This window comes from Mesorhizobium sp. M0139 (assembly GCF_040322455.1).
GTDB lineage: Bacteria > Pseudomonadota > Alphaproteobacteria > Rhizobiales > Rhizobiaceae > Mesorhizobium.
Map to the genome: position 1 here is coordinate 56,338 of NZ_JAMYTN010000015.1, position 55,704 is coordinate 112,041.

The window sequence follows — 55,704 nt, forward strand, 5'->3', positions numbered from 1 at the left end:
GGCGACGTAGGAATAGTCGCGCTTGGAGAACATGCGCCAATAGCCCCCGTGGATGAACATGTGCACCGGCAGGCGGTCCCGTTTGCCCTCGGGAAAGAACAGATCGATGGTTTCGGTGGCGTCAGCCCCGTAGGCGACATCGGCGACCATGGGAACGTTCGCCCTGGTCTCCTCGCTTCTGCGAACGATCTCGGCGACCATGTCGTCGAACTCGACCACATGATCGCGAATGCGAAACGGATCTTTGGCGGGATGTCCGCTCACAGGGTCACGGCGATGTACTTGGCCTCCATGAACTCGGCAACGCCATGCTTCTGGCCGCCTTCTCGCCCCAACCCGCTTTGCTTGACTCCGCCGAAGGGCGCCGCCGGATCCGACATCAGGCCGCGGTTGAGCGCGATCATGCCCGACTCGATCTTTGATGCCACGCGCATTCCTCTGGCCAGGTCGCGCGTGTAGATGTAGGCCGCGAGACCGTATTCTGTGTCGTTGGCCTTGGCGATGACCTCCGCCTCGCTGTCGAAGCGACTGATCGGCGCCACGGGACCGAAGATCTCCTCGTGAGCCATGGCAACGTCGGCCGGCACGTCCTTGAGCACCGTTGGCGGATAGAAAAAGCCTCTGCCTTCAGATACGCCGCCACCACACAGGATTTTGGCGCCGCGGGCAACGGCGTCCTGCACAAGCCGGTCGATCTTGTGCACAGCCTTCCTGGTGATCATCGGCCCGCATTCTGTGTCTGAGTCTGTGCCCGGGCCCACGTTGAGTGCCGCCATGCGTTTGCTCAAGCCTTCCGCGAAAGCATCATGGATGCCGGCCTGGACGTAAAGCCGGTTGGCGGCCGTGCAGGCTTCGCCGGCGTTGCGCATCTTGGCAACCATCGCACCGTCGAGGGCTGCTTCCAGGTCGGCGTCGTCGAAGACGATGAAGGGTGCGTTGCCGCCAAGCTCCATGGAACAGGAAATGACGTGCTTTGCGGCTTCGGCCAGCAGCACGCGGCCGACGCCGGTCGAGCCGGTGAAGGACAGCTTTCGCACGCGCGGATCGGCCAGCATGGCCGCCGTCACCGGCCCGGGGGTCGAGGTCGTCAGCACGTTGACGACGCCGGGCGGCACGCCGGCCTCCTCGTAGAGCGCCGCAAGCGCATAGGCCGTCAGCGGCGTCTCGCTGGCGGGCTTCAGGATCACCGTGCAGCCGGCCGCGAGCGCCGGAGCGATTTTGCGTGTCGCCATGGCAGCCGGGAAATTCCATGGGGTGATGAGCACGCAAATGCCGATGGGCTGGTAGTCGACAATGATCCGGTTCGCGCCCGAGGGCGCAAGGCCGAACTCGCCGTTGATGCGGACCGCTTCCTCGGCGTTCCAGCGAAAGAATTCCGCCGCATAGGCGACTTCGCCGCGCGCATCGCGCAGCGCCTTGCCGTTCTCCAGCGAGATCAGCGCGGCCAACGTCTCCGCCCGTTCGGTCATCAGTTCGAAGCAGCGCCGCAGGATTTCCGATCGCCTGCGTGGCGGGGTCTCGCGCCAGCCGGCCGCCGCCTTTGCGGCCGCGTCGACGGCGGAGGCGGCGTCTGCGAGCGTGGCGTCGGGAACCGCAGCGATCACGGCTTCGGTCGAGGGATCGACCACTTCGATCACGCGGCCCTCCGATGAGGGCCGCCAGCGTCCGCCAATGTAGAGACCGTGCGAGACCGTGGCGTAGTCGAACATATCTTGATCCTCGTCGGATATGCCTGCGGCAATGTTCATTGGATGAACTCCTGGTCGATCACATCATGGTGGCGGACATGTCGCCGTCATAGGCAGCCCTGACCAGCTGTCGCATCGCGGCGCGGTCGAACGGACGCGGATTGTTCTTGATCAACCGCTCGATGCCGAGCGCCTGCTCGGCCGTCCAGTCGATCTTGTCTTCGGGAAGACCCAGTTCGGCCAATGTCGGTGTGATGCCGATGGCGCCAAACAGCCGGCTCACCTCACGGATGGTGGCGTGCGCCAAGGCATCGGCGTCGCCGCCGCCCTGACGGGAAAGGCCAAGAGCAGTGCCGACTTCCGCAATCTCCGCGGCTGCTGCGGCCAGATTGTAGGTCATCACGTAGGGCAGCATCGTGGCCACTCCCAGGCCATGCGGGGTGTGGGTAAGCGCGCCAACGGGATACTGCACCGCATGGGCGGCGGCCGTTCCCGCCGTACCGAAGGCGCAACCGGCGGCCAGCGCTCCCATCATGACGTCGGCGCGCGCATCCTCGTCCGATCCGTCGCGATATGCCTTTTCCAGACTGCGGCCGAGCAGCCTGATGGCCAGAAGCGCGAAATGATCGGTCAGAGCGCTCTTGCCGATGAACACGTGCTGTTGCGGCAAATGAGGGTCGGCGCCGCGTTTGGCCGCTGTGAAGGCCTCGATTGCGTGCGTCAGCGCGTCGGCGCCGGCGATCGCCGTCAAGGACGGTGGACAGGTCACCGTCAGATCCGGATCGCAAAGCGCCACTGCCGCGATGAGATGCGGACTGGCGATACCCACTTTCAGCGTCCGATCCGGGTCGGAGATCACGGCGACGGGGGTCACCTCGGAGCCTGTTCCAGCCGTCGTCGGCACTGCGACCACCGGAAGGGTAGGGCCGGGTACCTTGAACTCGCCATAGTAGTCCTCGAGCTTGCCGCCGTGGCTGAGCAGAAGTGCAGCGCATTTGGCCATGTCGAGGCAACTGCCGCCCCCGATGCCGATCACCATGTCCGGCTTGAAATCCTTCGCCTGCGCAATGCAGGTGGCGACGCTGTCGCGCGGCACATCCGGCAGCGTTCGGTCGAAGACCAGCGCCTCGATCACCGCGTTGTGCAAGCCAGCCAGAATCTCGGCGAACTGCGACGTCGCCGCGAAGCGCTCATCGGTACAGACGAACGCACGCCGTCCATATTTGGCGGCAATGGCAGGCAGGACATGGCGCTGGCCTTTGCCAAATAGAATCTCGCTCGGCAGGCGCGCCGCTGCAAACAAGCTCATGCACAAGATCCTGCGAAGACGGATTGGAAGCCGACAGGCTTGGCTTCGTGCCAGAGGCCGACCTCGGCGCTGCAGGTCATGATCATGCGATACCCCTCTAATAAAATCGTATAGGATATAGGATTGAGTTTCGCGGAGCATCATGTTAGTGGGTGGTTCTGTCAAGAGGCAAACGATGCAGAACACGGACCTGACGGTTGACAATGAAGCCCGTGCGACCGGTCGTATTCAGCGCGCCAACAGTCTGGCTGGCGACGTTTACGAAGCAATCTTCGCGCAGCTCATGTCTTTGAGGATTGCTCCGGGATCGCGCATCACCGTCGACAATCTCGTCAAGGAATTCAACGTCTCGCATACCCCCATTCGTGAAGCGCTTGGCAGGCTGGAGGGGGAAGGGCTGGTTCTGAAAACCCACCTGATCGGCTATCGCGCCGCCCCACAAATCACCCGCCGGCGCTTCGACGAGCTTTACGAGCTGCGTCTATTGCTTGAACCTGCCGCCGCGGCCAAAGCCACCGCAACAATGGACGGCGAGCGCCTTGCCGCGCTGCAGGAGGCGGCCGGCGTCATGGCTCGGCGGGTCGGCAAGGACGAACGCCTGCGCTATTCGAACTTCGCCCGTCAGGACGCGATCTTCCACGACAAGATCGTCGAGTTCGCCCAGAACGAACTCATTCGCGAGACGCTGAATCACCAGCATACCCACTTCCATATCTTCCGCCTGATGTATCACTCCAGGGTGACCGAAGAGGCGCTCGACGAGCACGAGGCTATTCTCGCTGCCTTTGCCGGGGGCGATCCGGACGCCGCCGAAAAAGCCATGCGTGCGCACATCGAAAATTCGCGGGACAGGCTCCTGCCTGCGTTCGAGTAGCCTGGCGATGTCTTGTCCGAGGCACCCTCAAGCGCGGCGCGCCGCTGTTCGCCCAGCCTGCCGCCTACGAATTGTACTCCCCGTTCTGAGCCGATTTCGATACCGGAAGGAGGCGCGCAGTGCACCTCGCCCCTGAAACAAACCGAGAGGAAAGACATGCCAGCCAAAAAAATCCTGATGCTGACCGGTGATTTCACCGAGGAGTATGAAATCTTCGTCTATCAGCAGGCGATGGAAGCGGTGGGACACACCGTTCATGTCGTGTGCCCCGACAAAAGCGCCGGAGACATGATCAAGACGTCGCTGCACGATTTCGAGGGCGATCAGACCTACACCGAAAAGCCCGGCCACAATGCGCTGATCAACAAGACCTTTGCCGACGCCGAGAAGCAGCTGAGCCAGTACGACGCTGTCTATTGCGCCGGCGGTCGTGGCCCCGAATACATCCGCACCGACAAGCGGATACAGGCAATGGTGCGCCATTTCCACGAGGCGAAAAAGCCGATCTTCACGATCTGCCATGGCGTCCAGATTCTGATCGCGGTCGACGGCGTCGTGCGCGGCAAGAAGGTGGCGGCGCTCGCCGCCTGCGAGCCGGAGGTGACGCTTGCCGGCGGCACTTATATCGATTTGTCTCCCACCGACGCCTATGTCGATGGGACCATGGTTTCAGCCAAAGGCTGGACCGCGCTTGCGGCGTTCATCCGTGAATGCCTGAAGGTGCTGGGAACGGAAATCCACCATTCTTGAACCGTTTGTCCCGGCGCATCCCTGAGGGGATGCGCCGGCTCCCTCAACGGCGCGGCGACTTCCGTCATTTCATCAAGTTCAGATCAGGAACCTGCGGCAGGTGTGCTCCAGAACCTTGTGCCATCATCACCTCGGACGCCTTCAAGGCGCTGCCGCATCGCGTGCGTGCACCAGCGCGCCATCCTCGTTGAGCTTTCCCAGCTTGACGGGTGCGAACCCGAGTTGATGGACTCAATGGGAGGTCGACATGAAGTCGGCGCCCGGGAGCTGTCAGGGCTTCACGAACCGAAACGCGAAGCGATCGGTCTCGCCCTTGATCGCGGGATCGAACACCTTGATCGAGTGCGGGTCATCCTTGTTCGCGAGCACGGTGCTTTCCGCGTCCAGTACGAAGCCGGCCGCCTCCACCTCCTCGCGGACGAATGCAGGGTCGATCCGATGCAGCGACCGGGTGTCGCTCGTGCCCGACCCAGTGGCGGCGGCGTGGTCGACGATAACGTAGGACCCACCGGGTTTCAGCCGCTTGTAGACAGCTCGATTGAAGTCGGCCGCCGTCGCACCCTTCTTCTGGACCAGGGCGGTGTGAAGATCGTGGTAAAACAGGTGCAGCCATAGGACATCGGCTGGCGGCGTGACCTTCGGCATCGCGACGAGATCCGCCGAGGCGGCTTCGACGTTCTCTCGGCTCGGCTCCTTCGCGAGCGTCCGCATGAGGCCGACCGGATCGTTCTTGAAGTGGGCGACTTCGGCCGGCACGAAGCTGTAGACCCGCCCCTCTGATCCGACGATGTCGGAGAAGAGGCGCGTCCAGTCTCCGTCGCCAGGGTAAACGTCGATCACGGTGGAGCCCGCCTCGATTCGTGCGAACCGGATTAAATCGGACACCTTGGATTGGTCGTACATCGAAATTTCCTAGTGGATATTCTTCTGGGTGCTCATACTGATTTCTCCATTTGCTCGGATCGGATCGGGCTTGATCCGATCCGAGTTCCGATCGCGTGCGTCGTCTCTTTGCCGGGGACGTCGCGCTCGTCAGTCGAATTTGACCAAGTCCTTGAAGATCAGATGACCCCAGCTGTTTCCGCGCGCCTGGACCAGCAGGCCACCTTCCGACACCCCGCCAAGCTTAATCGGCGCGAAACCGAGATTTTCCGCAAGCTCCCCAGTCTGTGTTGCGGCAGCATCATCGTCGCTTGCCAAGAACACGACCCTCCGGCCACCATGTACGGCCGGATCCTGATCAAGCACCGGGGCGACCAGATGGTTGAAGCCCTTGACCAGTTTTGCGCCAGAGAAGGCCTGCGCGATTAACTTGGAAGAAGGTTGTCCTCCCAGTTCCTCAGGGGGCACGCCATAGGCATTGGTCACATCGATGATCGTCTTCCCCTGCCAGGTGGGGAGCGCCTTCGCAACATTCGGGTGCGCCTCGAAGCGGACAGCCAAAAAGATGATGTCCGCCTTGATGGCTTCCGCCAGTTTTTTGGGGATGATGGTGGGTCCGATCGCGGCCGCATCGGCGGCAAAGCTTTCCGGGTCGCGTGTGGTTGCAACGGAAACTTCGATGCCGTTTCGGGCAAACGCCTTGGCAAGGGCCCGTCCGATATTGCCGAATCCTACGATTGCATAGTTCATAGTATTTCTCCGATCTGGTGCTAATGCCGGGGTCAGACTTGCGCCATGCCCCCATCGACGGCGAGATCCACGCCGGTGACGAAAGAACTTTCATCGGAGGCGAGGAACGTGACGGCAGCAGCGATTTCCTCTGGTTTGCCCCTGCAACCCATTGGGATCTGTGACGCAAACTGGGCGGCCGCTTGCTCGGCTTGCTCAGGAGTAAGGCCAGTCGTTGTCTCCAAGGCCGGCGTCTCGATTGGTCCCGGACTCATTGCATTGACGCGGATTTTGCGGTCTTTGAATTCCAGTGTCCAAGCGCGCGCGAAGTTGCGTACAGCCGCCTTGCTCGCGGCGTAGGTACTAAACCCTGGAAGCCCCAACACGTTCGACACTGAAGAATTCAGGATGATCGAACCGCCGTCTTTGAACAGGGGAAGGGCCTTCTGCACGGTAAAGAACAGACCCTTCACGTTCACATCGAAGGTCTGATCAAAATGTGCCTCGGTAGCGACGGCGAGCGGTGCGATCGTCCCCGCGCCGGCGTTGGCGAAGAGAATGTCGATATGACCATGTTTCTCCTTCACGACGGCATAGAGGCGATCCAGATCTTCCAGGAGCGACACGTCACCCACGACCGTCGTAACGCTTTTCATGATGAAGGCTGCGGCCTCGTTCAGCTCTTTCTCTCTTCGCCCGGTAATCACGACGCGCGCTCCTTCTTCTACGAAGCGCTTGGCTGTGGCCAATCCGATCCCGCTGCTTCCGCCCGTGATGACTGCGATCTTGCCTTCGAGTTTTTTCATAATTCTTTGTCTTTCGTTGCGCACGGGCCAGGTACGGACCGCGCTGGGGGTCAGAGTTGAGCCAGGCCGCCGTCGACGGCGACCTCGCTGGCGGTCATGAAGCTGCTGTCCGGCGACGCGAGAAAGGCGGCCACGGCCCCGATCTCCGCCGGATCGGCCATGCGCTGGAGCGGGGTCATCGCGCCGTAGGCCTTCTGGCCTTCCTCGCCTAACGCCTCCTTCGCGAGTTCGGTCGCCGTCGCTCCGGGCGACAGCACGTTTACGCGGATGCCGGTGCCCTTCAGGTCTTCCGCCCAGGTCCGCGCCAGGTTGCGCACTGCCGCCTTGCTCGCGCTATAGGCAGTGAACCCCGGAGCGCCCGTGGTGCCGGCGCTCGACCCGGTCAGGATGATCGAACCGCCCTGGCTCATCAGCGGCAGCGCCTTCTGGACCGTGAAGATCGTACCCTTCACATTGGTGTCGAAGGTTTCGTCAATGTGCCTGGCGGTGATCTGGCCGAGCGGAAGCGGGCTTCCCGCCCCGGCATTGGCGAAGACGATGTCGAGGCTTCCGCGCTCGGCCTTCACCGCAGCGTAGAGTCGGTCGAGGTCGGCCTCATCCGAGACCGAGCCCATAACCGCGCGGGCATTAGGCCCAAGGTCAGCCACGGCGGCGTCGAGCGCTTCCTGCCGGCGGCCGAAGATGAAGACGAAGGCGCCCTCCTCGATAAAGCGCTTGGCTGCGGCGCGGCCGATGCCCGTAGCGCCGCCGGTTATCACAGCGGTCTTTCCATTCAGTCTGTTCATGTCATGCATCCTTCGTTTCGCCGTCTCGTGTCTTTGGCTGTACGGGAAAGTCCCGCGAGAGCCTCAAGATGGGTTCGCCGAAGTCGGGCGGTGAGTGCGCAATCGCGCACATCGCTGGTGCGAAAACGATCCAGTAGATGATTGAACGCCACGATGACCGCACGAACTTACGGCTGATCGTGTTAGTATGGGCTTTTGCAAGCCGCACTTCGCTGCGCAGGAATGCACCATGATCGACTGGGATGACGTTCGCTACTTTCTTGCTGCCGCGCGCGTAGGCTCGGTGCGTGCCGCCGCCGCACACCTCGGTGTGAACCACTCGACCGTGCTGCGACGCATCGCTCAGCTCGAGGAACGCCTCGGGGCGCAGATGTTCGAAAAGCTGCCTTCCGGCTACCGCCTGACGGCTGCGGGCGAAGAGGTCCTCGATCTCGCGACCCAGATGGAAGCGTCGTCGCACCAGCTGGAGACGCGAGTCTTCGGTCGTGACCAGAGCGCGCGCGGGTTTTTGCGGGTGACGCTTCCACCGTTCCTCGCCACACACCTGCTCATGCCGGATCTCGCCGACTTCGCGCGTTTGCATCGCGACATCGAGATGGAAATCTTGTCGTCCGGTGAGCTGGCAAATCTGACCAACCGAGAGGCCGACGTCGCGATCCGCATTGTCGCCGACCGCAAGACCCTGCCGCTCAATCTTCACGGCCTGAAGGGACCGGAGCTGTTCAGCGGCGTCTACATGTCTCGCGATCGACTAGCCGCGTGGCGTGCGGGCACGCTTGATCCCATCCGATGGATAGGCATAGACAATCATGGAATTCCGGACTGGGCGCGCGAGGGAGAAGTTCACGTCACGGGAGTACCGTTCAGGACACCTGACGCCGAGACGCAGATCATCGCGGCGCACCAGGGGATTGGGATAACGAAACTGCCGTGCTTCGTCGGAGATACCGACCCCCTGCTGGTGAGGGTGCCGGGGATCGACGTGCCCATGCATGGGACACTCTGGCTTCTCACGCAAGGCGAGACACGCAACACGAAGCGGGTGCGGCTCTTCACAGAGTTCGTATCCCGCAGGCTCGCCGCGTACGCTCCGCTTCTCTCGGGGCTGTCCATATCGCGCGACTGACGCCCGGCAGATCCGCCGGCAACGCTTCCCGCAATCCGGGTGGAAGCCGAGCTGCGATCGCTTGAAGCGGCGTGTTCAATCCGCGAATCCAGTGGGAGTAGGGAAACGGCGGCAGTAGCGTAGAGGTACCAGCCTAAGCTCGACCTCTTCCCACACCATGATCAGACAACGATGCCACCGTCTTCAGCGCGCCATCGAGCATGTCGCCTTTCTCGTCTTTCAGCGCAGCTTCGCGCAACCGCCTGATCCAGTCGGCAGCGTCATCGCGGCTCCTGACCAGATCGAGCGCCGACAGCACGCGATCGAATTTGGACTGGGCGCGGAGGTGGGTGTCGCTGTAGCCCTTGATCAGCCGGCGGCAGTTCAAGATTTCGACGGCGAGCGCGTAGTCCTGAGGCGCGTGGCTGAGCGCCAGCGCATACCAGCGCTCCAGATGCGCCGTCTCGACCTTGTGGCGCAACAGGCGCCGCCGCCAGCGGCGCAGGCCGCCAATCAACCAGAGGACCGCAAAGCCGGCAAAGCTGTCGGTGCGGATGCGCCGGCCGCGATTGATGCGCCGGTCGAGAAAGCCGGCAAGTTTCGGCCGGTTCTCGATGTAGCTGCCAAACCCCGCCGGCAAGGTGCCGCAGAACTCCTCGATGCGCGGATGGAAATATTCGGTCACTTGCAGGATGGAGCCGTCCTTGACGCCCACCTCCTTGCGCACCCGCCGGTCACGCGTCGAACGTGTCTTGAGATCGGCGACGCGGATCATGTCGTCGTAGCACAGCGCGTTGGCCAGATGCTTGGCGGCAGCGATGGACAATGCATGGGCATGTTCAGCGCTATCCAGCGCGACCGCCTGGTCGAGCCGGTCGAGATACTCGCCGCCATAGGAGATGTCCTGGTAGTCGACGACCTTTCTCAGGCCCCGGAGCGCCATGTCGCGCACCGCCGCGGGCATCAGGTCGATGCGGGCGGCCAGCGCCTGCCAACCCTGCAGCAGGTTCGGCGGACCGCTCACACGCCCTGAACCCGGAGCGGGGTCGACCGTGGCCGGTTCTGCCGGCTGTGGCGCGGGGGCCGTCGTACCGCGCGCGCGGTCGTAGGCGACGGCGAAGGCAGCAAGGCTGGCTTTCGCACCCCGGCCGCCGGCGCCGATCGCTTGCTCATAGCTTTCACGCGTGAACGGCAATGCGTCGGAGCCGGCCAGCGCGCCAAGCAGACTGGCCGAGATCATTGAGCCATTGTCCGCGGCGATCTTTTCCATGTCGAAGGCGATGAAGCGTTTCGATGCAGCTTCCGCCGTCGCGCGTACCTTGGAAGACGAGGCCCGGCCGTCACCCGGCTCGATCTTTTCCGACACCGCGGCGATACGGTGCGAGGAGGTGATCAGCGTGGTGCGATCGGGCGTGACGAAGCCCCTGATGATGGCGCGGCCGGCTTCCATCAGCTCGGCGGCGATCAATATGTCGACATCGCCTTGCGAAGGCGAAAGGGCAAAGACCGGCAGCCGGCCGGTGTCGCGGGCCATCTCGACGTAATAGATCGTAGCGCCGGTGCGCTGGGCGACGCCGGCGACCGAGGTCGATTGCGCGACATAGGAATTGCGCTCGGCGACATCGGTGATCCAGTCGGCGAGCACGCCGCCGCCCTGGCCGCCGACCGCGAGCAAAGCGAGTTTGATCACCGGCTCGGTATCGGCGGCATCGGATTTCGGGCGCAAGGGCGAAGCCTGGTCAAGCATCGGCGAACGTCAACCTGCGGCTTTCACGGCGCCGCTGCAGCAGGCCGATCACGGCGCGGCGCGTGCCTTCCAGAAAACGATCCCAGCGGCGGGGATTGTGCACGACATCGGCGCGGTAGAAGGAAGGGCACAGCACCGCTGCATCCGCCACTTCACCGCAATTGCCGCAGCCGACGCAGCTCTGGTCGATCGATGCCACCGGATCGTCGCGCAACGGATCGTCGAGCGACTTTAACGACAGCGACGGGCAGCCGGACAGCCGCATACAGGCATGGTCGCCGGTGCAGATATCCTCATCGACGCCGAACTTCGGCTTGACGACGCGAGTCCCACCCTTGATCGCCTTGTCGACCAGCGGCTTTTCGCGGCGCTGGCGATTGAGCATGCATTCAGACGAGGCAACGATGACCTTGGGACCCTTTTCGTCCGTCGTCAGCGCCTCACGTAACGTGTCCTGCATCTTGGTGATGTCATAGGTGCGGTCGACATGGCGCAGCCATTTGACGCCCATGCCCTTCACCGCCTCGGTGATCGGATGCTTGGTCGACTTGGTCTTGTTGCCCGCACGCGACGACAGGATGTCCTGCCCACCGGTGGCGGCGGAGTAAAAATTGTCGACGATGACGATGACGCCGTCGTTCTTGTTGAAGACCGCGTTGCCGATCGAGGAGGTCAGGCCATTGTGCCAGAAGCCGCCATCGCCGACGAAAGAGATCGACCGCCGTTTGGCGTCGGGCGAATTGAACGCCGATGCCGATGCCGGCCCCAGCCCGTAGCCCATGGTGGTGGCGCCGAGCTCGAAAGGCGGCATGATCGAGAACAAATGGCAGCCGATGTCGGATGCGATGTGGTGGTTCCCGAGTTCCTGCTCGACCAGCTTTGTCGCGGCAAAAATCGGCCGCTCCGGGCAACCGATGCAGAAGCCTGGCGGACGTCCCGGCACGACGTTGATCAGGTCCGCGGCGTCAACGCCGTCGCCGACCTTGTTGGGCGCGCGCACCTCACCCGGCAAGAGATGCGGGGCCTCGGCGCGCAGGAAGGCGCCGATGCCGTCCAGCATGACCTGGCCGGTATATTCGCCGGCCATCGGCAGATACTCCTTGCCGACCAGCCTGGTGCCGCGCCCGGCCTTGTGCAGCATGGCGGCAAAGGCCTGCTCGATGTAGTTGGGCTGGCCCTCCTCGACCACGAGCACCGTCTGCTTGCCTTCGCAGAAGGTGAGGAACTCGTCATCGATCAGGGGATAGACGGCGTTGAGAACGTAGAGCGGCACATCCGTCTCGCCATAGGTGTCGGCAAGGCCGAGCCGCTGCAAGGCGCGGATGACCGAATTGTACATGCCGCCCTGCATGACGATGCCGACCGAGCCATGGTCCGAACCGAAGAATTCGTTGATCTTGTTCTTGGCGATGAACTCCACCGCCGCCGGCCAGCGCTTCTGCACCTTCTCCTTCTCGTGCAGGAAGGAGGCGGGCGGCAACACGATGCGGCCGGTGTCGCGGCGCGGCGCGTCGAGCGCATCGGCCACCGTCATCGGCGGGCGCTTGTTGTCCTTGGCGATGAAATGGCCATGCACATGGCAGCAGCGGATGCGCACCTGCAGCATCACCGGCGTGTTGGATGCCTCGGACAGCTCGAAACCATCCTCCACCGCCTTGACGATCGACGGCAAATTGGGGCGCGGGTCGAGTAGCCAGACCTGGCTCTTCATGGCGAAGGCATGGCTGCGCTCCTGCATGATCGAGGAGCCTTCGCCATAGTCTTCGCCGACGATGATCAGCGCGCCGCCGGTGACGCCGCCGGAGGCGAGGTTGGCCAGTGCGTCGGACGCGACATTGGTGCCGACGGTCGACTTGAAGGTCGCCGCACCGCGAATGGGGTAATGCACCGAGGCCGCCAGCATGGCGGTGGCGGTGGCTTCCGAGGCGCTCGCCTCGAAATGCACCCCGAGTTCGCCCAGAATCTCCTGTGCGTCGGCCAGCACGTCCATCAGATGGCTGATCGGCGCGCCCTGGTATCCGCCGACATAGCCGACGCCGCATTGCAGCAGCGCCTTGGTGATGGCGAGAATGCCTTCGCCCGCAAATTCCTCGCCGGCGCCGAGCCTGAGTTTTTCGACTTCCTTGGCAAAAGAGCGTTCGGCCATTTTTCCAACCTTCCGTTGCCGGCGGTGCGGCCGGCGCCTAACGTCTAGATGTCGTGCTTGCGAATGTTCTTCAGCATCTTCTGCAATGTGGCGATCAGCGCCGCGTATTCGGCGTCGTCGACATCGTCGAACATCGCCTCGAACGCGTCATGCATTGCCGGCCAGGCGCGCGCGAACTCGGCGCGGCCGTCATCGGTCAGGAAGACATGGCGGATGCGGCTGTCTGTGACGCCTTGCTCGCGCCGCACGAAGCCTTGCCCTTCCAGCGTGTCGAGCGTGCGGCTCAAGGTCGACTGCTCGATGACGGTGTAGACCGAGAGGTCGTTGACGGTGACACCGTCGGTGACCGACAGCACGGCCAGCGTGCGGACCTGCGGAATGGTCAGGCCCTGCTTGCGGAAATCGTCGCGCAAGGTGGCGTTGTAGCGCCCCATGATGCGGTTCATCAGATAGGGCGCGAATTGCTGCAGGCCGATCTGGCCAAGCGTCGAAATGCGCTGGCGCTTTTCCGGAACCTTCTGCTCCATCAAAGCCTCCCCGCCAGCAGAAAACCGGAACCGCCGCCGAGGCCCGCGCCCGGATGGGTGGACGCGCCGATGTGATAGAGGTTTTTGATGCCGGTCTGGTGGTTGCGGCTGGTCTTGAATGGGCGCCACAGGAACGACTGGTCGAGGGTCGAGGACCCGCCATAAGGATCACCGCCGACCAGATTGATGTTCATCGCTTCCAGATCGGCCGGCGAATAGGCGCGGCGCGCAATCACGCTGCCCTTGAAGCCATCGATGTGGCTGGCGAGAATGGTTTCGACGCGGTCGGCGTAGGCTTCACGCAGCGCCTCGGTCCATTGTCCGTCAGCCGGCGTCTGCAGCTTGCCGGCGGCGTCACCCTTGATGTGCCGGGGCGCCTCGGGCAGTTGCAGCCACAGGATCGCCTTGCCTTCCGGGCAGCGCGATGGATCGAGCGCATGCGGCTGGCCGACGCAGATGGTCGGCACTTCCGGCAGCATCCCGCGCGCCGCCTCGTTGCAGGCTTTCGAGACGCCATCGAGCCCCGGCGTCAGGTGCAGCAGCGCCACCTTGTCGAGGCCTTCGCCGCGCCATGCCGGCGGCTTGGCCAGCGCATAGTGGATCTGGAAATTGCCTTTGCCGTAGCGATATTTCTGTGTCGCCTCGACCTCGGCTTTGGGAGCATCCGCGCCGAGCAGCCGGCCGTAAAGCTGCGTCGGCGTGACCGAGCAGATGACGCTCTTGTTTGCTGTAATCGTTTCGTCGGATGCCAGCCGCACGCCGGTCGCGCGGCCACCGCTCTGGACGATCGAGGCGACATCGGCGCCGGTGCGGATTTCGCCGCCGCGTTCACGGATCAAGGCTTCGAAGGCGGCGAGCAGGTTCTTCGCCCCGCCCTTGACGATCGGCGCGCCGGCCGCTTCCAGCGCGAAGGCAATGACCTTGGCGATCTGCCCTGAGAAAGCATCTTCCGGTCCAAGCCCGGCATGCAGCACCCAGGGCGCCCACAGCGCGCGGATTGTCTCGGACTGATAGGTGCTTTCCAACCAGCTGCGCGCCGGCACCAGTGCCTCACCCAGAAAAGCGGCAAGGCCACGCGGGCTGCGCCGCCAGGCATCGCCGGCCAGCAGTTTCGCCGTCGGATAGGACCACAGGCTGCCGCCGAGCAGGCCGAACAACAGGCCGGCATTGCGCTCGATGCCGCTGACATCGTCCGCATGCCGGTCGCCATCGTCGGCGGCAATCGCATTGATTGCCGCGACATTGGCGGCGCGGTTGGTGGTGAGCACTGCATGACTGCCGTCCGGCCGCAGCACGCCGGTTGGCGTGCCGGTGTGACAGAACTCCAGCCCGTGCCGCGCGAGATCGCTGCCCAATGCCGCAAAGGCCGGCGAGGTGATGAACAGCACGAAGGTGGTCGCCATCACGTCATGGATGAAGCCGGGCGCGGTGATCTCCTCGGTACGCATGCAGCCGCCGATGCGGTCGTTGCGCTCGAGGACGAGCACCTTCGCGCCCTTGCCGCCAAGCATCGCCGCGCAGACCAGCGCGTTGATGCCGCTGCCGACGATGATGTGATCCGGCTGGCTCACCTCAGCGTGCTTTCTCAGCCTTTCGACACCAGCGCCAGCGCGCGGATCGGGCTGCCGGTGCCATGTTCGATCTTGAGCGGTGCGGCGATCAGGATGGCGCCTTTTGGCGGCAACTGGTCGAGGTTGCAGAGGCTGGCAAGGCCATAGCGGTTGGCCTTGTGCATCAGCGTGTGCGCCGGGAATGGCGGCTCCATGCCGCCGGCCTTGCCGGCATCGGTGCCGATCGTCTCCGAGCCCCAGCCCTTGATATCCTTGCTGATCAGGAACTGGATGGCTTCGGCTGTGGGACCTGGCGTATGCGGGCCGGTTTCGTTGGCGTTGAGGAATTCGGCTTCCGAACCGTTGCGTTTGTACCAGTCGGTGCGCATCACCACCCACTCGCCGGCGTTGATGGCGCCATGCTTGGCTTCCCACGCCTTGATGTGGTCGACGGTGAGCAGGAAATCGTGATCGGCGGCGGCTTCCTTCGAGCAGTCGATGACATTGACCGGGCCGACGAAGTTCTGCGCCGGAATGGTGTCGGTGGCGCCGTCCGGATAATCCTTGCCGCTGATCCAATGCTGCGGCGCATCGAAATGCGTGCCCGAATGCTCCCCAAGCTTCAGCCAGTTCCATGCCCACCACGGGCCGTTCTTGTCATAACGGGAGATGTTATGGATCTCGACCTTTGGCGTGTCGACGGCAAGCTCCGGCGGCAGCTTGATAAGGGGCGTGTCGGGTCCGAGTTGCGCAGAGAGGTCGACCACCCTGATGGCGCCTGAAAGCAGCTGGCCGGCGACTTCGCCGAGGAGTTTTTGCGTGTCCATGGTCTGAAGTTCCCTCTTTATGGTGAAGATCAAGGCTCGTCTCGGCCCTTAATATCCTACTAGACGAAAACATATGCATCTGCAATTATCTTTAAGCATAAAGGAAATGGGAACGGGGCGTGAGCGAGTTTGACGCCATATTCGTCGGGGCGGGCCACAACAGTCTGGCATGCGCCGCGCATCTCGCGCTCAAAGGCTGGAAAACCGGGATTTTCGAGCGCAGCGCAGCAATCGGTGGCGCCGTCCAGACCCACGAATACACGCTTCCCGGCTTCCGGCACGATTTCGGTGCAATGAATCTGAGCCTGTTCGCCGGCTCCGCCTTCCACCGGAAATATGCAAATGAATTGAAAGCACAGGGTCTTGAGTTCGCGCCGGTCGCCGACTGTTTTGCCAGCGCCTTCCCGGACGGACGCTGGTTCGGCGTCAGCAACGATCTGGAAAAAACCACCGGCCGCATGGCCGCTTTCTCCGCCGCCGATGCCGCGACCTGGCGTAGACTGGTCGCTGCCTTCCCGGCAGAGGCCGAGCATCTGTTCCGGCTGCTGGGCTCGCCGATGAGTGCCCGCGCGCTTGCCGGCACCGCCTGGAACCTGTGGCGCAAGAAGGGCATGTCAGGCGCGCTCGATACTGGTAGGCTTTTGCTGTCATCGCCGCGCGCCTGGCTGGAGGAAAATTTCGAGTCCGCGCATGTGCGGGCAACGCTTGCCACCTGGGGCATGCATCTCGACTTCGCCCCCGACATCGCCGGCGGCGCCGTATTCCCCTATCTTGAATCGATGGCCAATCAGAGCTTCGGCATGGTGCTGGGCAAGGGTGGCGCCGACACCATCATCCGCGCGTTGTCGGGCATGGTGGCGTCGGCCGGCGGCACGATCGTCACCGGGGCGGAAGTTGCCGAGATCACAGTTGCCGGCGGCAAGGCATCGGGCGTGCGACTCGCTTCAGGTGAGACACATACGGCGACCAAGGCAGTGATTGCCGGCGTCGCGCCCAAGGCGTTGAGCGGCAGGTTGCTACCCAACGGTTCCGGCGACGCCGGCTTCGACACGGCGATGCAGAAATTCCGGCACGCGCCGGGCACGATGATGATCCATCTGGCGCTCGACGACCTGCCCGATTGGCGCGCCGGCGCCGAGCTTCGGCAGTTCGCCTATGTGCATCTGTCGCCGTCGCTCGACGCGATGTCGCGCACCTATCAGCAGGCGATGGCGGGCATGCTGCCGGACGAACCGGTGCTGGTCGTCGGCCAGCCGACCGCGATCGATCCGTCGCGCGCGCCTCAGGGCAAACATGTGCTGTGGGTGCAAGTGCGCATGCTGCCTGCCGAAATCCTGGGCGATGCGGCAGGCAGGATCGCTCACGCGCATTGGGATCAGGTCAAGGATGCCTACGCCGAGCGCGTGCTCGACATCATCGAGATATACGCACCCGGACTGCGCCCGAAAATCCTCGGCCGTGCAGTGTTCTCGCCAATCGACCTCGAGCGTGAGAACCCCAATCTCGTCGGTGGCGACCAGGTCTGCGGCAGCCATCATCTGGCGCAGAACTTCTTGTTTCGCCCGGCGCGCGGCTATGCCGGCTGGAACACGCCGGTCGCCAATCTGCACCTCACGGGCGCCGCGACATGGCCGGGCGCCGGCACCGGCGCGGCCTCGGGCTACATGCTCGCGCAACAGCTTGGCGGGAGGTAGCTCGGAAGATTTCAGGAGGGCGACGAGAGGCAAGGCGCTGCTGCCCACGAAGCCTGAAGCTATGAACTGGTAGTGCCGCGCAAAGACAACAAACAACAAGGGGAACGACCATGACAATCAACAGACGCGAATTGCTGGGATACAGTGCCGCGGCACTTGGTGCGGCCGCAATCGGCCTGCCGCAGATCGCCAAGGCAGCGGGCGAACTGACCATCGCCTATAACGTCAACCTGCCGTCCTGGGATCCGACCACCGGACCCTCGGCCGTCAACCCGACGATCCAGGGCCTCTACCAGTCAGTGTTCGACCAGTTCATTCCGCAAAAGCCGGACCTGTCCTTTGCGCCTGGCCTGCTCACCGAATGGGGCTGGAACGAGGATCGCACCAAGGTGACGATGACGGTGCGCGAAGGCGTGACCTGGCATGACGGCTCGCCCTTCACGCCCGAGGACGTGGTCTGGTCGCTGCAGCGGGCGGGCGACGAAAAGACCGGCAATCCGATCCAGTTCGTCTGGAAGAACGTCAACAATTTCAAGATCGACGGCAACAAGATCACCGGCGACGTCGTGCAGTTCGATCCGGTCTACTTTAAATGGATGTCGTTCCTGACCGGCTACATCCTGCCGAAGGCCTATTATGAGAAGGTCGGCGCCGAAGGTTTCGAGAAGGCGCCGATCGGCACCGGCCCTTACATGGTGGAAAAATTCGAGCGAAATGCTTTCCTCCGACTGAAGGCCAACCCGCACTATTGGGGCGACAAGCCGGCCTTCGAGAATGTGACGATCAAGTTCGTCACTGATGCGGCGAGCCGCGTTGCCGAAATCGAATCCGGTTCCTCGCAGGTGACGCTGGAGGTCCCCTATGAAGAGTATGACCGGCTGATCGCCAAGGACGGGCTTGCCGGCTCGTGCAAGCCCGTTTCCGACATCGGCATGATCTTCTTCAACGACATCGAAGCGATGCTGGACAAGAACGTCCGCCAGGCCGCCGTCATGGCTGTGGACAAGGAGCTTCTGGTCAAGCGGCTGCTGCGCGGCTATGGCCAACCGATCGCTACGCTGGAGACCCCGGAGTACACGGCCTTCGACCCCTCGATCAAGGTCGAGCACAATCCGGAAAAGGCCAAGGAGCTGCTCGCGGCTTCCGGCTATTCGCCGGAAAAACCGGTCAAGTTCACCATCCAGACGACCAAGGGCTTCAAGCCCAAGGATTATGAGATGATCCAGGCGATCGTCGGCATGTGGCGTAAGGTCGGCATCGAGGCGACGATCGAGGTCTACGAGATCGCCAAGCACTATGAACTGCGCGCCGCCGACAAGCTGGCGCCGGCCGCCTTCTACAATTGGGGCAACGCCATCGGCGACCCGACGACGTCGACGGGTTTTGCCATGTATGGGCCGAGCCCGCACTCGGTGTGGGACAGCCAGGACCTGATCGACATGATCAATCCGCTCTGGGGCGAGAAGGACGAGGCCAAGCGCATCGCCGGCTGGAAGGCTGTCGACAAGTATATCGCCGAGCAGGCCTATGTGCTGCCGCTGATTCAGTATGCGCAACCTATCGTGCATGCCAAGGGCGTCAACGTGGTGCAGCATGTGTCCGGCGCGCTGCTGCCGGCGCTGATGACCCCGGCCTGATATCGGCTTGTGGGCGCCACCCTTCGCTGAGCGGCCCCCTCATCCGGCCCTTCGGGCCACCTTCTCCCCGCTGGGGAGAAGAGACCAGCTCAGCTGTCCGTGACCTCTTCTCCCCTCGGGGAGAAGGTGGCCGCGAAGCGGACGAATGAGGGGGCTCTTCGTTAGAAACGCACTGGGCCAACACCAGAATGCTCCTGCAACGATTCCTGATCCGTCTGCTGACGATGCTGATCACGCTGTTCGGCGTGGCTGTCGTCGTCTTCGTCGTGATCCGCGTCGCGCCTGGTGACCCGATCGCCATGATGCTGCCCCCCGGTGCGACAGATGCCGACATCGACCGGCTGCGTGCACTCTACGGGCTCGACAAGACCATCGTGCAGCAATTCTTCATCTGGCTGTCCGGCGTCGTCAGGGGCGATTTCGGCACCTCGATTTCGCTCAGGCAAGATGTGCTCAGCCTTGTCTTCAATCGTTTGCCGGCAACGCTGGAACTTGCCATCATCGCGCTCGTCATGGCGGTTGGGCTCGGCGGCACGACGGCGATCCTCGGAGCCCGCGAGCGCGGCACGGCGGTCGAAGCCGGCATCGATATCGCCAGCGGCGCCGCCCTTTCCATTCCCGATTTCCTGTGGGGCCTCGTGCTGATCCTTTTGTTTGGCGTGCTGGTGCCGATCTTCGATATCTCCGGCCGCGTGTCGCCGCAGCTCGATCTGCCCTTCGTCACCCAGTTCTATTTCTTCGAGAGCTTGCTTCGGCTGCGCTTCGACCTGACCTGGGATCTGCTGAAACACATGCTGATGCCCGCAGTAGCCTTGGCATTGCCGCTGGCGGCAATCATCGCGCAGTTGCTGAAACAGTCGCTGAAGGAAGTGCTTGACCTCGACTATGTCGTGCTGGCCCGGGTGAAGGGGTTTTCGGAAACGCAGGTTATCCTGCGCGAGGCGCTGAAGAACGCTGCCTTGCCGACACTGACTCTCGTCGGCGTCCAGTTCACCTTCCTTGTCGGCGGCACGGTCATCGTCGAGCGGCTGTTTTCCTACGAAGGGCTCGGCAACATGGCGATCGATGCCGTCATCAACCGCGACCTGCCGCTGATCCAAGGCATCGTGCTGGTGTTCGCGCTGCTGTTCGTGCTGATCAATCTTGGCGTCGACATGATGTACGCGCTGCTCAATCCGAGGCTGCGCCATGGATGAGGCACGCATCGCCCGGCGCGGACTCGGCCCGAGGCTGTGGCTGGCCGGCGGCTGGCTGCTGCTGGCGCTGCTGGCCGCGATCTTCGCGCCGCTGGTCGCACCGCAGGACCCGCTGGCGCAAGACCTGATGCTGGAACGGCTGCCGCCATTCTGGATGAGTGGTGCGGAATCCGGCTATTGGCTGGGCACCGACAGCCTCGGCCGCGATCTCCTCTCCCGGCTGATCTTCGGCGGCCGTATCGCCTTCATCGTCGCTTTCGCGGCGGCGATCGCCGCCTGCCTTGTCGGCTCGACGCTCGGACTGGTCGCCGGCTATTTCGGCGGCTGGGCCGACCGCATCATTTCACGCATCGTCGACGTCTGGATGGCATTCCCGCCGGTGCTGTTCGCCATCCTGCTGGTCGCGGCGCTCGGCACCGGCCTCAGTTCCGTCATCCTCGCCATCGTCATAATCGACTGGACGCGCTTTTGCCGGGTGATCCGCGCCGAAGCGATGGGCCAGTCGCGCATGGACTATGTCGAGAACGCCCGCATCGCCGGCTATGGCCGCATCGGCATCATGCTGCGCGAGGTGCTGCCCAATGTGGTGCCGTCGATCGTGGCACTGCTGTCGCTGGAGATGGGCATCGCCGTCATCGTCGAGGCCATCCTGTCCTTCGTCAATCTGTCGATCTCGACCGACGATCCGACCTGGGGCGGCATCATCGCCGAGGGCCGGCTGTCGATCCATCAGGCCTGGTGGGTGCTGGTGTTTCCGCTTGTCACGCTGATCCTCACCGTGCTGTCGTTCAGCCAGTTCGGTGAGGCGCTGAAGACACGCTTCGATCCGGTGCTGCGATGAGCGCTTGCCTGGATATTGCCAATCTGAGCGCCGTGCTGCCGAACGGCCAGCGCGTGCTGCGGTCGGTGTCGCTCTCCGTGCAGCCGGGTGAGGTGCGTGCTCTTGTTGGCGAGAGCGGCGCCGGCAAGACGATGATCGGCAAGGCGGTGCTCGGTGTGCTGCCGTCAAGCGTGCGCATCGTCGAAGGCGCCATGCAGCTCGAAGGCGAAGACCTCGGCAGGCTGCAGCCCAAGGCAAGGCGCACGCTGATCGGCGCTCGCACGGCGCTGATCCCGCAAGATCCGTTGACTGCGCTCAACCCGTCGCGCCGCATCGGTCCGCAGATGACTGACCAGCTGGTGCGCATTCTCGGCTGGAACGGTGACAAGGCGGACAAGCGTATCCGGCAATTGTTGGATGAGGTGCAGATCCGCGATCCCGACCGGGTGCTGAAATGCTATCCGCACGAGCTGTCCGGCGGCATGCGCCAGCGTGTGCTGATCGCCGCCGCCTTCGCCGCCGAGCCACGGCTGATCGTTGCCGACGAGCCAACAACCGCGCTCGACGTGACCGTGCAAAAGCAGATCCTGCGCCTGATCGCCGAGTTGCAGCGCGAGCATGGCACCGCGATCCTGTTCGTCACCCACGATCTCGGCGTCGTTGCAAAGATCAGCCAGCAAGTGTCTGTGCTCTACGCCGGCAAGGTGGTGGAAGAGGCTAATACAGCCGCTCTCTTCGCCGCGCCTGAGCATCCCTATACGCGGGCATTGATAGCCGCCACGCCACGCTACACCCATCCCTTGGCCTCGCTGAAGCCGGTGGACGAGACCGTGCTGGCCGGGCTTGCCGCCGAGATCGGCGCGGCAGACCAGGCGTGGAGGCGGCCGCATGGTTGAGCCGCTGTTTTCCGTGCGCGGGCTGAAGGTGGCGCTGCCCGACATGACCCGCAAGCCGCTGATCGGCCGCGCGCCGCTGGCCGAGATTTTGAAAGGACTGGACTTCGATCTGCCGAGAGGTTCGGTGACCGGCATCGTCGGTGAATCCGGGTCCGGAAAATCGACGCTCGGCCGCACGCTTGTCAGACTTCTGGAGCCGAGCGTCGGCAGCATCCATTTCGAGGGCCGCGATATCGCCCATCTGCCGGATGCGGAGCTGCGACCTCTGCGCCGCGACCTGCAGATGATCTTCCAGGACCCGATGTCGTCGCTCAACCCGCGTCGCACCATCGCCGGCATCATTGCCGCGCCGCTCAAGCAGAATGGGCTTGGCGACAGGCTCAAGGAACGCGTCGCCGAGGCATTGCATCGCGTCGGCCTGCCGCAAAGCTTCGCTAGTCGCTATCGTCATGAACTGTCGGGCGGGCAGCGCCAGCGCGTCGGAATTGCGCGCGCGTTGGCGCTTTCGCCGAAATTCGTGCTGGCCGACGAGATCGTCTCCGGCCTCGACGTATCGACGCAGGCGCAGATCCTCACCCTTTTGGAGAGACTGGCCGCGGAGATGGGGCTGACGGTCGCCTTCATCAGCCACGACCTGTCGGTCATCCGGCGGCTGTGCCAACAAGTGATCGTCATGCGCGAGGGCAGGATCGTCGAGGCGAGCGGCACCGATGCGCTGTTCGACAATCCCAGGGAGACCTACACGCGCGACCTGCTTGCCGCCATCCCACTGCCTGAGATCGACGCGGACTGGTTGCGGCCAGCAACGAAAGCGCCGGCATAGGACTGTTCACCCTCCACGCCGAACAGCGGGCTTCGGACGTGCATGAGGGCAAAATCAGCCCGCGAACGGAGGGTAATATGAATTACGCAGCCCGCGGCACGATGCTTGCCGCGATCCTGTTCTGCTCGATGGGAACGGCTTCGGCCGATGCGATCCCCGGCATGCGCGGCCACGACCACACCGGCATCACGGTGCCCGACATGAAGCAGGCAGTCGACTTCTTCACCGAAGTCGTCGGCTGCAAGAAGGCGATGTCGTTCGGTCCGTTCGCCGATGACAAGGGCACCTTCATGCAGGACCTTCTGGGTGTCGATCCGAAGGCTGTCATCGAGCAGGTCACCATGGTGCGTTGCGGTTATGGATCGAACATCGAGTTGTTCAAATACACCGCGTCCGACCAGAAGGATTTGACTCCGAAGAACAGCGATATCGGCGGCTTCCACATTGCCTTGTATGTCGATGATGTCGCCGCGGCGAAAGCCTATCTCGACGGCAAGGGGGTGAAGACGCGGATGGGGCCGCTGCCGGTCAAGGAAGGTCCGGCGGCCGGCCAGACCATCCTCTATTTCCAGGCGCCATGGGGATTGCAACTGGAGGCGATCAGCTATCCCGATGGGATGGCCTATGAGAAGGGTGCCGAGACTGTGCTGTGGAGCCCGAAGAACCCGGAGAAGTGATTTCCAGAGCGCGCTTGTGGGGCCAACCTGCAGGCGCGCCACCCGTGTCCTGCAATCGTTCCAACATGAAACTTTAAGCTTGAAATATTTTATCTCCGGCGCGATACTTGAGATGCAGCAAGCGAAGAGGAGATCGCACGGATGAAGGTTGCGGTTCTCGGTGGCGGACCAGCCGGCCTCTACTTTGCCATTTCAATGAAGCTGCGGGACGCCGCCCACGAGGTCACGGTGTTCGAGCGCAACCGCGCCGACGATACGTTCGGCTGGGGCGTCGTGCTGTCGGCCGAAACACTCGACAACCTTGCCAAAAACGACCCGGTCAGCGCTGTCTGGATCAAGAAGCATTTCGCCTATTGGGACGACATCGCCGTCATCCATGACGGCGTGCGCACGGTCTCGTCGGGCCACGGTTTCTGTGGCATCGGCCGCAAGCGGCTTCTGGTCCTGCTGCAGCGACGCGCGCGCGAACTTGGCGTGAGGCTGATGTTCGAGAGCGATATCGCCGACCCTCAGCCCTATATGGAGACGCATGATCTGGTCGTCGCCGCCGATGGGCTGAACTCAAGGGCGCGCAACACCTTCGTCGAAGTCTTCAAGCCCGACATCGACACCCGCAAATGCAAATTCGTCTGGCTCGGCACCAACCAGAAATTCGACGACGCCTTCACCTTCATCTTCGAGAAGACCGAGCATGGCTGGGTGTGGGCGCACGCCTATCAATTCGACAGCGAGACAGCGACCTTCATTGTCGAGTGCAGCGAACAGACCTGGGCTGCCTTCGGCTTCGGCGCCATGTCGCAGCAGGAATCCATCGCCGTCTGCGAGCGCATCTTTGAGAAACATCTCGGCGGCCACGCGCTGATGACCAATGCCAATCACATCAGAGGTTCGGCCTGGATCAATTTCCCGCGCGTGCTGTGCGAACGCTGGTCCTACAAGAACCTGGCTCTGATGGGCGACGCGGCGGCCTCGGCACATTTCTCGATCGGCTCCGGGACCAAGCTCGCATTGGAAAGCGCGGTGGCGCTAGCCGAATATGTCAAAACCGAACCGGACCTCGACGCCGCCTTCCGCAAGTATGAGGATGCGCGCCGCACCGAGGTGCTGAAGCTGCAGTCGGCGGCGCGCAATTCGCTGGAGTGGTTCGAGGAGGTCGAGCGCTATCTCGGCCTCGATCCGGTGCAGTTCAATTATTCGCTGCTGACCCGCTCGCAACGCATCAGCCACGAGAATTTGCGGCTGCGCGATGCCAAATGGCTTGAAAGCGCCGAGGAATGGTTCCAGCGCCAGGCGGGGGCAGGCGGCAACAGGCAACGCCGGGCACCGATGTTCGCGCCGTTCAAACTGCGCGACATGCAGCTCAACAACCGCATCGTCGTTTCGCCGATGGCGCAGTACAAGGCAGTCGATGGCTGCCCGACCGACTGGCATTTCGCCCACTATGCCGAGCGTGCCAAGGGCGGCGCCGGGCTTGTCTATATCGAGATGACCTGCGTCAGCCCGGAAGGACGCATCACGCCCGGTTGTCCCGGCTTCTATGCGTCCGAACATGAGGTGGCGTGGAAGCGGCTGGTCGATTTCGTCCACACCGAGACCGAGGCGAAAATCTGCGCCCAGATTGGCCATTCCGGGGCCAAGGGCTCGACCCGTGTCGGGTGGGAAGGCACCGACGTGCCGCTCGCCTCGGGCAATTGGCCGGTCATGGCGGCCTCGGCGATTGCATGGTCGCCTGAGAATCAGGTGCCGAAAGCCATGGACCGCGCCGACATGGACGAGGTGCGTGACCAGTTCGTCGCGTCCACCGAGATGGCAGATCGCTGCGGTTTCGACATGCTCGAGATCCATGCCGCGCATGGCTATTTGCTGTCGTCCTTCATCACGCCGGTCACCAACCAGCGCACGGATGAGTATGGCGGTTCGCGGGAAAATCGCATGCGCTATCCCCTGGAAATCTTCCATGCGGTGCGCGCCGCCTGGCCGACGCGAAAGCCGATCTCGGTGCGCATTTCGGCCAATGATTGGGTCGGCATCGAAGGTGTGACGCCGGCCGATGCGGTGGAGATCGCGCGGATGCTGCACGAAGCCGGCGTCGACATATGCGACGTCTCGGCAGGCCAGACCTCGATTGCCGCCAAGCCTGTCTATGGCCGAATGTTCCAGACGCCGTTCTCGGACCGCATCCGCAACGAGGTCGGCATGGCGACGATGGCGGTCGGCAACATCTACGAGCCGGATCATGTCAATTCGATCCTGATGGCCGGCCGCGCCGACCTGGTGGCCCTGGCACGGCCGCATCTCGCCGATCCCTACTGGACGCTGCATGCAGCCGTGACGCTCGGTGATCGTGGTGTCAAATGGCCGGATCCCTATCTGCCCGGACGCGACCAGATCTACCGGCTGGCCGAGCGCGATGCAGCGGCGGGGCTGAAAGTATGACGACGGCCTTGGCGATTTCAGGCAAACATGCGCTGGTCACTGGCGGCGGCTCCGGCGTCGGCCGGGCCATCGCGCTCGTGCTGGCCGAGGCCGGCATAGAGGTGACCATATGCGGGAGGCGCGACGCCGAGCTTGCCAAGTTGGCCGGCGAGAACGACCGCATCCACGCCATGTCAGCCGATGTCACCGACGAGGCGGCGATGATTTCGCTCTACGCGCAAGCGGAAGCCGTGCGCGGCCCGTTCGACATCGTCGTCGCCAATGCCGGCATGGCCGGCAGCACGCCGGCGCACAGGACCTCGCTTGCCGACTGGCAGCGGACGCTCGACGTCAATCTGACCGGCGCCTTCCTGACGGTGAAGCCGGCGCTGGCCGGCATGGCCGCGCGCAAGGCGGGCCGGATCGTCTTCGTCGCCTCGACCGCAGGGCTGAAAGGCTACGCCTATGTCGCGCCCTACGTGGCGGCCAAGCATGGGGTGGTCGGGCTGATGCGGGCACTGGCGGCCGAGACGGCGAAATCCGGCGTGACCGTCAACGCCGTTTGCCCGGGCTTCGTAGAGACCGGCATGCTGGAGGAGTCCATTCAGCGCGTCGTCGAAAAGACCGGCCGCTCAGTCGAGCAGGCGCGGGCGAGCCTTGCCTCGACCAACCCGCAAGGCCGTTTCATCCAGCCGCAGGAAGTTGCCTCAGCGGTGCTCTGGCTGTGCGGCGATGCGGCTGCGTCGATTACCGGACAAGCGATTTCGATCTCAGGAGGCGAAACATGGTAGCCGGCCCATTGCCCGCGCCGTCGGGACCCGGCAAGGACCGGCTGCGTCTCTGGATCAGGCTGCTGCGCGCCTCGCGCACGATTGAGGCGGAACTGCGCGAGCGCCTGAAGAAGGAATTCGATACGACGCTGCCGCGTTTCGACGTCATGGCCGCCCTCTACCGCGCGCCGGAAGGCATGCTGATGAGCGATCTGTCGCGCTTCCTGCTGGTATCCAACGGCAATGTCACCGGCATCGTCGACCGGCTTGTTTCGGAAGGCCTGGTCGCGCGCGCGCGCCGCAATGGCGATCGCCGCACATCCATGGTGCGACTGACCGACGAGGGTTCCAAATCTTTTGCCGCAATGGCCGCGGCGCATGAGGGTTGGATCGGAGAATTGCTGGCCAAGGTCAGCGAGGAGGATGCGCGCCGGCTGACCGGCATGCTGACCTCGTTCCGCAGCAACTGGGAGGGACGCGAATGAGTTCGATGGCCGGCCTCAAGCCGAAGCACTTCCTTTGGGAAGTCGAAGGCAGGATCGCCAAGGTGCGGCTCGACCGGCCGGAGCGCAAGAATCCGCTGACCTTCGACAGCTATGCGGAACTGCGCGACACGTTCCGCGATCTCGTCTATGCCGACGACGTCGACGCCGTGGTGTTCCTGCCCAATGGCGGCAATTTCTGCTCGGGCGGCGATGTCCACGACATTATCGGCCCATTGGTCAAGATGGACATGAAGGAATTGCTCGCCTTCACCCGCATGACCGGCGATTTCGTCAAGGCGATGCTCAACTGCGGCAAGCCGATCATCGCGGCGGTCGACGGTGTCGCGGTCGGCGCCGGCGCCATCATCGCCATGAGCGCCGACATCCGCATCGCCACGCCGGAGGCCAAGACCGCTTTCCTGTTCACCCGCGTCGGCCTTGCCGGCTGCGACATGGGCGCCTGCGCGATCCTGCCGCGCATCATCGGCCAGGGCCGTGCCGCCGAATTGCTCTACACCGGCCGCACGATGACGGCAGCGGAAGGCGAGCGCTGGGGCTTCTACAACAGGCTGGTCGATGCCGCAGTGCTCGAGGCCGACGCGCTCGAGATGGCGGCGCGCATCGTCTCGGGTCCGACCTTCGCGCACGGCATCACCAAGACGCAGCTCAACCAGGAATGGTCGATGGGCCTCGACCAGGCGATCGAAGCGGAAGCGCAGGCGCAGGCGATCTGCATGCAGACGCGTGACTTCGAGCGCGCCTACAAGGCCTTCCTCGCCAAGGAGAAACCGGTGTTCGAGGGCAATTGATGGCTGACAAGAGTTTCCTCAACTGGCCGTTTTTCGAAGACCGGCATCGCGAACTCGCCGAACGCCTTGATGCCTGGTGCGCCAGGAACCTGCCCGTCGATCACCACGACGTCGATGCCGCCTGCCGCGAGCTGGTGGCGAAACTTGGCCGCGACGGCTGGCTGAAGCCGACGGCGCTCGATACCGACAATCCGGGACCGCTCGATGTCCGCACCTTGTGCATCACGCGCGAGACGCTGGCGCGCCATGACGGGTTGGCCGACTTCGCCTTCGCCATGCAGGGGCTCGGCACCGGCGCGCTCAGCCTGTTCGGCACACCCGACCAGCAGCAATGGCTGGCAAAGACCAGGGCCGGCAAGACGATTTCCGCCTTCGCGCTTTCGGAGCCACGCTCCGGGTCGGATGTCGCCAACACCGAAATGACGGCGAGCCGCGATGGCGACTTCTATATCCTCAGCGGCGAGAAGACCTGGATTTCCAATGGCGGCATTGCCGATCTCTACGTCGTCTTTGCCCGCACCGCCGAGGCACCGGGTGCCAAGGGACTTTCCGCCTTTCTCGTACCCGCTGATACCAAGGGGCTTGGCATTGCCGAGCGCCTTGAAGTGATCGCGCCGCATCCGCTGGCGCGGCTTTCCTTCGATCAGGTCCGGGTGCCGGCTTCGGCGCTGATCGGCAAACCGGGAGACGGCTTCCGCATCGCCATGTCGGTGCTTGACGTGTTCCGCTCCACGGTCGGCGCGGCGGCACTCGGCTTTGCCCGCCGGGCGCTGGACGAAAGCATCAGCAGGGTGGCCGAGCGCAAACTTTTCGGCGCTCCGATGGCAGAGCTGCAGATGGTGCAAGGCCATATCGCCGACATGGCGCTGGACATCGATGCCGCAGCGCTGCTGGTCTACCGCGCTGCCTGGACCAAGGACATGGGCGCGGCTCGTGTCACCCGCGAGGCGGCGATGGCCAAGCTGTTCGCCACCGACAAGGCGCAAGAGGTGATCGACAAGGCTGTGCAGCTGCATGGGGGGGACGGCGTCCGCAAGGGCCATATCGTCGAGAGCCTCTATCGCGAGATCCGCGCGCTACGCATCTACGAGGGCGCATCCGATGTGCAGAAGGTGGTGATCGCACGGCAGGTGATGGGCGCGGCCTGACAGCGACGTATTTGATTTTGAGATTTGGTTTTAAGAATACCGGGGAGGCTTGAAAATGCACGAGATCCTGCAGCCGGAGGGCTGGGCGAAACCGGTCGGCTACGCCAACGGCATTGCCGCGCGCGGCAGGCTCGTCTTCGTCGGCGGACAGGTCGGCTGGAACGGGCAGTGCCAGTTCGAGACCGACGATTTCGCCGGCCAGGTGCGGCAGACGCTGCAAAACATCGTCGCCGTGCTGGCGGAAGCCGGCGCGGAGCCACGGCACATCACCGCGATGACCTGGTATTTCACCGACAAGGCCGAATATCTCGGCAATCTCAAGGGTATAGGCGAGGCCTATCGCGAGGTGATCGGCCGGCATTTCCCAGCGATGGCCGCCATGCAGGTGGTGGCGCTGGTGGAAGATCGCGCCAAGATCGAAATTCAGGCAACCGCCGTCATTCCGGATTAACGAATTCGTTATTCCCGGATTGATCAGCAGCGCAGCCCCGCCCGCTTCAGCAGCGGAAATACGTGGTCGCAGAAATAGGGCAGTTCCTGGGTGTAGTTGACGAACGACAGCGCGATGCCCTGGTAGCCATGCCCGGCTATTGCCGCCATCTCGGCGGTAATCGTCTCCGGCGTTCCAACCAGCGGGTAGGTGCCGGCGCCGCCGGCGAAACGCTGCCGGTAGCGGTCATAGGCATGCGGGTCATGCGACTGCGAGAACTCCTTCTTGCCTGCCATATGAGCATCGACCGCATCGTGGTCGACCAGATCGACGGCATAGCGCGTGTAGTAGGCCTGCGCCTCTTCCATGGTTGGACGGCAGACGACATGCGCCACCGTGTAGACGCCGACGTTGCGGCCAACCTTGTCGGCCCGCTCGCTGATGTCGGCGACATGCTTGCCGGCATCGCTCATTTCCGAAAAGGTCGTGAACAGATAATCGCATCGGGCGGCGGCGAAATCCCGGCCCGGGCCACCGAAAGCAGCGTTCATGGTCACCGGGCGTGGAACCTGCAGGCTCGCCGGCCGGCTCACCGCCTCCTTGAGGCGATAGTAGGTGCCTTCATAGTCCAGAGGCTGGTCCGAGGCGTAGAGCTTTTCCAGGATTTCGATCCATTCGGCGGCCTGGTCGTAGCCCTTCTCGACCAAAGGCGTGCCGAACATGCCGAATTCCTTCGGGTTCCAGCCGCAGACGATGTTCAGGCCGGCGCGGCCCTGGCTGATATGGTCGACAGTTGCCAGCGCCTTGGCGGCATAGAGCGGATGCACCAGCGGCACATGCACGGTCATGAACAGGCCGATCTGCTCGGTGGCCACCGCCAGGGCTGCTGCCCAGGTGAAGGTCTCGAACGACCATTCGCGCACCTTGTTGCGGCCGCCAAAGCCACGCCAGCGCGCGATCGGCAGCATAAATTCCAGCCCGGCGCGGTCGGCGATCTGCGCCGCCGTCAGATTGTCCTGCCAGCTTGCCGTCCAGCGTTCCGGCACATCGGTGATGGCCAGACCGCCATCGGCATTGGTCGAAAAGACGCCGAGCTTCAGTTTGTTCGAGCCGTGCAGGGGATGCGTTTTGATCATCATGGGAACTCGTGGCGGGAGACCGACACGCTAGGCCCGCGCAAAAATATTTCAAGCCTGAAATAGCTTCGCCTCGCCGCCGATTGCGGATATGAATTCGGAGGGGAAAAGGGGATGGATATGAGCGCGTTCCGTCAGAAGTGCATCGGCAAGACCAATCTCGTCGGCTCCTTCGCCGCTATTCCCCATCCCGTCGCCGTCGAAGTGATGGCGCTCACCGGCCTCGACTTCGTCTGCATCGACTGGGAACATGCCCAGATCGCGCGCGACACGATCGAAACCATGGTGCGCGCGGCCGACGTGCATCGCGTGCCGGCCATGGTGCGTGTTCCCGGTCATGCGCCGGAAGCTATCCAGGCGGCGCTCGACAGCGGCGCACAAGGCGTGCTCGTGCCGCGCGTCTCGACCGCTGCTCAGGCCGAGGCGGCGGTGAAAGCCTCGCGCTATCCGCCGCTGGGCGAGCGCGGCGTCGGGCCTGGCCGCGCGGCCGGCTATGGCTATCGCATTCCCGAATATCTGGCCGCGGCCAATGATAGGGTGGTCGTCGCGGTCCAGGTCGAGACATCGGAGGGGCTGGCCAACATCGAGGCGATCGCGGCCATAGACGGCATCGATGTGGTCTTCGTCGGCCCCGGCGATCTCTCCGTGTCGATCGATGCGATCGGGCCGAAAGGCGTGGACAAGCTCAATGAGGCGATCACAAGGATCATCCGCGCGACCGTCGCGCATGGCAGGACATCGGGTATATTTTGCGCCAGCCCACAGACGATCAGCCAGTGGGCCGCTATCGGCGCGAGCTTCTTCGTGCTGGCCAGCGATACGATGTTTCTTGGCGCCGGCGCTGCGGCCAACTGCACCGCTGCGCGCGCCGAGCTGCGGTAGACGGGCGGGATCGGGCAAAAACTTTTTAAGCTTAAAACTTTTTCCTTGAAAAGCGCAGCACATTGGATAGCATCCAAACTCGATGGCGACTGTCGTGCCGGTGGGGCTTGCCGGGCAGTCCGTCGCGGTGCTCCGGGTGGGAGGGGTTTCAGTCCTTGTCGTTCATACTGCCCCAGTCATCGTCCAGCGCGCGTTATGCTTTCGACGGCGTACGTGCCCAGATCCGTGACCTGCACACCGAAAACATTGCCAACCTTGCCGTGCGCGCCCGAGAACTGGGCGACGTGATCGCGCTCTGGTACGGCGAAGGCGACATGGTGACGCCCGCTTTCATCCGCGACGCGGCGAAGGCCGCCTTCGATGAAGGCCAGACGTTCTACTTCCCTAACATGCGTGGGCACCCCCTACTGAACGAGGCGCTGTCGGAATACCAAACGCGCATTCACGGCCGGACGATCCCGATTGCGCGCACCACGGTCACGCCCGGCGGCATGCAGGCGCTGTACCTGGCGCTGGAACTGCTGGTCGATACCGGCAGCAACGTCGTCTATGTCGCGCCGCAATGGCCCAACATCCACAACGCCATCCATCTGATCGGCGGCGAGCCAAGGCCGTTTTCGCTCGACTTCAAGGGCGACTGGCATCTCGATCTCGACCGGCTGTTCGCCACTTGCGATGCGCGCACACGCGCGATCTTCCTGTCGACGCCGTCCAACCCGACCGGCTGGACCGCGTCGCGCGAGGAGATGCAGGCGCTGCTCGACTTCAGCCGGCGCACCGGCATCTGGATCATCTCCGACGAGGTCTATGGCCGGCTCTATTTCGACGGCAATGTTGCTCCTTCCATCCTGCAGATCGCCGAGGATGGCGACCGGGTGCTGTCGGTCAACAGTTTTTCGAAGGCGTGGGCGATGACCGGCTGGCGCATCGGCTGGCTGACGCATCCGTCGGGGGTGGCCGACCAGCTTGGCGCCATGACGCAGTACATCAACAGCGGCACCGCCGCGCCTATCCAGGCAGGCGCTGTCGCCGCCATCCGCCAAGGCGAGCCGCTGGTCGAGGAGATCAGGCAGCGGATCAAAACCGGCCTCGACCTTGCCTATGACAGGCTGGCCCAGATTCCCGGCATCATCCTGCCGACGAAACCGCGCGGAGGCATGTATGCCTTCTTTGCCATGGACGGCGAAAGCGACGCCCGGCAGGCCTGCGCCAGGATACTGGAGACGGCGCGCGTCGGGCTGGCTCCCGGCCACCTCTTTGGAAATTCGGCAGCGGCCTTCCTGCGGATGTGCGTGTGCCGTGAACGCGACCAGATAGCGACCGCGCTCGAGCGCATGGTCGCCGCCATAAATTGACGCCCCGCTGGGAGGTGGGACGGCAACAAACCGTGCGGGAGCAAACCCGCCCGATCACAACCAGAGGGAACACAAAATGAGCTTCACTCGTCGCAACCTGCTTCTTCTCGCCGCCACGATCGGCATCGCTGCCGGCCCGGCCACCGCCTTTGCCGCCGATGTGCTCAATGTCGGCGCCTACCCGACCAATCCGCCCTTCGAATACAAGAACGAGAGCGGCACGTTCGAGGGCTTTGAAGTCGACATCGTCAACGAAGCGGCCAAGCGTGCCGGCATGACCACCGACATTGCCGACCTCGGCTTCCAGGCGCTGTTCGCGGCTGTCAGTTCCAACCGCATCGATGTCGCGATCTCCTCCATCACCATCACGCCGGAGCGACTGAAAACGCTGTCCTTCACCCAGCCCTATTATGACTCCGACATGGGCATTGCGACGAAGACCGATAGCGCTGTTAACACCGAGGCCGACCTCAAGGGCAAGATCGTCGGCGTGCTTTCAGGCTCGACCGGCGAGACCTGGGTCAAGGCGCATCAGGAGGCTGACGGCTACAGCGACGTGAAGGGCTATGACACGCAGCAGAATCTTCTGCTCGACCTCAGCGCGGGCCGCGTGGACGCCGCCGTCAGCGATATTCCGGGCATGGAATACTCCTTCACCAAGATGAAGGACCTGAAGGTCAAGCAGCGCATCAAGACCGGCGAACAGTACGGCCTGATGATGAGCAAGGACCATCCGCTGCTCGGCAAGCTGAACGACGCGCTGACCGCGATGAAGAAGGACGGAACGCTGGCCGCGATCCACAAGAAGTGGTTCGGCAGCGACGCGCCAGCCGATTCCTCGACGGTCAAGGAAATGCCGCTGCCCAAGGCCTGACCGGCAATGCACTTAAATCGTGCCGGCTCCCAGGCCGGCACGATTCATTTCACGCTCCGGCGCCTGCTGCCACACGGATAGCCTCATCGGAGGCAAGGTCGATTGGTTTTAACTTGAGCATCCTTTGCTCTGGGGTTCGGGAACGCTCCCATGTCGCTGATCGACACCTTCTTCAATCCTGACGTGATAATGTCCAGCCTGCCGGCGCTGTTGCGTGGCTTCCTGAACACGCTGCTGCTCGGCATTTTGAGTATCGGCATCGGCATTCCCATCGGCCTGGGGATCAGCCTGTTGCGGCTCTATGCGCCGAAGCCGCTGCGCTGGCTGGCGGTCGGCTACACCGACATCTTCCGCGCCCTGCCGGTGCTGGTGGTGCTGATCCTGATCTATTATGCGCTGCCCTTCCTCGGCATCCGTCTGTCGTCCTGGGCCTCCGCCGTGACGGCGTTCGCCATCATCATGTCGGCCTATTCAGCAGAAGTGTTCCGCTCCGGCATTGAGAGCATTCCGAAAGGCCAATTCGAGGCAGCACAGGCGCTCGGCCTGCCTTTCCTTTTGACCTTGCGCAAGGTGGTGCTGCCGCAGGCGATCCGCGTCGTCATCCCGCCGATGACCAGCAATTGCGTCTCGATGTTCAAGGACACGTCGCTCGCTTCCACCGTTGCGCTGCCTGAACTGTTGAAGGAAGCGACCAACGCGCAGTCGCTCTATGCCAATCCCTCGCCGCTGATCGGCGCCGCTTTGGTCTATCTCATCTTCCTCTGGCCGATGGTCCGCCTCGTCAGCCTGCTCGAAGACCGCTTCAAGACCGAGAAGACGCGCTGACCTCATCAACCGTCCCGCTTCCCAAGCCATTCGCAGGAGATACAGTTGAGCAATTCCCAAGCCGCCGGCGGCTTTCCGGTCGACACCATCCGCGCCATGTTTCCGGCCTTGCAGCGCGCCGGTGATTTCATCTTCATGGACAACGCCGCCGGCGCGCAGATCCCGCAGAGCGTGCTCGACGCGGTGACCAATCACCTGGTCTCGCACAATGTGCAGCGTGGTGGTCGCTATGGGCGCTCGGTCACGGTCGACCAATCGGTTGCGGATGCTCGGACGAGCGTGGCCTTGCTGATCAACGCCTACAGTCCGTCGGAAATCTGCTTCGGCATGAACGCCACCTCGTTCATTCGCCTGGTCAGCCTCGGCATCGGCCAGATGCTGGCCAAGGACACAGAGCGCGACGAGATCGTCATCACCGATATGGACCACGACGCCAACATCGCCACGTGGCTGGCGCTGGAGCCCGCCGGAGCCAAGTTCAAATGGTGGCGCATGCGCGAGGACGGCAACCTGCATGTCGACGACCTCAAGCCGCTGGTTTCCGATCGCACCCGTCTCGTCGCCTGCACGGTGACCGCGCATTCGATCGGCTCGATCGTCGAAGTCGCTTCGGTGGCCGCGATCGCGCATGCGGCCGGCGCCGAAGTGTTCCTTGACTGCGTGCATTACGGACCGCACGGGCTGATCGACGTGCAGGCCTGGGACTGTGATTATCTCGTCTGCTCCGGCTACAAGAATTTCTCGCCGCATATGGGCTTTCTGTGGGGCCGCTTCGAAACGCTGAAGCGGCTGCCGACCTTCCGCGAGGATTTCATCCCCGACGAGCCGCCTTACAAGGTCGAGGCAGGCACCTTCATCTACGAGAACGTCTCGGGCATGGATGCCGCAGTGCAGTACCTGGAACTGATCGGCCGCAATCTGGCGCCCTCCAACAACCGCTCGCGGCGCGACAACATCGTTGCCGGCATGGGCGCCATCCGCGATTACGAAGTGCTCCTGGCGCGTGAGATGCTCGCCGTGCTCAAGGGATGCAATGCCACGATCTACGGCGTCGCCGAGGAAGCCCGCATCAACGAACGCGTGCCGACATTCTGCTTCAACATCGGCAAGCTGTCGCCGCAGCGGATCGTCGAGGAAATGGCTGACATGCAGATCGGCATCCGCGACGGCCATATGTATGCGCCCCGGCTGATGAAGCGTCTCAACCTGTCGATGGACAGCGGCGCCATCCGCGCCTCGCTGGTCCATTACAACACGGTCGACGAGGTCAGGCGTTTCGGCGAGGCACTGCGCGCCGTCATCGCAAGGCTGTCGTAGCTGGTCCTTAAACCTCTCCGGCGCGGAACATCGGCCCGCCCTTGTGGGCCGGGAAGCCATAGCCGTTGATCATCACCAGATCGATGTCGGAGGCACGCGCCGCGATGCCTTCGGCGAGTAATGCCTTGCCCTCGTCGGCCATTGCCGCCAGCAAGCGCGTGACGATCTCATCGGGCGAAAAGCGGCGCGGCACGATGTCCTTGGCCGCCCGAACGGCCTCGATCAGCGCCGCCACTTGCGGGTCGCTCCTGCGCTCGCCGTCGGAATAATCGTACCAGCCGCGCCCGGTCTTGCGGCCGAAGCGGCCGGCCTCGCACAGCCGGTCGGCGATCTCGACATAACGTGCTTGCGGATCGCGCATCGCCGCCTGTCGCTTGCGCCGCGCCCAGGCTATCTCCAGCCCAGCCATGTCGTTGACCGCGAAGATCCCCATCGGGAAGCCCCAGGCCTCCAGCGCGGCATCCACCTCTTCCGGTGCTGCGCCATCCTCCACCATGAACTCCGCCTCGCGGCGGTAGGCCGAATAGAGGCGGTTGCCGATGAAACCCTCGGTAACGCCGCACACGACAGGCAGCTTGCCGAGTTTCCTGACGAACGCGATAGCCGAGGCGAGCACATCGGGCGCCGTCGCCGCGCAATCCACCACTTCGGTGAGCCGCATGACGTTGGCCGGGGAGAAAAAATGCAGGCCGGCGATCCGTTCGGGCCGGGCGGTTGCCGAGGCGATCTCGTCGGGGTTGAGGTAGCTGGTGTTGGTCGCCAGTATGGCGTCGGGGCGGACGATACGATCAAGCTTCCGGAAGAGTTCGGTTTTTACCGCGAGATCGTCGAACACTGCCTCGATGACCAGATCGGCCTGCACCAGCCTGCCGGCGTCACTGGCCGCTTCAAACCGGCTCAGCGCCTCCCTGCGGGCATGATCGGTGAGTCGGCCGGATTGGACCGACTTGTCGAGAAGGCCGGCGATCCGCTCGTATCCTTTTGCCGCGGCGTCGTCGTTCTGCTCGATGCCGATTACGCGATAGCCGGCATTCAAGGCCGAGACCGCGATGCCTGCACCCATCAGGCCGGTTCCGACGATACCGACGGTCTCGACCTTGCGAGGCGTGATACCCTCCAGCCTGTCGACTTTGCTGGCTTGCCTCTCGGCAAAGAAGACGTGGCGCAACGCTGCCGCCTCGCGAGAATCCCGGAGGCGCAGGAAGGTCGCGCGTTCGTGCACAAGACCGTCCTCAAGTCTGGCCGTGGACGCGGCCCGGACCAGTCTCACGGCCTCTGCAGGCGCGATCTGTCCACGGCTGCGGGAAAGCACCTTTCTTGCGGCTGCCGCGTCGGCCTCAGGTTGCGAGCGCGGGACGGAAAGCGCACCCGTGCGCCGCAGCGGTTGGCCAACGAGACGGCGGGCGACATCGAGCGCGCCTTCGGGAAGATCGTCCGCAATGGTATCGATCAGACCGAGAGCGAGAGCTTCGTCGGCATTTGCGGGCCGACCCGTGCCGATCAGGTCAATTGCGGCGACCGTGCCGATGAGGCGGGGCAGGCGTTGGGTTCCGCCGGCCCCGGGCACTAACCCGAGCTTGACCTCGGGCAGGCCGAAGCTGGCCGCCTTGCTGGCCACCCGGTAGTGGCAGGCCAGCGCAATCTCGCAGCCGCCGCCGAGCGCCGCGCCGCCTACTGCCGCGACGATCGGTTTGGCGAAGCTCTCCATCGCTTCGATCACGTCAGGCAGTGTGGGCCCGATAGCGGGCTTGCCGAATTCCTTGATATCGGCGCCACCGATGAAGGTGCGCCCAATGGCGGTCAGCACCACGGCAGACACTTCATCCGACGCCGCACGCCCAAGCGCAGCCATCAGTCCGGCCCTGACATGGAGGGACAGCGCGTTGACCGGCGGATTTTCGATCGTGACGATGAGAACGCCATCGACGATCTTGCCTGTGACACTCTCGGAAAATCGTGCTGTGTTCATGGAGTTTTATTCCGGAACAACGGCAAATCTTCCTCCTCCTTCTGCTCTCCGCCAAATGCCGGTGTCCCGGCTCGGACGGATGAAGCGCCATGGATCTTCAAAATAATTTCAAGCTTAAAATAATTAGAATTCGAAAAACTTCAAGCCTACCGGAGTCGACTGCAAAAGGCGTCGCTACCACGACGGTGATCGGTCAGACTTGACGGTTGCACTGCGGTGCCGGGTCAAGGCGAGTTTGTGGAAACCTTCGGCAGCAGGGCTTTGAAATAGTCGATCGTCTGTTGCAGCCCGGCTTCTAAAGTCACCGTCGGCTCCCAGCCGACAAGCCTTTTGGCAAGGGTGATATCGGGCTGGCGGTGCCGCGGATCGTCTTGCGGAAGATCGCGGTAAATTATATCCGAACCTGATCCGGTCATCTGCGTCGTCAGTTCGGCCAAGCGCCTGATCGTTACTTCCCTTGGATTGCCGATGTTTACTGGACCGGTCACCTCCGGCCCCGTATCCATGAGGCGCAGCATGCCGCTCACCAGGTCGTCGACGTAGCAAAACGACCTTGTCTGTGAGCCGTCGCCGAAAATGGTTATCGGTTCACCACGAAGCGCCTGCACGATGAAATTTGAGACAACCCTGCCGTCTGCCGGGTGCATGCGCGGCCCGAACGTATTGAAAATCCGCGCGACCTTGACCCACAAGCCATGTTGTCGGTGATAGTCGAAGAACAGCGTTTCGGCGCAGCGTTTGCCTTCATCGTAGCATGAGCGCGGCCCGATCGGGTTTACATTGCCCCAGTAACTCTCGGGCTGCGGATGCACAGACGCGTCACCATAGACCTCACTGGTGGAGGCCTGAAAGACTTTGCATTTCAGCCGCTTTGCCAATCCAAGAACATTGATGGCGCCGTGCACGGCGGTCTTGATCGTCTGAACCGGGTCGTACTGGTAGTGAACAGGCGAGGCCGGACACGCCAGGTTGTAAATCTCATCGACTTCGACGTAGAGCGGAAAGGTCACGTCATGGCGCATGAATTCGAAGCGGGGATGCTTGGCCAAATGGTCGATATTGCGCTTTGATCCGGTGAAAAGGTTGTCGACACACAAGATTTCGTCGCCTCGTTCCAACAGGCGGTCAATAAGATGCGAGCCGATAAACCCTGCGCCCCCGGTAACGAGAATGCGTCTGCGGCTGTCATAGAGTCTGGCCAATTTCTGCTCCCAGGCAAATGCTGATCGACCAGATATCGGTCGCCACACGCAGGATACGACGTGTCCGCAGCCAATGCACAAGGACCAAACTGAAATTTCGCAGATCCGCTCGGTGCCGATGCGAATTCCGATCCCGGCATTTGGTTTGATCAGAAGGCACGATTGAGGCCGATAGTGGCCTATGGATTGGCAGCAGAGAATATCAGCCCTGTCGTCAGGGCCGCCGCTGCGTAGATGGCCGGCAGAACCTGACGGTTCACCCCAATCCGCAGCAGAGAGTGGCTCGAAACCCGGTCCTGCTGGATTTTATCCACAACATCGATGGCATCGGCGGATGGCAACATGAAAATGGCAACGACCATTTTTCGTGAGACATTCCTCTTCGCGATAGAGCATCGTTGAATTGGCCAACAGCCTGCCATACAAGCACGTCGGCTCAACAGGTGGCTCGAGGAACCCCACGGATGTCCGAACGCATTGCAGTTATCGGCCTGGGTTATGTCGGCCTGCCGGTAGCCATTGCCTTTGGGAAGGTTTTCCCCGGCACCATAGCTTTTGACATCAGCGAGCGTCGGATCGGGGAATTGCGTGGCGGCGTCGATCGTACGGGGGAAGTTGACGCAACGGCGCTCAAGGAGACCTCGATAGGGCTGACCACCGACCGGGAGATGTTGAAAGGCGCTACTTTCTTCATCGTCGCCGTGCCAACCCCTATCGACGCAAATCGCGCTCCCGATCTAGCTTCTTTGAAACTGGCGTCCGAACTCGTCGGCGAGGCGGTGAGCAAAGGCGCCGTCGTCGTTTTTGAGTCGACAGTCTATCCAGGTGTGACCGAAGATTTCTGTGGGCCGATCATCGAGCAGGTTTCCGGCCTGCGACATCCCCGCGACTTTGCCCTCGGCTATTCGCCCGAACGCGCCAACCCCGGCGATCGGGAACACTCGCTGCAAAAGATCGTCAAAGTCGTCTCCGGCGAGAATAACGAGACGCTGGAGCGCGTCGCGAACGTTTATGGCCGTATCATCGATGCCGGCGTCTACCGCGCCCCGTCGATCAAGGTGGCCGAGGCAGCGAAGGTTATCGAGAACACCCAGCGCGATCTGAACATCGCGCTGATGAACGAACTGGCAATGATCTTCGAGCGGCTCGATATCCGGACGCAGGATGTTCTTGATGCTGCGTCGACGAAATGGAACTTCCTTCCCTTCAAACCGGGGTTCGTCGGCGGCCACTGCATCAGCGTCGATCCATATTATTTGACCGCCAAGGCCGAGGCCGAAGGTTACCATCCGCAGATCATCCTCGCCGGACGTCGCATCAATGACGGCATGGGGGCCTTCGTCGCCCAGCAGGTTGTCAAACGGCTGATTGGTTCTGACACGCCCGTCAAAGGGGCTTCTGTCGGCATTCTCGGGCTGACATTCAAGGAGGACGTGCCGGATTTGCGCAACAGCCGCGTTTTCGACATGGTCAAGGAACTAAGGCAGTTCGGAATTGTCCCCAAAGTCCATGATCCCCTTGCCGATGTCGAAACCGCTCGGCGTGATCACGGCGAAACAATCCTGCCGCTCGATGAGATAAACGATTTGCAGGCGCTTGTTCTGGCGGTGCCTCACAGGCAATATCTCACCAACGAAAGAGCGCGTCTTTTTCAAATGATCAGGCCGGGGGGGACACTGTTCGATGTCAAGTCGGCCATCAAGCCCAATGAAGTTCCCGACAACATAAAATACTGGAGCTTGTAAAGCTCGCCTGAAATTAACGCTAGGATATGCAGTGACATCAAGCAGGCCGATACTGATCACCGGCGCAGCCGGGTTCATAGGGTTTCATCTTTGCCTGAGGCTGCTTGCCGAAGGAGGCCAGGTTATCGGCCTCGACTCCATGAACGAGTATTATGACGTCAGCCTGAAGCAGGCTCGTCTCGAGCGGCTGAAAGCGTTTTCGAATTTTTGTTTCGAGCATGCCGATCTCACGGAGCGGGACCGTATTTCGGAGCTCTTCCTTTCGGCCGCGCCGGAGGTTGTCGTCAATCTCGCGGCGCAAGCCGGCGTACGCTATTCGATCAGCAATCCGCACGCCTATGTGGAAAGCAACCTCAGCGGCTTTGTCAACATCCTGGAAGGATGCCGGCAGGCGTCCGTCGGCCATCTGGTCTATGCATCGTCGAGTTCGATTTATGGCGGCAGCACCCGCATGCCGTTTTCCGTGCACGATCCGGCGGACCATCCGCTCAGCCTTTACGCCGCAAGCAAGAAGGCGAACGAGCTGATGGCGCACACATACAGCCATCTGTTTGGACTGCCGACCACCGGGCTGCGTTTTTTCACCGTCTATGGTCCGTGGGGGCGGCCGGACATGGCGCTGTTCATCTTCGCCAAGGCTATCCTCGCCGGCGAGCCGATCGAGGTCTTCAACTATGGCAACATGCAGCGGGATTTCACCTATATCGACGACATTGTCGAAGGTATTATCCGCGTCATGCAGCAACCCGCGACACCCAATCCTGAGTGGAAAAGTGTCGCGCCAGACCCAGCGACCAGCAACGCCCCGTTCAGGATTCACAACATCGGCGGCAATTCGCCCGTTCAACTGAACCGATTGATCGAGGTGCTCGAAGACGCGCTGGGACGCAAGGCAAACCGCAACCTCAGGCCACTTCAGCCAGGCGACGTTCCGGCAACTTTCGCCAATGTCAGCTCGCTCGAGGAGGCGACCGGCTTCAAGCCCAAAATCCCGATCGAAATAGGGGTTCCGCGCTTTGTCGAATGGTACCGGGAGTTCTACCGAGCATGATCGGACGCTTCGCCACCTGGAGGCGGCTGGCTCCTGACCAGCCATGGCTGGCGCATGCCGCTCGGAAAACTCAATAAGCCGCAGCCGAACTGGGTGTTGCCTGAAGGCGGTCAATATCTTTCCGGGGCGGCGCACCGAACAGGCGACGATATTCTCGGCTGAACTGCGAAGGGCTGTCATAGCCCACCGCGAACCCGGCCGTGCCTGCGTTTGCGCCGCCGGCAAGCATAATCCTTCGCGCCTCCTGCAGGCGCAGCTGCTTCTGGTATTCGAGCGGGGTCATGCGCGTAATCGCCTTGAAATGGGCATGAAGGGACGACGCGCTCATGCCTGATGCCGCCGCAATCTCTTCGATGCGCAGTTGTGCCTGGAAATGATTGCGGATCGTGGCGATGGCGCGGCTGACCTGGTTCAGGTGGCTGTCCACCGACGCCATCTGGCGAAGCGTGTCACCGTGCGGTCCGGTGAGGAGCCGGTAAAGGATTTCGCGTTCGATCAGCGGCGCCAGCACGGTGACGCTCTCGGGGCGATCGAGCAGCCTGACAAGCCGACAGGCGGCATCAATCAGGTCGGGGTCACTTGGATAGGCAGCTAACACCGGCAGATCCCTGCTGGGGGATGCACGTCCTTCTTTCACAAGCAGTTCGGCCAGCGCGGTGGAATCAAAATCTATCTTGCAACAGAGGTAGGGCGCCGCCGGGCTCGCCTCCAACACATGCCCGACCAGCGGCAGGTCGACCGAGACGAGCAGGTAGCTCGATGCGTCATAGACCACGCTCTGGTCGGCCAGCGAGACGCGCTTCGATCCTTGGGCGATTATGCAAAGCGACGCCTCGTAGACCGCAGGCACGGGTGCACTGGGCTGGTTGGCGCGAATGAGCGACAGCCGCGGCACCGCAGTGCCGGCCATGCCAGATTTCGGCGCAAAGCGGGTGATCAGCTCGGCGAGTTCATTGATTTTCTCCATGCCGCATAAATCTTCATGGCGCGAAATGTTGCAAGGCATTTCGAGTTCATTTGGAGGATCGTGCAAACTCTTTGGACGATCACGCTACCGGCCTTTGCCGGTTCGCGCCATCTATCTCCCCGTCACCGCAGCGAAAAAGGAACGATCATGACGGGACTTAAAGACAAGGTTGTACTCATCACCGGCGCCTCCAGCGGCATCGGCGAAGCGACGGTTCGGGAACTTGCCGGTGCCGGCGCCAGACTGTTCATCGGGGCCCGCCGCACCGAGCGGCTCAAGGCGCTGGCCGCAGAAATAGGCAAAGGCGTCGCGTGGCGCGAACTCGACGTGACTGACGCGGCGAATTTCGACGCCTTTGCCGATGCCGCTCATGCCGAATTCGGGCAGATCGATGTGCTGGTCAACAATGCCGGCGTCATGCCGCTGTCGCCGCTTGCCGCGCTGAAGCGCGATGAGTGGTCTCGCATGATCAATGTCAACATCGGCGGCGTGCTGAATGGGATCGCCGCGGTGCTGCCGCGCTTCGTCGCCCAGAAGAATGGGCATATCGTCAATGTCGCCTCGGTCGGTGCGCATATCGTGCTGCCCACCGCGGCGGTCTATTGCGGCACGAAATATGCCGTCTGGGCAATCACGGAGGGGCTGCGGCAGGAGCATGACGACATCCGCGCCACGATCATCTCCCCCGGAGTGACCGCAACCGAACTGGGCGACGATATCAGCGATCCTCAGGTCGCCACGGCTCTGAAAGAATGGCGGCAGAAGTCGCTCACACCGGACGCCATTGCACGGGCGATCCGTTTTGCGCTTGATCAACCCGATGGCGTCGACGTCAACGAAGTGATCGTGCGGCCAACCGCTGCCAATATGTAGAACTTGCTGCCGGATGCCGGCTTTCGGCGAGCTACGGCGCTCTCCGAGATCCGGCAAACGGCCCACCCCTTAATGCACCACCGCCCTCAGCCTCTGGCGCAACTCCCGCGGGCCACATCGTACCGGCTCTCGAACGCGCGCGAAAAATGCGCACTCGAATTGAACCCGCAGGCAAAGGCGATTTCCGAGATCGTGGGCGACCCGCGGGCGGGCGACAACAATTCTTCCTTGCTGCGCTCCAGCCGCCTGTCCCAGACGAAGCGTTCCGGTCTCGCGGCAAGGCCGGTGCGCCGCTGGGAACTTAACCCGCTAATCATCTCCCCTGCGACGGTAGAGATGTCAGGCTTCGCCGGCCAGGCGCGCTGAAATCAGCCGCGCCGCCTGGATCACCGCTTCGCCCTGGCTGGCCGCCATGCTGTCATCGGCGCGTGACACAGGCGAGGCCACCGCGAGCGCACCGAGAGGACGCCCATCGGAGCCGAGGATTGCCGCGGCTATGCTGTGCACGCCTTCTTCATAGCCTTGGGAGCTCGAGGAATAGCCGCGCTTGGCGGCAAGCCGGATCGCCTTCATCAGCCTGTCGGGCTGCGTCACCGTGTGTGGCGTGAAGGTCGGCAACGGCTTGTCGACATAGGCCTCGGCCGCTTCCCGAGGCGAAGCGGCGAGAAAGGCGATGCCGGAGGCGGTGCCGTGCAAGGGCAGCACCTGGCCGACATCGACATTGACCCGGTTGGCCTTTGCCGAGAGTTCGACGTGGACGGTCAGCAGTGCGCCGGCGCTGAATTCCGACAGATGCACCGTCTCGCCGGTTTCCAGCGCCAGCTCGCGAACCACAGGTGCTGCCACGCGCACGAAGGGAAAATGCGCGTCGCGAAAGCGGGCCAGCCGCGACAGGCCGGCGCCGAGCCGGTAGCGGCGGCTTGCCGGCTCCTGTTCGATCAAGCGGTGGTCCGCCAGCGCCATCAGCAGGCGCCGCGCCGTCGCCTTGTCGAGGCCGGTTTTGCGGGCGAGCTCGGACAGGCCGATCTCCGGTTCGCCGAGCGTGAACTGCTCCAACAGCGATATCGCTTTGCCGACTGTGCTCATCGTGCATCCTCAAGATACTTCGCATGGGACGAAAGCCAATCCACCTTGCAGTCCGCTCATAGCACATAAAATGGTGGTTCAAATAACGAACCGTTTGGAAGCGACGAAAAAACACCAGCAAGTTTCGCGGCGACATCATCTCGATGCGCCGCGCCGTGCGCGGGGTGATGCTGCGCGGCAACACCTATCAACAAGTGGATCAACTCGGCGGCGCCGTGCCTGGCCGGCGTGTCGGCCCAAACGCCTGATCCTGGCCGGCGCCGAAGCTTCAACTCTGCCCCAGCTGCGCGCGGCGCCAGGCGGCGGGAGCCTGGCCAACCCGCTCCCGGAAGAAGCGTGAGAAATAGGCCGGATCTTCGAAGCCGATTTCGTAGGCGATGTCCTCGACGGTGCGCACGGTGAACAGCAGCAAGCGCTTGGCCTCCACCAACCGTCGCTCGCCGATGAGTCGCTTGACGCCGCTGCCAAGCACCGTATGGGCGGCCTTGTCGAGAAGATGCGGTGTCGTGGCCAGCGCCTCGACGTAGCGGTCGACGGGCCAGTTGTCGCGGAAATGCGCATCGACCAGACAGCGCAAGCCGCGCGCCAATGCAGCATCGGAAGAACCGGTGGCATCCTTCACCTCGGGACCAAGGCGCGCGATGTGCGAGAGCGCGACGGCGATCAGCGCCGGCAGGGTCTTGTCACTGCCCGCCTGCGCCTCGGCATATTCGGCGGCGATCATCTCCAGCACCGCCGCCAGCCTTTTCCACGCGACATGCTGAGGATGGCCATCGGCAAAGACCGGCCGGTCCAATGGCAGCAGGCCGTGAGCGGCTATTGCCCCAAGCGCATCGTCGGCGACCGAGACGACGATGGCGTCGGTGCCGGGCCCGATCGAGAAGCCGTGCACGATAGTGCTCGGAACGAAGCTGACGGCCGGCGCCGAAAAGTCCCAGGATTGGTCTTCGATGCGGTAGGTGCCGGAGCCGCTGGTCCAGTAGGTGATCTGGCCCATTTGCGGATGCTTGTGCGCGGCAACCTGGCCGAGATGAATATTGCCGCGCGCAAGCACCGTCTCGACATGCAGGAAGCCGACATCGAGCGGCCGCACCGGCTCGCCATAGACAAAGAAATCAGGAATGGAATTGAGGCTCATAGCGCCGGAAAAAGTCCAATCGGTTTTGCCGTTACGTCCTAACCGATCCTTGCCAGGAGCGCTAGAGTTGATGCCATAAGTGGAGGAACATCATGCGATCGGAAGACTTTCGTGCCGACAATGGGCGCCCGTTCACCGGGGCCGAGTATATGGGGAGCCTGCGCGACGGCCGCGAGGTCTACATCAACGGCGAGCGCATTGCCGATGTCACCACCCATCCGGCGATGCGCAATTCGGCGCGGTCGCTGGCGCGCCTCTATGATGCGCTGCACGATCCCAAGCGGCAGGGCACGCTGACCTCGCCGACCGATACCGGATCGGGCGGCTACACCCACAAATATTTCCGCGTCGCCAAATCCTCCGGCGAACTCGCGGCCCAGCAGACCGCGATCGCCGAGTGGTCACGCATGTCCTATGGCTGGATGGGCCGCACGCCCGATTACAAGGCGGCACTGATGAACACGCTCGGCGCCAATGCCGACTGGTACGGCCCGTTCAAGGACAATGCGCTCGCCTGGCACAAGCGTGCGCAGGAAGCCGTGCTGTTCATGAACCACGCCATCGTCAACCCGCCGATCGATCGCCACAAGCCGGCCGAACAGGTGAAGGATGTCTTCGTCCACATCACCAAGGAGACCGACGCGGGCATCTATGTCTCCGGCGCCAAGGTGGTGGCGACGTCCTCGGCGCTGACCCACTACAATTTCCTGGCGCAGAGTTCGGCGACGGTCACCGAAGATCCGTCGCTGTCGGTCATGTTCATCGTGCCGATGAATGCGCCGGGGGTAAAGATGTTCTGCCGCGTCTCCTATGAGCAGACGGCCAACACGGCGGCGGCTCCGTTCGACTATCCGTTGTCGTCGCGCTTCGACGAGAACGATGCCATCCTGGTGCTCGACAATGTCTTCATCCCCTGGGAGGACGTGCTGGTGCTGCGCGACGCGCAGAAAATCCTGTCCTTCCATCCGGCTTCGGGCTTCATGCATGGCTATTGCTTCCAGGGCTGCACACGCTTTGCCGTCAAGCTCGACTTCCTCGCCGGCCTGCTGGCCAAGGCGCTGCGCGCCACCGGCGGAGATGCCTTCCGAGGCAACCAGGCGGCGCTGGGCGAGGTCATCGCGCTCAGGCACATGTTCTGGAGCTTTTCCAACGCCATGGCTTATAATCCGATCCCCTGGGCGAATGGCGCTGTCCTGCCCAACCTGGAAGCAGCCCTTGCCTACCGGACTTTCATGTCGGAAGCCTACCCGCGCGTCATCGACACGGTGCGCCGGGTGATCGCCTCCGGCTTGATCTACCTGCCGTCATCGGTGCGCGACTTCAACAATCCCGAGATCGATAAATACCTCGCGCAATATGTGCGCGGTTCCAACGACATGGGCCATGTCGAGCGCATCAAGATCATGAAACTGTTGTGGGACGCGACCGGCACCGAGTTCGGCGGCCGCCACGCGCTCTACGAACTCAACTATGCCGGTGCGCCGGAAGAGGTGCGGCTGCAGGTGCTGAAGGGCGCCGAACGCGGCGGCCGGCTGAAGGCCATGGAAGAACTGGTCGACACCTGCATGGCCGACTATGACGAGAACGGCTGGACGGGAGATACCTGGCTCAATCCGCTCGCTTCTACGGCCGGGTGATGTCAGATGGCCACGCAGATTTCGAAGGCCGATTTCCGCGACGCCATGGCAAGGGTCTGCGCGCCGGTCAACATCGTCACGACAGATGGCCCGGCCGGGCGCGGCGGCTTCACCGCCACCGCCATGTGCAGTGTGTCGGACGAACCGCCGACGCTGCTGGTGTGCATGAACGGCCGCTCGACGCAGGCCGCCATGTTTCTCGCCAACCGGCGCTTCTGCGTCAACGTGCTGACGCATGACCATATGCACCTGGCCGGCAAGTTCGCCGGCGCGACCAGGGACATGGAGGCACGCTATTCGGCGGCGCGCTGGCAAACGCTGACCTCGGGGACGCCGGCGCTGTCCGATGCGATCGTCAATTTCGATTGCGAGATCGAGGATGTGCACATCGTCGGCACGCATAATGTCATGATCGGCCGCGTTATCGACGTCAGACACGGCAGCGGCGGCTCGGCGCTGCTTTATGTCGACCGCAATTACACGCAGCCGACGCGGCTTGGCAGTTTTGGCGGCTGAGCGGGAGCAGTCAGTTCTCGCCGGCGATCAGGCTCTCCAGCAGATCGAGCAATTGCTCGAGCCTCTCATGTCCGAAGCGCTGTTCGATGTCGCGGTAGATGACGAGGCGTTCCGGCGACAAGGCATCGATAAGGGCGGAGCCCGCCGGGGCGATCGTCAGCACGACACGGCGGCCATCGCCTTCCGCCTTGTTGCGGGTGATGAATTTTCGGCCCTCGAGCGTCTTGATGATGCGTGTCAGGCTGGGCGGCAGCACCGAAGCGCGATCGGCAAGTTCCGTCGCCTCGACAGGGCCGGCCTCGCTCAGAACGCGCAGCACACGCCATTGCTGTTCGGTCACGTCATGCGCCGCCAGCATAGGGCGAAACCGCGCCATCACCACTTCGCGGGCATGGAGCAGCGCCATCGGCAGAGAACGACGGGTGTTTTCAGGCAGCAAGAAGCAGCGTCCCCAATGATGCGGGCGGTCGGCGGGACCGCACGCCAAAACCTGACCTTTCCATCCCGTATCGTCGCCTCAACTTGGATGCAAGGCTTGACTTCAGTGATGCTGCATGTAATTAACGCGTTAACTACAACAGTGGAACAATCCGGGGAACGAGACGCGGTGCCTCACTTTTCCATCGAGTATTCGGCCAACCTCGATGCCAAGGTCGACATGAGCGAATTGTGCGCGCTGGTGTTGCGCACCGTGCTCGGCACCGGGCTGTTTGAAACCGGCGCGGTGCGGGTGCGGGCCTTCCGCGCGGAAGCCTATGCCGTCGCCGACAGCCTGCCGGAAAACGCTTTCCTCGACATGTCGTTTCGCATTGGAACCGGGCGCAGCGCCCAGGACAAGAAACGAACCGGGGAGGCGGTCTTCTCCGCCGTGAGCGAATACCTCGCCCCCCTGTTCGAGACCCCGCATTTCGCTCTTTCCCTGGAGATCAGGGAAATCGATCCGGTCCTGAGCTGGAAGAAAAATGCAATCCACCCGCGGCTGCGCGGCAAGTGACGGAAGCTGATATGTCCGACCTCGAAGGCAATCTGAAAAAGGCCGAGGCCTATCTGGCCCGTTTCAAGCGCGACGGCGTGCTGAACCAGATCGGCGGCGAAGCGGTGCCGGCGGTGGATGGCTCGACCTTCGAGAGCATGTCGCCGGTCGATCTCAAGCCGCTGGCCAAGGTCGCGCGTGGCAGTGCCGCCGATATCGACCGCGCCGCCAAGGCGGCAAAGGCGGCGTTCCCGGCCTGGGCCGCCATGCCGGGCGACGGGCGCAAGAAGCTGCTGCACAAGATAGCCGATGCGATCGAAGCGCGCGCCGAGGAGATCGCCTTCGTCGAGTGCATGGACACCGGCCAGGCGCTGAAATTCATGGCCAAGGCCGCGCTGCGCGGCGCCGAGAATTTCCGCTTCTTCGCCGACCGCGCGCCGGAAGCGCGCGACGGCGAGACGCTGCGCACGACAGGCCAGGTCAACATCACCACGCGCGTGCCGATCGGCCCGGTCGGCATCATCACGCCGTGGAACACGCCGTTCATGCTGTCGACATGGAAGATCGCGCCGGCGCTGGCGGCAGGCTGCACCGTCGTCCACAAGCCGGCCGAATTTTCGCCGCTGACCGCTCGCCTGCTGGTCGAGATCGCGGAGGAGGCCGGCCTGCCGAAAGGCGTGTGGAACCTGGTCAACGGCCTCGGCGAGCACGCCGGCAAGGCGCTGACCGAGCACCCTGACATCAAGGCGATCGGTTTTGTCGGTGAGAGCCGCACCGGCTCGATGATCATGAAACAAGGCGCCGATACGCTGAAGCGCGTGCATTTCGAACTGGGCGGGAAGAACCCGGTGATCGTCTTCGCCGACGCCGATCTCGAACGTGCGGCGGATGCGGCCGTGTTCATGATCTACTCGCTCAACGGCGAACGCTGCACCTCATCGTCGCGGCTTCTGGTCGAAGCCTCGGTCTACGACACATTCACGGATCTGGTTGCGGAGAAGGCAAAGCGCATCAAGGTTGGCCATCCGCTCGATCCCAAAACGGTGGTTGGTCCGCTGATCCATCCGGTGCACGAGGAAAAGGTGCTTTCCTATATCGAGATCGGCAAATCGGAAGGCGCGGTGGTAGCCGCCGGCGGCGGCAAGTTCGCCGGTCCGGGCGGTGGCTGCTATGTCAGCCCGACGCTGTTTACCGGCGCCACCAACAGGATGCGCATTGCCCAGGAAGAGATTTTCGGGCCGGTGCTGACCGCCATTTCCTTCAAGGACGAGGCCGAAGCGCTGGCGCTGGCCAACGACACCCAATACGGCCTGACCGGCTATCTCTGGACGTCGGATGTTACCCGCGCCTTCCGCTTCACCGATGCGCTGGACGCCGGCATGATCTGGGTCAATTCGGAGAATGTGCGGCATTTGCCGACGCCGTTCGGCGGCGTCAAGAATTCCGGCATCGGCCGCGACGGCGGCGACCATTCCTTCGATTTCTACATGGAGACGAAGAACATCGCCTTCGCCACTTCAGCGCACACGATCCAGAAGCTCGGCGGCTGACCGGAGGACATCGCATGCCACTGCCCAAACCAAACCTCTATCCCGCCTTCAACATCGTGCGCCTCAGCCATGTCGAACTGGCGGTCACCGACCTTGCGAAATCCCGCGCCTTCTATGTCGACACGCTTGGCCTGCAGGTTACCGACGAGACATCGGACGCCATCTATCTAAGGGCCCTGGAAGAGCGCGGACACCACTGCATCGTGCTGAAGAAGGCCGGCAGCGCCGAAGCCCGCGATCTCGGCTTCAAGGTTTTTTCGGATGAGGATCTCGACAAGGCCGAGCATTTCTTCAAGGCAAAAGGCCTGCCGGTCGAGTGGGTCGAGCGACCGTACCAGTCGCGCACCTTCCGCACCCGCGACCCGCACGGCATTCCGCTCGAGTTCTTTGCCCAAATGGAAAGGCTGCCGCCGATTCATCAGAAATATGCGCTCTACAAGGGCGTGAAGCCGCTGCGCATCGACCACTTCAACTGCTTCTCGCCCAATGTCGACGAGTCCGTCGCCTTCTACAACGAGCTTGGCTTCCGCGTCACCGAATACACCGAGGATGCCAGTAGCGGAAAGCTGTGGGCGGCCTGGACGCACCGCAAGGGCGGTGTCCACGACATCGCCTTCACCAACGGTGTGGGTCCGCGCCTGCATCACGTCGCCTTCTGGGTGCCGACACCGCTCAACATCATCGACCTGCTCGATCTGATGGCGACGACCGGTTACCTCGCAAACATCGAGCGCGGCCCAGGCCGGCATGGCATTTCCAACGCCTTCTTCCTTTATGTCCGCGACCCGGACAATCACCGCATCGAGATCTACTGCTCGGACTACCAGACGGTCGATCCGGATCTGGAGCCGATCAAATGGGACCTCAAGGACCCGCAGCGCCAGACGCTATGGGGCGCGCCGGCGCCGAGAAGCTGGTTCGAGGAGGGCAGCACCTTTGCCGGCGCGGCCGCACGCCAACCGGATTTGACGGCGTCGCCGATCATCGCACCGTGACCACAGACGCGAACCTGACGGAGACCGGGATGACTGCACCTGGGCGGCTCGCCACCTTCACCGTCGGCGGCAAGACGCGCTATGGCGTGGTCACAGATAAGGGCGTCGTCGACCTGTCGGCGCGGCACAGCCAGTGGCCGACGCTGCGCGAAGTGATCGAGGCCGGCGTGCTACGGCGGCTGGCGGAAGAGGCCGAAGCCTACGCCGTCGATTTTCCAGTCGGCGCCGTCGCTTATGAAATCCCTCTGCCGTCGCCGGAAAAGATCATCTGCGTCGGCGTCAACTACCCGGACCGCAACGAAGAGTACAAGGACGGCCAGGCCGCGCCTTCGAACCCGTCGCTGTTCATCCGCTTCCCCCGCTCCTTCGTCGGCCACGACGCGCCGCTGGTGCGGCCGCCGGAATCGCCGCAGCTCGACTATGAGGGCGAGATCGTCATCGTCATCGGCAAGGGTGGACGACGCATCGCCGAGAGGGATGCGCTTGACCATATCGCGGCACTATCCCTGTGCAACGAAGGCACCATTCGCGATTGGGTACGGCACGCCAAGTTCAACGTCACGCAGGGCAAGAATTTCGACCGCACCGGCTCGCTCGGTCCGTGGCTGGTGCCGTTCACCGACGAGGCGCAGATTGCCGACATCGCGCTGACCACCCGCGTCAATGGCGAATTGCGCCAGCAGGACCGCACCAGCCGGATGATCTTCTCGTTCCGCAAGATCATCGCCTATGTCTCCACCTTCACCACGCTGGTGCCAGGCGATATCATCGTCACCGGTACGCCGACCGGCGCCGGCGCCCGCTTCGACCCGCCGATCTGGCTGAAGCCGGGCGACGTGATCGAAGTCGAAGCCGACGGCATCGGCGTGCTCCGCAACGGCGTCGTCGACGAGGCAGCATCGTGACCCCCGAGCAAGTTGAAGATGCCGCGGCAAGGCTGTTCGAAGCCGAGCGTTCGCGCCGCCAGATCCGTCTGCTCAGCCTCGATTTTCCCGACGCGACGATGGAGGATGCCTATCGCGTCCAGGCAGCGCTGGTGAAACGCAAGACCGATGCCGGGCTGACCCCGAAGGGCTGGAAGATCGGCCTGACATCGAAGGCGATGCAATATGCGCTCGCCATCGACACGCCGGATTCGGGCGTGCTGTTCGACGACATGTTCTTCAACGACGGCGCGACGATACCCGTCGGCCGCTTCATCCAGCCGCGCGTCGAGGCCGAGATAGCCTTCGTCATGAAGGCGCCGCTGAGGGGCCCAGGCGTGACCATCTTCGACGTGCTCAACGCCACCGATTATATCACGCCGGCGCTCGAAATCCTCGACACGCGCATCGAACGCGTCAATGCCGAGACAAAGAAGGCGCGCACTTTCTTCGATACGATTTCCGACAACGCCGCCAATGCCGGCATTGTCATCGGCGGCCGGCCGCAACGACCCGATGAAGCCGATATGCGCTGGATCGGCGCCATCGTCTCGCGCAATGCGGAGGTCGAGGAGACCGGGCTTGGCGCCGGCGTGCTCAACCATCCCGCGATGGGCATTGCCTGGCTGGCGGACAGGCTCGCCCGCTACGGCATGTCCATCGCGGCCGGCGAGGTGGTGCTGTCCGGATCGTTCGTGCGCCCGGTCGAGGCGCGGCCCGGCGATACGATCGTCGCCGACTTCGGCAGCTCGGGAACGGTCAGCATCCATTTCGCCAAGAGCTGATGGCTCTCATCGGCTCGTCAGTTGGGCTGTTCGCCGCGCAGGTAGTCAATCACCACATCGGCTGCGATGGTCGACATCCGCAAGCCGACATCCCTGGTGATGTCGCCTTCGACGCGGCTTTGCACCCAGCCAAGAAAGGCGAAGGCACGCAACGCGGCGAATAGAGGCAATGCGGCGATGTCCTGCGGGATCAGCGCACGCTCTTGCTGGTAGCCGTCAAGCAAAGCGGTTTCGATCAGCGGGTAGATCGCCTCCTCGCGGTTCTGATAGAGGGCGACGGCAAGGTCGTACATGTGCCAGCCATGGCCGCAATCGTCGAAATCGATGATGCGCACCGCGCTGTCATGGATGAGCACATTTTCACGCACCAGATCGGCGTGGATGATGCCGAAATTGCGCGCGCTGCGCTCATGTTCCGACAGCGCCTTCACTGCCTTGTCGCGCGCCTGCAAGACCAGCGCGCGGCGAGGACCATCGAGAAAGGGCGAGGTCTCGAACCGGCCCCAGACCGGGTTCGCACCGAAGAAGCCGTCGAAGTCCCAGGCATGGCGGACGAAGCCCGCGGGCGGCGTCCACGAGGCAGTGACATTGTGCATATGGGCGATGGTCCGCCCGATCGCCGTGAAGATCTGGATCGACTGGTCGGCCGTGTAGGCCAGTGGCACGCCGCGTGCGCCCACGGCGCGGCCCTCCAGCCAGCTCAGGCAATCGGCCTGCCGGGGCTGCGCCGAGGTGGCCGTTCTGACAAGCACGAACGGATCGCCGGCCTGTGTTGCGACGCAAGACGGCGTGGCGACGCCGGCGGATTGCAGGAAGCCCATCCATTGCAGTTCCGAACGCAGCGCGGCGTCCGTGTGGTAGCCGAGCCGGTGGATGCGCATGGCTGCCGGCTGGCCATCCGGCAGCCGCACGCGGAAGACGGCGTTCTCGCGGTGCTTCAGAAGTTCCGGCTCAGAGTTGCGGACGCCCCAATGTTCGAGCGCACGCCTGGCGAGCTCCGTGACATCGGCTGCCGTTTCGGGCTCGCATTGGGTGGAAACAGAATTCACGCCGGCACTCCCCCGACTTCGCCCAGCACCTCGTCCAGCAGGCCGATCAGGAAGTCGGCATTGTCGCGCGAGAACGGCATGGGCGGGCGGATCTTGAGCACATTGCCGTGGATGCCGGTCTTGCCCATCAGCACGCCGCGATGGCGCATGCGATTGGCGACCTGCTCGGCAATGTCGGGCGCCGGTTCGCGCGTGTCGCGGTCGTGGACCAGCTCGGCGCCGAAGAACAGTCCGGCGCCCCTGACCTCGCCGATGCACTCATGCCGATCGGCCAGCGGGCGCAGCAGGCCAAGCGCATAAGCGCCGACGTCTTGCGCGTTGGCGACAAGGTTTTCCTGTTCGATGACGTCGAGGACGGCATTGGCGACCGCGCAGGAGACCGGGTTGCCGCCGAAGGTGTTGAAGTAGCGGAAAGCGTCGCGGAAGGTCGCCAGTATCTCCTTGGTGGTGACCACGGCCGCGATCGGATGGCCATTGCCCATCGGCTTGCCCATGGTGACGATGTCGGGGACGAAGCCGGCGCGCTGATGGCCCCAGAAATGGCTGCCGGTGCGGCCGAAGCCGGGCTGCACTTCGTCGGCGATGACCAGACCACCGGCTTCGCGCACGGCCCCCAAGGCGTCGTCGAAAAATCCGGTGGGCAGAGCCGGGAAACCTTCATTGGCGAGCAGCGGACACAAGATGATGCCAGACAGGCCAATGCCGTCCTGTGCCAGCGAAGCGATCGCTTGACGCACGGCGTCGCCGAAGGCCTTGCCATTGGCCATCGCATCGGGATGGCGATAGCTGTCGGGGGCCGGCACCAGCCTGACATGGGGGGCGCGGCCGCGGATCGGAGGCATGCGCGTGCTGAGCTGCGAAACCGCCGCCGTGTTGCCATGATAGGTGGCGTCGGTGGCGATGATGCCCATATTGCCGGAGGCGGCCTGCGCCATGCGCAGCGCTATGTCGTTGGCCTCGCTGCCGGTACAGGTCAGGATTGCGGTGGCGAGGCTTGCATCGAAGGTCGCCGTCAGCCGCTCGACATAGTCGAGAATTGCGGTGTGCAGATAGCGTGTGTGGGTGTTGAGCAGGCTTGCCTGACGGCACAAGGCCTCGACCACATGCGGGTGGCAATGGCCGACATGGGCGACGTTGTTGTAGGCATCGAGATACTTGCGGCCGTCGGCATCGTAGAGCCAGACGCCTTCGCCGCGCACCAGGTGCACGGGCTCGTCGTAGAACAATTGCGATTTCGCGCCGAGCAGGCGGGCACGCCGCTTGACGAGCGCTTCCTCGCTCGGGTTCTTCTCAGATTGGGTCATTGCGTACCAAACTCCATTGCGTCAGCG

At 63.1% G+C, this 55,704-nt stretch carries 54 protein-coding genes and 1 pseudogene (1 of these 55 only partly in view); 32 read left to right on the plus strand and 23 right to left on the minus strand.

Annotated elements, in window-relative coordinates:
* The 3 genes in view from NKJ58_RS24320 to NKJ58_RS24330 are tightly spaced (at most 58 nt apart) and all read right to left on the minus strand, a layout consistent with a single transcriptional unit that may run on beyond the window.
* Positions 1-219 carry the start of an alpha/beta hydrolase gene (locus NKJ58_RS24320; protein WP_352498010.1) on the minus strand. It extends 564 nt beyond the left edge of the window, so only the first 219 of its 783 coding nucleotides appear in the window; it begins with the start codon at positions 217-219; its stop codon lies beyond the left edge, outside the window.
* A gap of 41 nt (positions 220-260) precedes the next feature.
* Positions 261-1,709, minus strand: a complete 1,449-nt coding sequence (locus NKJ58_RS24325; protein ID WP_352498089.1) for an NAD-dependent succinate-semialdehyde dehydrogenase — start codon at positions 1,707-1,709, stop codon at positions 261-263.
* Between the two features lie 58 nt (positions 1,710-1,767).
* Complete coding sequence (locus tag NKJ58_RS24330; RefSeq protein WP_352853984.1) at positions 1,768-2,997, minus strand: iron-containing alcohol dehydrogenase; 1,230 nt, start codon at positions 2,995-2,997, stop codon at positions 1,768-1,770.
* Positions 2,998-3,172: 175 nt separating this feature from the next.
* Between NKJ58_RS24330 and NKJ58_RS24335 the strand changes: the two genes are divergently transcribed.
* Positions 3,173-3,871, plus strand: coding sequence for a GntR family transcriptional regulator (locus tag NKJ58_RS24335; RefSeq protein WP_023682751.1), 699 nt, complete (start codon positions 3,173-3,175; stop codon positions 3,869-3,871).
* A 156-nt stretch (positions 3,872-4,027) separates the two neighbouring features.
* Positions 4,028-4,621, plus strand: a complete 594-nt coding sequence (locus NKJ58_RS24340; RefSeq protein ID WP_023667783.1) for a DJ-1/PfpI family protein — start codon at positions 4,028-4,030, stop codon at positions 4,619-4,621.
* A gap of 270 nt (positions 4,622-4,891) precedes the next feature.
* On the opposite strand, the gene NKJ58_RS24345 is transcribed toward NKJ58_RS24340, so the two are convergent.
* The 4 genes from NKJ58_RS24345 to NKJ58_RS24360 form a co-directional block, all read right to left on the minus strand.
* Positions 4,892-5,524: a class I SAM-dependent methyltransferase gene (locus NKJ58_RS24345; protein WP_023751775.1), complete on the minus strand. Its 633-nt coding sequence runs from the start codon at positions 5,522-5,524 to the stop codon at positions 4,892-4,894.
* A gap of 129 nt (positions 5,525-5,653) precedes the next feature.
* A complete protein-coding gene (locus NKJ58_RS24350) occupies positions 5,654-6,253 on the minus strand; it encodes an NADPH-dependent F420 reductase (protein WP_023732290.1) in 600 nt (199 codons plus the stop codon).
* 32 nt (positions 6,254-6,285) lie between these two features.
* Positions 6,286-7,038, minus strand: a complete 753-nt coding sequence (locus NKJ58_RS24355) for an SDR family NAD(P)-dependent oxidoreductase (RefSeq protein ID WP_023751777.1) — start codon at positions 7,036-7,038, stop codon at positions 6,286-6,288.
* Between the two features lie 50 nt (positions 7,039-7,088).
* Positions 7,089-7,823, minus strand: coding sequence for an SDR family NAD(P)-dependent oxidoreductase (locus NKJ58_RS24360; RefSeq protein ID WP_023699875.1), 735 nt, complete (start codon positions 7,821-7,823; stop codon positions 7,089-7,091).
* A 229-nt stretch (positions 7,824-8,052) separates the two neighbouring features.
* Between NKJ58_RS24360 and NKJ58_RS24365 the strand changes: the two genes are divergently transcribed.
* Positions 8,053-8,949: a LysR family transcriptional regulator gene (locus NKJ58_RS24365; protein WP_352853986.1), complete on the plus strand. Its 897-nt coding sequence runs from the start codon at positions 8,053-8,055 to the stop codon at positions 8,947-8,949.
* Between the two features lie 133 nt (positions 8,950-9,082).
* Here the strand turns inward: NKJ58_RS24365 and NKJ58_RS24370 are convergent, their stop codons facing one another.
* The 5 genes from NKJ58_RS24370 to NKJ58_RS24390 are packed head-to-tail and all read right to left on the minus strand — an operon-like array spanning position 9,083 to position 15,725.
* Positions 9,083-10,675: an indolepyruvate oxidoreductase subunit beta family protein gene (locus tag NKJ58_RS24370; protein WP_023699873.1), complete on the minus strand. Its 1,593-nt coding sequence runs from the start codon at positions 10,673-10,675 to the stop codon at positions 9,083-9,085.
* Positions 10,668-12,821, minus strand: coding sequence for a thiamine pyrophosphate-dependent enzyme (locus NKJ58_RS24375; protein WP_352853988.1), 2,154 nt, complete (start codon positions 12,819-12,821; stop codon positions 10,668-10,670). The genes NKJ58_RS24370 and NKJ58_RS24375 overlap by 8 nt, the downstream gene beginning before the upstream one ends.
* A gap of 44 nt (positions 12,822-12,865) precedes the next feature.
* A complete protein-coding gene (locus NKJ58_RS24380) occupies positions 12,866-13,348 on the minus strand; it encodes a MarR family winged helix-turn-helix transcriptional regulator (RefSeq protein WP_023686909.1) in 483 nt (160 codons plus the stop codon).
* Entirely contained in the window at positions 13,348-14,919 is a 1,572-nt protein-coding gene (locus tag NKJ58_RS24385) for a phytoene desaturase family protein (protein ID WP_352519539.1), read from the minus strand. Before NKJ58_RS24385 ends, NKJ58_RS24380 begins: the two co-directional genes overlap by 1 nt.
* Before the next feature lie 14 nt (positions 14,920-14,933).
* Positions 14,934-15,725 (minus strand): cyclase family protein, encoded by a 792-nt coding sequence (locus tag NKJ58_RS24390; RefSeq protein ID WP_023686911.1) that lies wholly within the window; start codon positions 15,723-15,725, stop codon positions 14,934-14,936.
* A 119-nt stretch (positions 15,726-15,844) separates the two neighbouring features.
* On the opposite strand from NKJ58_RS24390, the gene NKJ58_RS24395 reads away from it, so the two are divergent.
* The 14 genes and pseudogenes from NKJ58_RS24395 to NKJ58_RS24455 all read left to right on the plus strand — a co-directional run bounded on the left by NKJ58_RS24395 (position 15,845) and on the right by NKJ58_RS24455 (position 29,546).
* Positions 15,845-17,419 (plus strand): phytoene desaturase family protein, encoded by a 1,575-nt coding sequence (locus tag NKJ58_RS24395; protein ID WP_023667794.1) that lies wholly within the window; start codon positions 15,845-15,847, stop codon positions 17,417-17,419.
* A 110-nt stretch (positions 17,420-17,529) separates the two neighbouring features.
* The gene (locus NKJ58_RS24400) at positions 17,530-19,056 is read left to right on the plus strand and encodes an ABC transporter substrate-binding protein (RefSeq protein ID WP_352519540.1); all 1,527 of its coding nucleotides are present in this window, start codon (positions 17,530-17,532) and stop codon (positions 19,054-19,056) included.
* A gap of 33 nt (positions 19,057-19,089) precedes the next feature.
* Positions 19,090-19,202, plus strand: a pseudogene (locus tag NKJ58_RS31530) (endonuclease domain-containing protein); the annotation flags it as partial.
* A 42-nt stretch (positions 19,203-19,244) separates the two neighbouring features.
* Entirely contained in the window at positions 19,245-20,252 is a 1,008-nt protein-coding gene (locus NKJ58_RS24405; RefSeq protein WP_023740549.1) for an ABC transporter permease, read from the plus strand.
* A complete protein-coding gene (locus NKJ58_RS24410; RefSeq protein ID WP_352519541.1) occupies positions 20,245-21,093 on the plus strand; it encodes an ABC transporter permease in 849 nt (282 codons plus the stop codon). The genes NKJ58_RS24405 and NKJ58_RS24410 overlap by 8 nt, the downstream gene beginning before the upstream one ends.
* Positions 21,090-21,968: an ABC transporter ATP-binding protein gene (locus NKJ58_RS24415; protein ID WP_352519542.1), complete on the plus strand. Its 879-nt coding sequence runs from the start codon at positions 21,090-21,092 to the stop codon at positions 21,966-21,968. Before NKJ58_RS24410 ends, NKJ58_RS24415 begins: the two co-directional genes overlap by 4 nt.
* A complete protein-coding gene (locus NKJ58_RS24420) occupies positions 21,961-22,791 on the plus strand; it encodes an ATP-binding cassette domain-containing protein (protein ID WP_352519543.1) in 831 nt (276 codons plus the stop codon). The genes NKJ58_RS24415 and NKJ58_RS24420 overlap by 8 nt, the downstream gene beginning before the upstream one ends.
* A gap of 77 nt (positions 22,792-22,868) precedes the next feature.
* A complete protein-coding gene (locus tag NKJ58_RS24425) occupies positions 22,869-23,468 on the plus strand; it encodes a VOC family protein (RefSeq protein WP_352519544.1) in 600 nt (199 codons plus the stop codon).
* 141 nt (positions 23,469-23,609) lie between these two features.
* Positions 23,610-25,904, plus strand: coding sequence for a bifunctional salicylyl-CoA 5-hydroxylase/oxidoreductase (locus NKJ58_RS24430; RefSeq protein ID WP_352853993.1), 2,295 nt, complete (start codon positions 23,610-23,612; stop codon positions 25,902-25,904).
* On the plus strand, positions 25,901-26,674 hold the full coding sequence (locus tag NKJ58_RS24435) for an SDR family NAD(P)-dependent oxidoreductase (RefSeq protein ID WP_023667802.1): 774 nt from the start codon (positions 25,901-25,903) through the stop codon (positions 26,672-26,674). Before NKJ58_RS24430 ends, NKJ58_RS24435 begins: the two co-directional genes overlap by 4 nt.
* Positions 26,668-27,138, plus strand: coding sequence for a MarR family winged helix-turn-helix transcriptional regulator (locus NKJ58_RS24440; protein ID WP_352519546.1), 471 nt, complete (start codon positions 26,668-26,670; stop codon positions 27,136-27,138). Before NKJ58_RS24435 ends, NKJ58_RS24440 begins: the two co-directional genes overlap by 7 nt.
* Positions 27,135-27,947 carry an enoyl-CoA hydratase family protein gene (locus NKJ58_RS24445; RefSeq protein WP_023667804.1) on the plus strand — a complete coding sequence of 271 codons (813 nt, stop codon included), beginning with the start codon at positions 27,135-27,137 and terminating at the stop codon, positions 27,945-27,947. The genes NKJ58_RS24440 and NKJ58_RS24445 overlap by 4 nt, the downstream gene beginning before the upstream one ends.
* Entirely contained in the window at positions 27,947-29,095 is a 1,149-nt protein-coding gene (locus NKJ58_RS24450; protein WP_023667805.1) for an acyl-CoA dehydrogenase family protein, read from the plus strand. Before NKJ58_RS24445 ends, NKJ58_RS24450 begins: the two co-directional genes overlap by 1 nt.
* A 55-nt stretch (positions 29,096-29,150) precedes the next feature.
* Positions 29,151-29,546 carry a RidA family protein gene (locus NKJ58_RS24455; RefSeq protein ID WP_023667806.1) on the plus strand — a complete coding sequence of 132 codons (396 nt, stop codon included), beginning with the start codon at positions 29,151-29,153 and terminating at the stop codon, positions 29,544-29,546.
* 23 nt (positions 29,547-29,569) lie between these two features.
* On the opposite strand, the gene NKJ58_RS24460 is transcribed toward NKJ58_RS24455, so the two are convergent.
* Positions 29,570-30,661, minus strand: a complete 1,092-nt coding sequence (locus NKJ58_RS24460; RefSeq protein ID WP_352519558.1) for an LLM class flavin-dependent oxidoreductase — start codon at positions 30,659-30,661, stop codon at positions 29,570-29,572.
* 120 nt (positions 30,662-30,781) lie between these two features.
* On the opposite strand from NKJ58_RS24460, the gene NKJ58_RS24465 reads away from it, so the two are divergent.
* From NKJ58_RS24465 to NKJ58_RS24485, 5 genes are all read left to right on the plus strand, one after another.
* A complete protein-coding gene (locus NKJ58_RS24465) occupies positions 30,782-31,543 on the plus strand; it encodes an HpcH/HpaI aldolase family protein (protein WP_023686922.1) in 762 nt (253 codons plus the stop codon).
* A gap of 155 nt (positions 31,544-31,698) precedes the next feature.
* Positions 31,699-32,898 carry a pyridoxal phosphate-dependent aminotransferase gene (locus tag NKJ58_RS24470; protein WP_023751786.1) on the plus strand — a complete coding sequence of 400 codons (1,200 nt, stop codon included), beginning with the start codon at positions 31,699-31,701 and terminating at the stop codon, positions 32,896-32,898.
* 76 nt (positions 32,899-32,974) lie between these two features.
* Positions 32,975-33,772 (plus strand): ABC transporter substrate-binding protein, encoded by a 798-nt coding sequence (locus tag NKJ58_RS24475; protein ID WP_023682726.1) that lies wholly within the window; start codon positions 32,975-32,977, stop codon positions 33,770-33,772.
* A 150-nt stretch (positions 33,773-33,922) separates the two neighbouring features.
* Positions 33,923-34,597 (plus strand): amino acid ABC transporter permease, encoded by a 675-nt coding sequence (locus tag NKJ58_RS24480; RefSeq protein WP_023667812.1) that lies wholly within the window; start codon positions 33,923-33,925, stop codon positions 34,595-34,597.
* Positions 34,598-34,642: 45 nt separating this feature from the next.
* Positions 34,643-35,914, plus strand: coding sequence for a cysteine desulfurase-like protein (locus NKJ58_RS24485; protein WP_023740559.1), 1,272 nt, complete (start codon positions 34,643-34,645; stop codon positions 35,912-35,914).
* 7 nt (positions 35,915-35,921) lie between these two features.
* Here the strand turns inward: NKJ58_RS24485 and NKJ58_RS24490 are convergent, their stop codons facing one another.
* The 3 genes from NKJ58_RS24490 to NKJ58_RS24500 all read right to left on the minus strand — a co-directional run bounded on the left by NKJ58_RS24490 (position 35,922) and on the right by NKJ58_RS24500 (position 39,447).
* On the minus strand, positions 35,922-37,883 hold the full coding sequence (locus NKJ58_RS24490; protein ID WP_023699851.1) for a 3-hydroxyacyl-CoA dehydrogenase NAD-binding domain-containing protein: 1,962 nt from the start codon (positions 37,881-37,883) through the stop codon (positions 35,922-35,924).
* 224 nt (positions 37,884-38,107) lie between these two features.
* Entirely contained in the window at positions 38,108-39,085 is a 978-nt protein-coding gene (locus tag NKJ58_RS24495) for a UDP-glucuronic acid decarboxylase family protein (protein ID WP_023667815.1), read from the minus strand.
* 179 nt (positions 39,086-39,264) lie between these two features.
* Positions 39,265-39,447 (minus strand): hypothetical protein, encoded by a 183-nt coding sequence (locus NKJ58_RS24500; protein ID WP_023667816.1) that lies wholly within the window; start codon positions 39,445-39,447, stop codon positions 39,265-39,267.
* Between the two features lie 102 nt (positions 39,448-39,549).
* Between NKJ58_RS24500 and NKJ58_RS24505 the strand changes: the two genes are divergently transcribed.
* Together NKJ58_RS24505 and NKJ58_RS24510 are read left to right on the plus strand one after the other, a co-directional pair.
* On the plus strand, positions 39,550-40,830 hold the full coding sequence (locus NKJ58_RS24505) for a nucleotide sugar dehydrogenase (protein WP_023686926.1): 1,281 nt from the start codon (positions 39,550-39,552) through the stop codon (positions 40,828-40,830).
* Positions 40,831-40,861: 31 nt separating this feature from the next.
* Positions 40,862-41,881: an NAD-dependent epimerase gene (locus tag NKJ58_RS24510; RefSeq protein WP_023667818.1), complete on the plus strand. Its 1,020-nt coding sequence runs from the start codon at positions 40,862-40,864 to the stop codon at positions 41,879-41,881.
* A gap of 70 nt (positions 41,882-41,951) precedes the next feature.
* On the opposite strand, the gene NKJ58_RS24515 is transcribed toward NKJ58_RS24510, so the two are convergent.
* The gene (locus NKJ58_RS24515; protein ID WP_023667819.1) at positions 41,952-42,848 is read right to left on the minus strand and encodes an AraC family transcriptional regulator; all 897 of its coding nucleotides are present in this window, start codon (positions 42,846-42,848) and stop codon (positions 41,952-41,954) included.
* Between the two features lie 147 nt (positions 42,849-42,995).
* On the opposite strand from NKJ58_RS24515, the gene NKJ58_RS24520 reads away from it, so the two are divergent.
* Positions 42,996-43,721, plus strand: coding sequence for an SDR family oxidoreductase (locus tag NKJ58_RS24520; protein WP_023682721.1), 726 nt, complete (start codon positions 42,996-42,998; stop codon positions 43,719-43,721).
* Between the two features lie 86 nt (positions 43,722-43,807).
* On the opposite strand, the gene NKJ58_RS24525 is transcribed toward NKJ58_RS24520, so the two are convergent.
* The 3 genes from NKJ58_RS24525 to NKJ58_RS24535 form a co-directional block, all read right to left on the minus strand.
* Positions 43,808-44,038 (minus strand): helix-turn-helix domain-containing protein, encoded by a 231-nt coding sequence (locus NKJ58_RS24525; RefSeq protein ID WP_352511450.1) that lies wholly within the window; start codon positions 44,036-44,038, stop codon positions 43,808-43,810.
* A 22-nt stretch (positions 44,039-44,060) separates the two neighbouring features.
* Complete coding sequence (locus tag NKJ58_RS24530) at positions 44,061-44,807, minus strand: IclR family transcriptional regulator (RefSeq protein WP_023695200.1); 747 nt, start codon at positions 44,805-44,807, stop codon at positions 44,061-44,063.
* Positions 44,808-45,075: 268 nt separating this feature from the next.
* Positions 45,076-45,945, minus strand: a complete 870-nt coding sequence (locus NKJ58_RS24535) for a helix-turn-helix domain-containing protein (protein ID WP_352511452.1) — start codon at positions 45,943-45,945, stop codon at positions 45,076-45,078.
* A gap of 92 nt (positions 45,946-46,037) precedes the next feature.
* On the opposite strand from NKJ58_RS24535, the gene NKJ58_RS24540 reads away from it, so the two are divergent.
* Both NKJ58_RS24540 and NKJ58_RS24545 read left to right on the plus strand, forming a co-directional pair.
* Positions 46,038-47,582, plus strand: coding sequence for a 4-hydroxyphenylacetate 3-hydroxylase N-terminal domain-containing protein (locus NKJ58_RS24540; RefSeq protein WP_352519547.1), 1,545 nt, complete (start codon positions 46,038-46,040; stop codon positions 47,580-47,582).
* Between the two features lie 6 nt (positions 47,583-47,588).
* Positions 47,589-48,098, plus strand: coding sequence for a flavin reductase (locus NKJ58_RS24545; RefSeq protein ID WP_023667825.1), 510 nt, complete (start codon positions 47,589-47,591; stop codon positions 48,096-48,098).
* 10 nt (positions 48,099-48,108) lie between these two features.
* On the opposite strand, the gene hpaR is transcribed toward NKJ58_RS24545, so the two are convergent.
* Positions 48,109-48,504, minus strand: coding sequence for a homoprotocatechuate degradation operon regulator HpaR (gene hpaR / locus NKJ58_RS24550; RefSeq protein WP_023695202.1), 396 nt, complete (start codon positions 48,502-48,504; stop codon positions 48,109-48,111).
* 201 nt (positions 48,505-48,705) lie between these two features.
* Between hpaR and NKJ58_RS24555 the strand changes: the two genes are divergently transcribed.
* From NKJ58_RS24555 to hpaH, 5 genes are read left to right on the plus strand one after another with little or no spacing between them, the layout of a single operon-like run.
* Positions 48,706-49,092 carry a 5-carboxymethyl-2-hydroxymuconate Delta-isomerase gene (locus tag NKJ58_RS24555; protein ID WP_352519559.1) on the plus strand — a complete coding sequence of 129 codons (387 nt, stop codon included), beginning with the start codon at positions 48,706-48,708 and terminating at the stop codon, positions 49,090-49,092.
* An 11-nt stretch (positions 49,093-49,103) separates the two neighbouring features.
* Complete coding sequence (gene hpaE / locus NKJ58_RS24560; protein WP_023692269.1) at positions 49,104-50,621, plus strand: 5-carboxymethyl-2-hydroxymuconate semialdehyde dehydrogenase; 1,518 nt, start codon at positions 49,104-49,106, stop codon at positions 50,619-50,621.
* A gap of 14 nt (positions 50,622-50,635) precedes the next feature.
* A complete protein-coding gene (hpaD, locus tag NKJ58_RS24565; RefSeq protein WP_352519548.1) occupies positions 50,636-51,616 on the plus strand; it encodes a 3,4-dihydroxyphenylacetate 2,3-dioxygenase in 981 nt (326 codons plus the stop codon).
* A gap of 29 nt (positions 51,617-51,645) precedes the next feature.
* On the plus strand, positions 51,646-52,521 hold the full coding sequence (locus NKJ58_RS24570; RefSeq protein ID WP_352519549.1) for a fumarylacetoacetate hydrolase family protein: 876 nt from the start codon (positions 51,646-51,648) through the stop codon (positions 52,519-52,521).
* Entirely contained in the window at positions 52,515-53,324 is an 810-nt protein-coding gene (gene hpaH / locus NKJ58_RS24575) for a 2-oxo-hept-4-ene-1,7-dioate hydratase (protein ID WP_023710038.1), read from the plus strand. The genes NKJ58_RS24570 and hpaH overlap by 7 nt, the downstream gene beginning before the upstream one ends.
* Positions 53,325-53,341: 17 nt before the next feature.
* Here hpaH and NKJ58_RS24580 read toward each other — a convergent pair whose 3' ends face one another.
* Entirely contained in the window at positions 53,342-54,373 is a 1,032-nt protein-coding gene (locus NKJ58_RS24580) for a phosphotransferase enzyme family protein (RefSeq protein ID WP_352519550.1), read from the minus strand.
* Positions 54,370-55,677, minus strand: a complete 1,308-nt coding sequence (locus NKJ58_RS24585; RefSeq protein WP_023686940.1) for an aminotransferase class III-fold pyridoxal phosphate-dependent enzyme — start codon at positions 55,675-55,677, stop codon at positions 54,370-54,372. The genes NKJ58_RS24580 and NKJ58_RS24585 overlap by 4 nt, the downstream gene beginning before the upstream one ends.
* Positions 55,678-55,704 lie beyond the last annotated feature (27 nt).

What these genes read in the sequence shown, in the direction of transcription:
- NKJ58_RS24325 (WP_352498089.1), bottom strand. Translation starts at nt 1,709, where the DNA reads ATGTTCGACTACGCCACGGTCTCGCACGGTCTCTACATTGGCGGACGC.
- NKJ58_RS24330 (WP_352853984.1), bottom strand. Translation starts at nt 2,997, where the DNA reads ATGAGCTTGTTTGCAGCGGCGCGCCTGCCGAGCGAGATTCTATTTGGC.
- NKJ58_RS24335 (WP_023682751.1), top strand. Translation starts at nt 3,173, where the DNA reads ATGCAGAACACGGACCTGACGGTTGACAATGAAGCCCGTGCGACCGGT.
- NKJ58_RS24340 (WP_023667783.1), top strand. Translation starts at nt 4,028, where the DNA reads ATGCCAGCCAAAAAAATCCTGATGCTGACCGGTGATTTCACCGAGGAG.
- NKJ58_RS24345 (WP_023751775.1), bottom strand. Translation starts at nt 5,524, where the DNA reads ATGTACGACCAATCCAAGGTGTCCGATTTAATCCGGTTCGCACGAATC.
- NKJ58_RS24350 (WP_023732290.1), bottom strand. Translation starts at nt 6,253, where the DNA reads ATGAACTATGCAATCGTAGGATTCGGCAATATCGGACGGGCCCTTGCC.
- NKJ58_RS24355 (WP_023751777.1), bottom strand. Translation starts at nt 7,038, where the DNA reads ATGAAAAAACTCGAAGGCAAGATCGCAGTCATCACGGGCGGAAGCAGC.
- NKJ58_RS24360 (WP_023699875.1), bottom strand. Translation starts at nt 7,823, where the DNA reads ATGAACAGACTGAATGGAAAGACCGCTGTGATAACCGGCGGCGCTACG.
- NKJ58_RS24365 (WP_352853986.1), top strand. Translation starts at nt 8,053, where the DNA reads ATGATCGACTGGGATGACGTTCGCTACTTTCTTGCTGCCGCGCGCGTA.
- NKJ58_RS24370 (WP_023699873.1), bottom strand. Translation starts at nt 10,675, where the DNA reads ATGCTTGACCAGGCTTCGCCCTTGCGCCCGAAATCCGATGCCGCCGAT.
- NKJ58_RS24375 (WP_352853988.1), bottom strand. Translation starts at nt 12,821, where the DNA reads ATGGCCGAACGCTCTTTTGCCAAGGAAGTCGAAAAACTCAGGCTCGGC.
- NKJ58_RS24380 (WP_023686909.1), bottom strand. Translation starts at nt 13,348, where the DNA reads ATGGAGCAGAAGGTTCCGGAAAAGCGCCAGCGCATTTCGACGCTTGGC.
- NKJ58_RS24390 (WP_023686911.1), bottom strand. Translation starts at nt 15,725, where the DNA reads ATGGACACGCAAAAACTCCTCGGCGAAGTCGCCGGCCAGCTGCTTTCA.
- NKJ58_RS24400 (WP_352519540.1), top strand. Translation starts at nt 17,530, where the DNA reads ATGACAATCAACAGACGCGAATTGCTGGGATACAGTGCCGCGGCACTT.
- NKJ58_RS24405 (WP_023740549.1), top strand. Translation starts at nt 19,245, where the DNA reads ATGCTCCTGCAACGATTCCTGATCCGTCTGCTGACGATGCTGATCACG.
- NKJ58_RS24410 (WP_352519541.1), top strand. Translation starts at nt 20,245, where the DNA reads ATGGATGAGGCACGCATCGCCCGGCGCGGACTCGGCCCGAGGCTGTGG.
- NKJ58_RS24415 (WP_352519542.1), top strand. Translation starts at nt 21,090, where the DNA reads ATGAGCGCTTGCCTGGATATTGCCAATCTGAGCGCCGTGCTGCCGAAC.
- NKJ58_RS24420 (WP_352519543.1), top strand. Translation starts at nt 21,961, where the DNA reads ATGGTTGAGCCGCTGTTTTCCGTGCGCGGGCTGAAGGTGGCGCTGCCC.
- NKJ58_RS24425 (WP_352519544.1), top strand. Translation starts at nt 22,869, where the DNA reads ATGAATTACGCAGCCCGCGGCACGATGCTTGCCGCGATCCTGTTCTGC.
- NKJ58_RS24430 (WP_352853993.1), top strand. Translation starts at nt 23,610, where the DNA reads ATGAAGGTTGCGGTTCTCGGTGGCGGACCAGCCGGCCTCTACTTTGCC.
- NKJ58_RS24435 (WP_023667802.1), top strand. Translation starts at nt 25,901, where the DNA reads ATGACGACGGCCTTGGCGATTTCAGGCAAACATGCGCTGGTCACTGGC.
- NKJ58_RS24440 (WP_352519546.1), top strand. Translation starts at nt 26,668, where the DNA reads ATGGTAGCCGGCCCATTGCCCGCGCCGTCGGGACCCGGCAAGGACCGG.
- NKJ58_RS24445 (WP_023667804.1), top strand. Translation starts at nt 27,135, where the DNA reads ATGAGTTCGATGGCCGGCCTCAAGCCGAAGCACTTCCTTTGGGAAGTC.
- NKJ58_RS24450 (WP_023667805.1), top strand. Translation starts at nt 27,947, where the DNA reads ATGGCTGACAAGAGTTTCCTCAACTGGCCGTTTTTCGAAGACCGGCAT.
- NKJ58_RS24455 (WP_023667806.1), top strand. Translation starts at nt 29,151, where the DNA reads ATGCACGAGATCCTGCAGCCGGAGGGCTGGGCGAAACCGGTCGGCTAC.
- NKJ58_RS24460 (WP_352519558.1), bottom strand. Translation starts at nt 30,661, where the DNA reads ATGATCAAAACGCATCCCCTGCACGGCTCGAACAAACTGAAGCTCGGC.
- NKJ58_RS24465 (WP_023686922.1), top strand. Translation starts at nt 30,782, where the DNA reads ATGAGCGCGTTCCGTCAGAAGTGCATCGGCAAGACCAATCTCGTCGGC.
- NKJ58_RS24475 (WP_023682726.1), top strand. Translation starts at nt 32,975, where the DNA reads ATGAGCTTCACTCGTCGCAACCTGCTTCTTCTCGCCGCCACGATCGGC.
- NKJ58_RS24480 (WP_023667812.1), top strand. Translation starts at nt 33,923, where the DNA reads ATGTCGCTGATCGACACCTTCTTCAATCCTGACGTGATAATGTCCAGC.
- NKJ58_RS24490 (WP_023699851.1), bottom strand. Translation starts at nt 37,883, where the DNA reads ATGAACACAGCACGATTTTCCGAGAGTGTCACAGGCAAGATCGTCGAT.
- NKJ58_RS24500 (WP_023667816.1), bottom strand. Translation starts at nt 39,447, where the DNA reads ATGGTCGTTGCCATTTTCATGTTGCCATCCGCCGATGCCATCGATGTT.
- NKJ58_RS24505 (WP_023686926.1), top strand. Translation starts at nt 39,550, where the DNA reads ATGTCCGAACGCATTGCAGTTATCGGCCTGGGTTATGTCGGCCTGCCG.
- NKJ58_RS24515 (WP_023667819.1), bottom strand. Translation starts at nt 42,848, where the DNA reads ATGGAGAAAATCAATGAACTCGCCGAGCTGATCACCCGCTTTGCGCCG.
- NKJ58_RS24520 (WP_023682721.1), top strand. Translation starts at nt 42,996, where the DNA reads ATGACGGGACTTAAAGACAAGGTTGTACTCATCACCGGCGCCTCCAGC.
- NKJ58_RS24525 (WP_352511450.1), bottom strand. Translation starts at nt 44,038, where the DNA reads ATGATTAGCGGGTTAAGTTCCCAGCGGCGCACCGGCCTTGCCGCGAGA.
- NKJ58_RS24530 (WP_023695200.1), bottom strand. Translation starts at nt 44,807, where the DNA reads ATGAGCACAGTCGGCAAAGCGATATCGCTGTTGGAGCAGTTCACGCTC.
- NKJ58_RS24535 (WP_352511452.1), bottom strand. Translation starts at nt 45,945, where the DNA reads ATGAGCCTCAATTCCATTCCTGATTTCTTTGTCTATGGCGAGCCGGTG.
- NKJ58_RS24540 (WP_352519547.1), top strand. Translation starts at nt 46,038, where the DNA reads ATGCGATCGGAAGACTTTCGTGCCGACAATGGGCGCCCGTTCACCGGG.
- NKJ58_RS24545 (WP_023667825.1), top strand. Translation starts at nt 47,589, where the DNA reads ATGGCCACGCAGATTTCGAAGGCCGATTTCCGCGACGCCATGGCAAGG.
- hpaR (WP_023695202.1), bottom strand. Translation starts at nt 48,504, where the DNA reads ATGGCGCTGCTCCATGCCCGCGAAGTGGTGATGGCGCGGTTTCGCCCT.
- hpaE (WP_023692269.1), top strand. Translation starts at nt 49,104, where the DNA reads ATGTCCGACCTCGAAGGCAATCTGAAAAAGGCCGAGGCCTATCTGGCC.
- hpaD (WP_352519548.1), top strand. Translation starts at nt 50,636, where the DNA reads ATGCCACTGCCCAAACCAAACCTCTATCCCGCCTTCAACATCGTGCGC.
- NKJ58_RS24570 (WP_352519549.1), top strand. Translation starts at nt 51,646, where the DNA reads ATGACTGCACCTGGGCGGCTCGCCACCTTCACCGTCGGCGGCAAGACG.
- NKJ58_RS24585 (WP_023686940.1), bottom strand. Translation starts at nt 55,677, where the DNA reads ATGACCCAATCTGAGAAGAACCCGAGCGAGGAAGCGCTCGTCAAGCGG.